The sequence below is a fragment of the Kitasatospora sp. NPDC094016 genome, from assembly GCF_040304045.1.
Classification (GTDB): Bacteria; Actinomycetota; Actinomycetes; order Streptomycetales; family Streptomycetaceae; genus Kitasatospora.
The window spans coordinates 1-43,434 of sequence record NZ_JBEOUK010000063.1 but is presented as its reverse complement, the minus strand read 5'-3'; the positions used below and the strand labels follow the sequence as shown (position 1 = coordinate 43,434).

The 43,434-nt window shown below is 74.6% G+C and carries 27 protein-coding genes; 21 read left to right on the top strand and 6 right to left on the bottom strand.

The window, feature by feature from the left end:
• The 7 genes from ABT015_RS35255 to ABT015_RS35225 all read left to right on the top strand — a co-directional run.
• Nucleotides 1–570: phosphopantetheine-binding protein (locus tag ABT015_RS35255; RefSeq protein ID WP_350886620.1), on the top strand; the 570-nt coding region annotated here is incomplete at its 5' end.
• A gap of 42 nt (nucleotides 571–612) precedes the next feature.
• Nucleotides 613–837, top strand: coding sequence for an MbtH family protein (locus ABT015_RS35250; RefSeq protein WP_350886618.1), 225 nt, complete (start codon nucleotides 613–615; stop codon nucleotides 835–837).
• Nucleotides 838–902: 65 nt separating this feature from the next.
• A complete protein-coding gene (locus ABT015_RS35245) occupies nucleotides 903–2,729 on the top strand; it encodes an ABC transporter ATP-binding protein (protein WP_350886615.1) in 1,827 nt (608 codons plus the stop codon).
• On the top strand, nucleotides 2,722–4,494 hold the full coding sequence (locus ABT015_RS35240) for an ABC transporter ATP-binding protein (protein ID WP_350886612.1): 1,773 nt from the start codon (nucleotides 2,722–2,724) through the stop codon (nucleotides 4,492–4,494). Before ABT015_RS35245 ends, ABT015_RS35240 begins: the two co-directional genes overlap by 8 nt.
• A 97-nt stretch (nucleotides 4,495–4,591) precedes the next feature.
• Nucleotides 4,592–5,431 (top strand): siderophore-interacting protein, encoded by an 840-nt coding sequence (locus tag ABT015_RS35235; protein WP_350886610.1) that lies wholly within the window; start codon nucleotides 4,592–4,594, stop codon nucleotides 5,429–5,431.
• A complete protein-coding gene (locus tag ABT015_RS35230) occupies nucleotides 5,428–6,495 on the top strand; it encodes a FecCD family ABC transporter permease (RefSeq protein ID WP_350886607.1) in 1,068 nt (355 codons plus the stop codon). Before ABT015_RS35235 ends, ABT015_RS35230 begins: the two co-directional genes overlap by 4 nt.
• Nucleotides 6,492–7,616, top strand: coding sequence for a FecCD family ABC transporter permease (locus tag ABT015_RS35225; RefSeq protein ID WP_350886604.1), 1,125 nt, complete (start codon nucleotides 6,492–6,494; stop codon nucleotides 7,614–7,616). Before ABT015_RS35230 ends, ABT015_RS35225 begins: the two co-directional genes overlap by 4 nt.
• Before the next feature lie 51 nt (nucleotides 7,617–7,667).
• Here the strand turns inward: ABT015_RS35225 and ABT015_RS35220 are convergent, their stop codons facing one another.
• From ABT015_RS35220 to dhbA, 6 genes are all read right to left on the bottom strand, one after another.
• On the bottom strand, nucleotides 7,668–8,165 hold the full coding sequence (locus ABT015_RS35220; protein ID WP_350886601.1) for a GNAT family N-acetyltransferase: 498 nt from the start codon (nucleotides 8,163–8,165) through the stop codon (nucleotides 7,668–7,670).
• Entirely contained in the window at nucleotides 8,162–8,974 is an 813-nt protein-coding gene (locus tag ABT015_RS35215; RefSeq protein ID WP_350886598.1) for an ABC transporter ATP-binding protein, read from the bottom strand. Before ABT015_RS35215 ends, ABT015_RS35220 begins: the two co-directional genes overlap by 4 nt.
• The gene (locus ABT015_RS35210) at nucleotides 8,971–9,603 is read right to left on the bottom strand and encodes an isochorismatase family protein (RefSeq protein WP_350886595.1); all 633 of its coding nucleotides are present in this window, start codon (nucleotides 9,601–9,603) and stop codon (nucleotides 8,971–8,973) included. Before ABT015_RS35210 ends, ABT015_RS35215 begins: the two co-directional genes overlap by 4 nt.
• Nucleotides 9,604–9,621: 18 nt before the next feature.
• Complete coding sequence (locus ABT015_RS35205) at nucleotides 9,622–11,214, bottom strand: (2,3-dihydroxybenzoyl)adenylate synthase (RefSeq protein WP_350886592.1); 1,593 nt, start codon at nucleotides 11,212–11,214, stop codon at nucleotides 9,622–9,624.
• Nucleotides 11,211–12,392, bottom strand: a complete 1,182-nt coding sequence (locus tag ABT015_RS35200; protein ID WP_350886590.1) for an isochorismate synthase — start codon at nucleotides 12,390–12,392, stop codon at nucleotides 11,211–11,213. Before ABT015_RS35200 ends, ABT015_RS35205 begins: the two co-directional genes overlap by 4 nt.
• A gap of 83 nt (nucleotides 12,393–12,475) precedes the next feature.
• Entirely contained in the window at nucleotides 12,476–13,228 is a 753-nt protein-coding gene (gene dhbA / locus ABT015_RS35195; RefSeq protein WP_350886587.1) for a 2,3-dihydro-2,3-dihydroxybenzoate dehydrogenase, read from the bottom strand.
• 423 nt (nucleotides 13,229–13,651) lie between these two features.
• Between dhbA and ABT015_RS35190 the strand changes: the two genes are divergently transcribed.
• From ABT015_RS35190 to ABT015_RS35125, 14 genes are all read left to right on the top strand, one after another.
• A complete protein-coding gene (locus ABT015_RS35190) occupies nucleotides 13,652–15,184 on the top strand; it encodes a PTS transporter subunit EIIC (RefSeq protein ID WP_350886584.1) in 1,533 nt (510 codons plus the stop codon).
• A gap of 371 nt (nucleotides 15,185–15,555) precedes the next feature.
• Complete coding sequence (locus ABT015_RS35185; RefSeq protein WP_350886582.1) at nucleotides 15,556–16,824, top strand: helix-turn-helix domain-containing protein; 1,269 nt, start codon at nucleotides 15,556–15,558, stop codon at nucleotides 16,822–16,824.
• A 242-nt stretch (nucleotides 16,825–17,066) separates the two neighbouring features.
• Nucleotides 17,067–17,468 carry a cobalamin B12-binding domain-containing protein gene (locus ABT015_RS35180; RefSeq protein ID WP_402451820.1) on the top strand — a complete coding sequence of 134 codons (402 nt, stop codon included), beginning with the start codon at nucleotides 17,067–17,069 and terminating at the stop codon, nucleotides 17,466–17,468.
• A complete protein-coding gene (locus ABT015_RS35175) occupies nucleotides 17,465–18,754 on the top strand; it encodes a methylaspartate mutase (protein WP_350886576.1) in 1,290 nt (429 codons plus the stop codon). Before ABT015_RS35180 ends, ABT015_RS35175 begins: the two co-directional genes overlap by 4 nt.
• A gap of 91 nt (nucleotides 18,755–18,845) precedes the next feature.
• Nucleotides 18,846–19,838, top strand: coding sequence for an asparagine synthetase A (locus ABT015_RS35170; RefSeq protein ID WP_350886573.1), 993 nt, complete (start codon nucleotides 18,846–18,848; stop codon nucleotides 19,836–19,838).
• Complete coding sequence (locus ABT015_RS35165) at nucleotides 19,835–21,103, top strand: glutamate synthase-related protein (protein WP_350886570.1); 1,269 nt, start codon at nucleotides 19,835–19,837, stop codon at nucleotides 21,101–21,103. Before ABT015_RS35170 ends, ABT015_RS35165 begins: the two co-directional genes overlap by 4 nt.
• A 214-nt stretch (nucleotides 21,104–21,317) precedes the next feature.
• Nucleotides 21,318–26,051, top strand: coding sequence for a non-ribosomal peptide synthetase (locus tag ABT015_RS35160; protein WP_350886567.1), 4,734 nt, complete (start codon nucleotides 21,318–21,320; stop codon nucleotides 26,049–26,051).
• A gap of 32 nt (nucleotides 26,052–26,083) precedes the next feature.
• A complete protein-coding gene (locus ABT015_RS35155; protein ID WP_350886564.1) occupies nucleotides 26,084–30,562 on the top strand; it encodes a non-ribosomal peptide synthetase in 4,479 nt (1,492 codons plus the stop codon).
• Between the two features lie 9 nt (nucleotides 30,563–30,571).
• Nucleotides 30,572–32,329, top strand: a complete 1,758-nt coding sequence (locus ABT015_RS35150) for a non-ribosomal peptide synthetase (RefSeq protein WP_350886561.1) — start codon at nucleotides 30,572–30,574, stop codon at nucleotides 32,327–32,329.
• Complete coding sequence (locus tag ABT015_RS35145) at nucleotides 32,326–33,132, top strand: thioesterase II family protein (RefSeq protein WP_350886558.1); 807 nt, start codon at nucleotides 32,326–32,328, stop codon at nucleotides 33,130–33,132. The genes ABT015_RS35150 and ABT015_RS35145 overlap by 4 nt, the downstream gene beginning before the upstream one ends.
• Complete coding sequence (locus ABT015_RS35140; protein ID WP_350886556.1) at nucleotides 33,126–34,310, top strand: cytochrome P450; 1,185 nt, start codon at nucleotides 33,126–33,128, stop codon at nucleotides 34,308–34,310. The genes ABT015_RS35145 and ABT015_RS35140 overlap by 7 nt, the downstream gene beginning before the upstream one ends.
• 143 nt (nucleotides 34,311–34,453) lie before the next feature.
• Nucleotides 34,454–34,666 (top strand): MbtH family protein, encoded by a 213-nt coding sequence (locus tag ABT015_RS35135; protein ID WP_063350320.1) that lies wholly within the window; start codon nucleotides 34,454–34,456, stop codon nucleotides 34,664–34,666.
• An 8-nt stretch (nucleotides 34,667–34,674) separates the two neighbouring features.
• Nucleotides 34,675–35,670, top strand: a complete 996-nt coding sequence (locus ABT015_RS35130; protein ID WP_350886552.1) for a TauD/TfdA family dioxygenase — start codon at nucleotides 34,675–34,677, stop codon at nucleotides 35,668–35,670.
• A 49-nt stretch (nucleotides 35,671–35,719) separates the two neighbouring features.
• The coding region (locus ABT015_RS35125) for a non-ribosomal peptide synthetase (protein WP_350886549.1) at nucleotides 35,720–43,434 on the top strand (7,715 nt) is incomplete at its 3' end.

The following is a 43,434-nucleotide window of genomic DNA, read 5'->3' as shown; positions in this document are numbered from 1 at the left end:
ATCGAGGACGCGATCGCGGCGCACGAGGAGGTGGCGCAGGCGGCGGTGGTGGTCCGTGAGGACACCCCGGGCGTCAAGCGCCTCGCCGCCTACCTGGTCCCAGGTGAGGGTACCCTTATCGAGGTCACCGAGCTCCGGCGTATGCTGGCGGCCCGCCTGCCCGAGTACATGGTCCCGTCGGCGTTCGTCGTGCTGGACGCGCTGCCGCTGACCGTCAACGGCAAGCTCGACCGCAAGGCCCTGCCGGAGCCGGGAGCCGAGGACTACACGACCGCCGGATCGCAGCGCGAACCCCGGTACCCGAGCGAGAAGGCGGTGCACGCGGCGTTCGCACACGTGCTGGGCCTGCCCTCGCTCGGCATCGACGAGAACTTCTTCGATCTCGGCGGCCACTCGCTGCTCGCCATGTCGCTGCTCCAGCGGCTGCGCGAGGAGTTCGAGGGCGACCTCTGCCTGGCCGACCTGCTCGCCAGGCCGACCGTCGCCGCCCTCGCCGACTTCCTGGTGGACCGTCTGGTCCACACCGCCCTCGGGGCGGACCCGGGCGACGGCACCGCCTGCTCCGTCTGACCGCGACCGACCCTTCGCCACACGAATCCCAAGGAGAACCAGATGAGCGCCACCAACCCCTTCGAGGACGATGACGCCCGCTACCTCGTGCTCGTCAACGCCGAGAACCAGCACTCCCTGTGGCCCACCTTCGCCGAGGTCCCGGCCGGCTGGACGGTCGTGCACGGCGAGGACACCCGCCAGGCGTGCACCGAGTACATCGACGCCAACTGGACCGACCTGCGCCCGGCCAGCCTGATCGCGCGCACCGAGGCCGCAGCCTCCTGACCCGCCCGGGCGGGGACGGCCACGCGCCGTCCCCGCCCGCATCGTTCCCCGCCGAGACCCGACGGATGGCCATCGCCGTGAGCACCCACCAGCCAGAACCCGCCGCAGGGCCGCCCGACGGCCTGACCGCCGAGCAACTAGCCGCCGAGGAACTGGAACCCGGGGCCCTCTCAGTCGAGCGCTGCCGCCGGGCCAAGGCCCTGCTGCGCGGCTCGATCCGGCCCCACCGCAGGACGGTGGCCGCCGCCATGGTGGCCGCCGCGGTCCGCCAGCTCGCCCTGCTCGCCGTGCCCTGGTGCGTCCAGAAAGCGATCGACGAGGGCTTCCAGAAGAACGACAGCGGAGCCGTGCTGACCTGGGCCGGCGCCACCGCGCTCGCCGCCCTCGTCCAGTTCGTCGGCCTCTACGGCTGGCAGTACTGGGCGGGCTACGCCGACGCCAAGGTCGGCGCCGACCTGCGCTCCCGGCTGCTCCACCACCTCTCCGGGCTGGACCGGGCCGCCCTCGCCTCGCGCGGCCACGGCGACCTCGCGATGCGCGCCACCCGTGACACCGACCTGGTGCGCGAGTGGGTGCACGGACTCTCCATCTGGGTCGTCCTGGGCACCACCTTCATCACCGTGCTGCCCGCCATCGCCATGCTCGACCTCAGCCTGCTGCTGGTGACCCTGGGCACCCTGCCCTTCCTGATCTGGGTCAACCTGCACTTCCCGCGCCGCTTCGCCGCCGCCAGCGGTGAACTCGCCAAGGCCCACGGCAGCCGCGCCGACACCGTCGCCGACCTGCTCCAGATCGGCACCGGGCTGCGTGGCACCGGCGGGCACCGGCCGCTGGTCGAACGCCACCACACGGCCAGCGCCGAGGTCACCGAGCGCACCGTCACCGCGGCCCGGATCGAGGCCAGCTGGGCCGCCGTCGCCCCCTTCGTCCCGCGCCTCGCGGTGGCGGCCGGAGTCGGCTTCGGCGGGCTCGCCGTCCTCGACGGCCGCCTCGACACCGGCGGACTCGTCGCCTTCACGACCTGGATGGCCATCGTCACCCTCGCCACCCGGGTCCTGGTCGACCGGCTCCTGGAGCGCGGGCAGGCCGACGTCGCCGCCGCCCGCATCGACGAAGCCCTGTCCATCAGCCCCGTCGTCGCCGACCCGCCGGCCGACCTGGCCGAGGACCTGCCCGCGCACGGCACGCTGGAGTTCACCGGCGTCACCGCCGTCCGGGACGGCCGCACCGTCCTCGGCCCGGTCGACCTCGCCGTCGGCCACGGCGAGTTCGTCGCCGTCTCCGGCGCCACCGGCTCCGGCAAGAGCACGCTGCTGCGGCTCGCCGTCCGCCTCGACGACCCCGACCAGGGCACCGTCCGCTACGGCGGCACCGACCTGCGCCGGGCCCGCCTGGACCAGGTCCGCACCCGCATCGCCTACGTCGCCCAGCGGCCGGTGCTGCTCTCCGGCTCCGTCGCCGACAACCTGCGGCTGGGCCGGGACATCGACCTGGCGGACCTCCAGGAGGCCTGCCGCACCGCCGGCATCCACGACCAGCTCACCGCGATGCAGGACGGCTACGACACCGAGCTCGGCGAGGGCGGCACCGCGCTCTCGGGCGGCCAGGTGCAGCGCCTCGCGATCGCCCGGGCCCTGCTCGGCGACCCGACCCTCCTGCTGCTGGACGACTCCACCTCCGCCCTGGACACCAGCACCGAACGAACAGTCCTCGACCGGCTGCGCGCCTGGGCCGGAGGCGAGCGGACCGTCCTGTTCGCCACCCACCGGTCCGCCGTGCTGGACGCCGCGGACCGGGTGCTGACCCTGGAGTCCGCGCGCGGCGGCGAGCCCGACCCCGACGCACCCGACGCCCTGACCACCCCGGACGCCATGGAGGTGGCCCGTGGCTGAACAGCCCCTGCTCCAGGAGGAGGCGGACGAACGGGCGGTGCTGCGCCGGGCCATGCCCTACCTGCGCCCGCACCGCACCCGTCTCGGCATCGCCCTCGGCGTCGGCCTCGCCGACTCCGCCGCGCTGGTCGCCGTCGCCCCGCTGATCGGCCTGGCCGTCAACTCCCTCGACAGCCGCGACCGCGGCGGCCTCGGCCTCGCGGTGGCCCTGCTGGTCGGACTCGGCCTCGTCCAGCTGGTCCTCGCCCGGGTCGGCGAACTGCTGCTCATCAAGGGCGGCGAGAACGTCGTGCGCACCCTGCGCGAGCAGGCCGTGGAGAACCTCGCCACCGCCCCGCTGCGCTTCCTGGAGACCCACCGCAGCGGCGAGCTGTTGCGCCGGGCCACCGGCGAGGTCGCCGCGCTCGCCGCGTTCGTCCGGCTGCACCTGCGCAACCTGGTCTCCGCGGTCGCGACCCTGGCCTTCACCCTGATCATGCTGGTCGGCTACTCCTGGGTGCTGCTGCTCGTCCAGCTCGCCGTGTTCCTGCCGCTGACCCTGCTGGTCACCCGGTGGTTCCAGCGGGACGCCGCGGCGGCCTTCGGCGGCAAGGCCGGCGCCGAGGCGACGGTCGCCGCCACCTTCTCCGAGACCCTGACCGCCCGTGAGGCGCTGCAGACCTCCCGGGGCCTGACCGGCTGGAGCGCCCGCTTCGAGCGCGAGAACCGGCACGCCGTGCGGGCCGCCCGCCGGGCGCTGCGGGTGGAGAACCGGATCGACCTGGTCAGCCTGATCGAGGGCGCCGCCCTGGTCGTGCTGCTCGTGGTCGGCGGCTGGCTGGTCACCCGGGACGCGGTGAGCGTCGGCACCGTGGTGGTCTTCGTGATCGCCAGCCGCAACCTCTTCGACTCCTTCGCCGACCTCTCGCAGCTCGTCGGCGAGGTGCAGACCGCCCGCACCGGCCTGGCCCGGCTGCTCGACCTGCTCGCCGCCACCACCGCCCCCGCCCGGGGGGCGCAGGCCCGGAGCGGGAAGCTGCCCGCCCGGGGGGACCTGCGCTGCGTGGCCGTCGACTACCGCTACCGCGCCGAGGGCCTCGACCTGCACGGCATCACCCTGGACCTCCCCCAGGGCAGCCGCACCGGCGTGGTCGGTGAGACCGGCTCCGGCAAGACCACCCTGTCCAAGCTGCTCTGCGGCCTCTACGAGCCCGACGGCGGCTGCGTCACCTTCGCCGGCACCGATCTGACGGACATTCCGGAGGAGGAGCTGCGCCGCCGGATCGTCCTGGTGCCGCAGGAGGTGCGGCTGGTCTCCGGGACCATCGCGGACAACCTCGCGCTGGTTCAGGGCGCGCCCGACCGGGCCCGGATCGAGCGGACCGTCGACCAGCTGGGCCTGCGGGAGTGGCTGGCCGACCTGCCCGGCGGGCTGGACGCCGAGGTCGGCCAGCGCGGCGGCAACCTCTCGGCGGGGGAGCGGCAGATCCTGGGCGTGGTGCGCGCCGTCCTCGCCGACCCGGCGGTCCTGGTCCTGGACGAGGCGACCGCCGACATCGACCCGGTGACCGCGGGCCGGCTGGAGCACGCGCTCGACGAACTGCGCGCCGACTGCACCCTGGTGGTCATCGCCCACCGCCCGGCGACCATCGCCCGGCTGCCCCGGGTGGTGCGGCTGGACGGGGGACGTCTGGTGAGTGACGGTCCGGCGGGCGAAGGCCCGGCGGGAGACGGTCCGGGGGACGGAACCCCGCTGGTCTCCGAACTGCAGGTTAGGCTAACCTAATCGAACGATCGCCCTGTGCCGCCGTCCCGGCTTCCCTCGGGCCGGCGGCACAGGGCTGTCCGGGCCTGCACGCTCTCTTCACGGATTGGGCTGACCGATGAACACCGACACGGCGCCGCCGCGCATGCGAATAGTCCGCCATCCGCTCAAGTACCGCCTGCTGGAGGTCAAGCAGGTCACCAGGGTCAGCCCGGGCACGGTCCGGGTGACGTTCCACGGCGACGCGCTGGAGGGCTTCTGCGAGCAGGCGCCCACCGACCACGTGAAGCTCTGCTTCGCCGAGCCGGGCGCCGACCTGCCGGTCGAGCCGATCGTCGAGAACGACACCTGGATGGACGCCCCCGAGGGCATGTCCGAGCCGCTGACCCGCGACTACACCGTCCGCGGCTACCGCCGCGAGGCCCACGAGCTGGACATCGACATGGTCCTGCACGGGACCGGCATCGGCTCCACCTGGGCGGCGGCGGCCGAGCCCGGCATGCGCCTGGGCGTGTTCGGCCCACGCGGCTCCGAGGAGATCCCCTTCGTCCACGACTGGTACCTGCTGGGCGCCGACGAGACCGCGTTGCCCGCACTGGCCCGCTGGCTGGAACTGCTGCCCGCCGGCGTCAAGGTCCTGGCCTTCGTCGAGGTCCCCGGCCCCGAGCACGAGCAGGTCCTCGCGACCTCCGCCGACGCCACCGTCACCTGGCTGCACCGGGGCGACGCCGCGGTCGGCAGCACCGACCTGTTGGAGCAGGCGATCCGGGCCGCGGAACTGCCCGGGGGCATGGGCTTCGCCTGGGTCGCCGGCGAGGCGAACACCCTCAAGCCGATCCGCCGTTACCTGCGCAACGACTGCGGTCTGACCAAGAACCAGGTCGACGTCGACGGCTACTGGAAGCGTGGCGTGGCCAACCACGACCACCACGAGGACGAGCACCAGCAGCACGCATGACCGTCGAAACCCTTGACCAGCCCGCCGCCCCCGCCGCCACGGCGCCCGTGCCCCGGGGGCGGCCCGGCACCGCCCGACGTGCCGCCTGGCTGCTGGGGGCGCTCCTGCTGCTCGCGCTGCTGGTCCTCGCCAGCATCGCGATCGGCGCGCGCTCCGTCTCCCCGGGGCAGGTGCTGCACGTCCTGCTGCACCGTGAACCGTCCTCCGAGGACTGGATCGTGGTGCACCACTCCCGCATCCCCCGGACCATGCTGGGCATCGCCGTGGGCGCCGCCCTCGGCATCTCCGGGGCGATGATGCAGGCGCTCACCCGCAACCCGCTGGCCGACCCGGGCCTGCTCGGCATCAACGGCGGCGCCGCGGCGGCCGTCGCGGCCGGCACCGCGCTGTTCGAGCTGAAGTCCTTCGGCGCCTTCGTCTGGTTCGCGCTGGCCGGCGCCGCCGTCGCCGCGCTGATCGTGCAGCTCCTCGGCGGCAGCGGCCGGGCCTCGGCGACGCCGGCCCGGCTCGCGCTGGCCGGCACCGCCGTCACCGCCGTGCTCACCGCCTTCGTCAACGGGCTGATCCTGCTCGACCCGCTGACCCTGAACCGGTTCCGCTTCTGGCAGGTCGGCACCCTCGCCGGTGTCGACGGCGCCGTCGTCGGGCAGGTCCTGCCGTTCCTGGTGGTGGGCGGCGTCCTGGCGCTCGCACTGGCCAGGCCGCTCAACGCGCTGGCCCTCGGTGACGACGCCGGGCACGCGCTCGGCGCCAACCCCGGTCGGACCAGGCTGCTCAGCCTGGTCGCGATCACCCTGCTCTGCGGGGCGGCCACCGCGGCCGTCGGGCCGATCGCCTTCGTCGGCCTGGCCGTTCCGCACCTGGCCCGTCACGTCTGCGGGCCCGACCAGCGCTGGATCATGCTGCTGTCGGCCGTCTTCGCCCCGGTGCTGCTGCTCGGTTCCGACATCGTGGGCCGGCTCCTGCTGAGTCCGGCGGAGCTCCAGGTCGGCGTCGTCACCGCGTTCATCGGGGCCCCGCTCTTCATCGCCCTGGTACGCGGCCGGAGGATCGCCCAACTGTGAACAGCCCCACCGCGGTCGAGCCGACCGCCGTACCCACCACCCCCGCCGCGCGCGCGGCCGGGTCGGCCGCCGGCCGTCCTGGCGCCGTCCCGCTGGCCGCCGTCCGGCTCCCCGGCGGCCTGTCGTTGCGCTGGCACCGCCGGGCCACCGTGGTCTCCGTGGTCCTCCTCGTGGCGCTCGTGGCCACCGCCGTCTGGTCGCTGACCGCCGGCGACTACCCGATGCCGGTCGCCGACGTCGTCGAGGTGCTGACCGGCGGCGGCCGCCGGGCCGACCGGTACATCGTCATGGAGGTACGGCTGCCCCGACTGCTGACCGCCCTCCTGGTCGGTGCGGCGCTGGGGCTGGCCGGCTCGCTGTTCCAGACCCTCGCGCGCAACCCGCTGGGCAGCCCCGACGTCATCGGCTTCACCGTCGGTTCGGCGACCGGCGCCCTGGCGGTGATCCTGGTCATCGGCGGAAGCGCCGCCGCGGTGGCCGGCGGTGCGGTGGTGGGCGGCATGCTCACCTCCGTCCTGGTCTACCTGCTGGCGCGGCGGGGCGGGACCCAGGGGTACCGACTGGTCCTGGTCGGCATCGGCGTCAGCTCGCTGCTGTCCTCGCTCAACGCCTACCTGATCGCCCGTGCCTCCTTCAGCGACGCGCAGAGCGCCGCGGTCTGGCTCACCGGCAGCCTCAACGCGCGCGGCTGGGAACACTGCGGGCCGATGGCGGCCGCGCTGCTCCTGCTGCTCCCGGCGGCCGTGCTGCTGGGCCGGCCGCTGCGGATGCTGGAGATGGGCGACGACGCGGCGTCCTCGCTGGGCGTGCGCACCGAGGGCGCGCGGGTGTGGCTGGTGCTGATCGGCGTCGGCCTGACCGCCGCGGCCACCGCCGCCGCCGGGCCGATCCCCTTCGTCGCGCTGATCGCGCCGCAGGCCGTCCGCCGCCTCACCCGGGCCACCGGCCCCAACCTGCTCGGCTCGACCCTGCTCGGCGCCCTGCTGCTGGCCCTCAGCGACCTCGCGGCGCAGCGGTTGCTGGCCCCCACCCAGCTGCCCGTCGGTGTGCTCACCGGTGTGGTCGGCGGCTGCTACCTGGTCTGGCTGATCCTCGGCCAGTGGCGCGCCAAGCGCGGCTGATCGGAGGTCGCGGTCGGGTGCCCGGCCGCGACCCGGCGCCCGGGCGCCCCGTCAGACCAGGCGGGTGAACACCTGGGAGTGCCGGGCCGGGTCCAGGCCGGCGGCCCAGTCGCGGGGCGCGGCCGAGGCGGGGATCTCCCGGAAGCCGCGGCGCAGGAAGAGCGCGCCGCCGCCGGTGGTGGCGGTGACCAGGGCGCGCAGGCCCCGGCGGCGGGCCTCGGCGACGACGGCCGTCACCAGGAGCGAGCCTTGGCCCGCGCCCTGTCGGTCAGCCCGGACGCACAGGTTGTGCAGCAGCCCGGTGGCGGGCCGGCCGGCCTCCGGGGCCAGTGCGCGCAGCGCGACGCAGGCGTCCAACCGGTCGCCGTCCGGGCCCTGGCCGTGGACCACCAGGAAGGTGTCGGCCGGGTGCCGATAGGCGTCCGGCGCGCGCTCGCGCAGCGCGCCGGAGCGCATGAACGGGACGGAGAGCGCGTACAGCGCCGCCGCGTCCGAGCGTTCGGCGCGGACCGCCCGCAGGACCTGGGTCGCGTACGGCGCGGCGGTCACCGGACGGTGCCGCGGCGTGCGGGGGCCAGCGGGACGACCAGCGGGGTGCCGGTCTGCGGGTCCTCGATCACCTGGCAGGGCAGGTCGAAGACCTTCTCGACGAGGGCCGCCGTGACGATCTCGGCGGGCGGGCCCTCGGCGACCACCGTGCCGTCGCGCATGGCGATCAGGTGGCTGGCGTACCGCGCGGCCTGGTTGAGGTCGTGCAGCACCGCGACCAGGGTGCGGCCCTGCTCCTCGTGCAGGCGTGCGCACAGGTCGAGCACCTCGACCTGGTGGGCGATGTCCAGGAAGGTGGTCGGCTCGTCCAGCAGGAGCAGCGGGGTCTGCTGGGCGATGGCCATGGCGAGCCAGACCCGCTGGCGCTGGCCGCCGGAGAGCTCGTCGACGAAGCGGTCGGCGAGGGCGTCGACGTTGGTGGCCGCCATGGACTCGGCGACGATCCGCTCGTCCTCCCGCGACCACTGCCGGAACAGGCCCTGGTGCGGGTAGCGTCCGCGGGCCACCAGGTCCGCGACGGTGATGCCGTCCGGGGCGGTGGAGCTCTGCGGGAGCAGTCCGAGCCGGCGGGCGAGCTCCTTGGCGGGCAGTGCCCCGATCTGCTCGCCGTCCAGCAGCACCCGGCCCGCGGCGGGCTTGAGCAGGCGGGCGAAGGCGCGCAGCAGGGTGGACTTGCCGCAGGCGTTCGGACCCACGATCACGGTGAACGAGTCGTCCGGCACCGTCACCGACAACTCGGTGGCGATGGCGCGCTCGCCGTAGCGCAGCGTCACCCGCTCGGTGAGCAGGCGTCCTTCGGCGGTGGTCACTTCTCCTCCAGCAGTTCGTCGGTGGTCAGGACGACGGCGCACTTCTCGGCGGCCCAGCGCAGGGCCTCGCGGTGCTTCTCGGCGGAGAAGTCGGCGACGGCGTCGCCCACCACGAACGCCTGGATGTCGCGCGTCCACGCGTCGCAGGCGGTCATCATGACCCCGATGTGCGCGTAGACGCCGACGATCACCAGCTGGTCGCGGCCGGTCTCGTGGAGGATCCGGTCGAGGTCGGTGCGGGCGAAGGCGCTGTACTTCCACTTGAGCAGCATGACGTCCTGCTCGGCGGGTGCGACCACGTCGGGTACCGCCTGGGCCCGGGGGTCGGCGGGCAGGCCCGGCCCCCAGAAGTCGAGCTGCAGACCGCGTTCCCCGGGGGTCTGGCCGCCGCGCTGGTGGGAGTAGATCACGGGCATGCCCAGGGTGCGGGCGTGCGCCAGGATCCGCGCGGTGTTGGCGAGGGCCGGGGCCAGTGGGGGGCCCTCGGCGGGGAAGGCGCCGAGGAAGTAGTTCTGCAGGTCGTGGACGAGGACGGCGGCCCGCGAAGGGCTGACGTGCCACGGCACCTTGCGAGGGGGGAGGTCCTCGGGGCCGGGCAGGCGGTAGGGGGCGATGGCGGGCAGAGCCATGCGGGTGGCCTTTCTGGGCTAGCGGGTGGTGGTGCGCAGGTCCTTCTTGCTGACCTTGCCGATGCCGGTGCTGGGGAAGGCGTCGACGAACTCGACGCGGTCCGGGACCTTGTAGGCGGCCAGGCCGGCGGCGTGGACGAAGGACTTGAGCTCGGCGGGGCGCGGCCGGTCGGCGCCGGGACGCAGGATGACGTAGGCGCAGCTGCGCTCGCCCAGGTACTCGTCCGGGGTGGCGACGACGGAGACGTCGTGCACGGCGGGGTGGGCGAGCAGGACGTTCTCGACCTCCTCGGCCGCGACCTTCTCGCCGCCCCGGTTGATCTGGTCCTTGGCCCGGCCCTCGACGACGAGGTGGCCGGTGGGCGTGCGGCGCACGATGTCGCCGGTGCGGTAGAAGCCGTCGGCGGTGAACGAGCGGGCGTTGTGCTCGGGAGCCCGCCAGTAGCCGCGGATGGTGTACGGCCCGCGGGTCAGCAGGTGCCCGGTCTCGCCGTCGGGCACGTCGACGTCCTCGTCGTCGACGACCCGGACCTCGTCGTCGGGGGAGATCGGCCGGCCCTGGGTGGTGAGGACGGTGTCCTCGGGGTCTTCGGGGCGGGTGTAGTTGACCAGGCCCTCGGCCATGCCGAACACCTGCTGGAGCCGGCACCCGAGGGCCGGGCCGAGTCGGCGGGCCGCCTCCTCGCTGAGCTTGGCACCGCCGACCTGGAGCAGGGCGAGGCTGGACAGGTCGTGCCCGCTGCCCGGTGCGGCCTGGGCCCAGGCGAGGGCCAGCGGTGGGACGACGCCGGTGATCGTGACGCCTTCGCGGGCGATCAGGGACAGCGCGGTCTCGGGGCTCGGTTCGGGGGCGAGGACGACCCGTCCGCCGGCGTGGAAGGTGCCGAGCGTGCCGGGGGAGCTGAGCGGGAAGTTGTGGGCCGCGGGCAGCGCGCACAGGTACACCGTGTCCGCCGAGAGCTCGCAGATCACCGCGGACTCGCGCACGCTGTACAGGTAGTCGTCGTGGCAGCGGGGGATGAGCTTGGACAGGCCGGTGCTGCCGCCGGAGAGCTGGAGGAAGGCCAGTTCGCCGGAGTGCGGCGGGTCGGTCGGCGCCACGGGGACGTCCGCGCGCAGCTCGGCGAGCGGGGTGAAGCGGGCCGGGTCGCCCACGACGAAGACCTCGCCGAGCCCGGGCACCGCGGCGCACACGTCGGCGGCCAGATCCCGGTAGTCGAAGCCGCCGTGGCGGTCGGCGATGAACAGCGCCTTGGCCTCGGCGAACTCGCAGAAGTACGTGATCTCGGCCCGGCGGTGTGCGGGGAGGGCCATCACGGGCACCACGCCGGCCCGCAGCGCGCCGAAGAACACCTCGAAGAACTCGGCCACGTTGGGGAGTTGGAGGACGACCCGGTCGCCCTTGCGCAGCCCGCGGGTGAGCATTCCGGTGGCGAGCCGGTCGGCCCGGGCGTCGAGCTCGGCGTAGGTCCAGTGCCGGTCGCCGTCGGTCACGGCGACCCGCTCCGGTGTCGTGGCGGCGTGGCGGCGGATCATGGCGTCCAGTGGCTCGCCGGTCCAGTGGCCGGCCGCCCGGTAGCGCTCGGCGGCTTCTTCGGGGTAGAGGCTCATTCGCTGTCCTTCAGTCCGACGGCGTGCAGGAAGGTGCGGAACTTGGCGTCGGTCTCGGCGAGTTCGTGTTCCGGTACGGAGGAGGCTATGACCCCGGCGCCGGCGAACAGCCGGAGCCGGTCTCCGTCGGCCTCGGCGCAGCGCAGGGTGACGACCCACTCGCCGTCACCCGAGGCGTCGCCCCAGCCGACCACCCCGGCGTAGAGTCCGCGGTCGAAGGGCTCCAGGCCGGCGATGAGGTCCCGGGCCCGGTCGGTCGGGGTGCCGCAGACGGCGGGAGTGGGGTGCAGGGCCAGCGCGAGGTCGAGGGCGCTGGTGGACGGGTCGCGCAGGGTGCCGGTGACGGTCGTGGACAGGTGCCACATGGCCGCCGTGCGGACGAGCGAGGGCCGCTCGGGGACGACCAGGTCCACGCAGTGGGGTGCGAGCGCCCGGCGGACGGCGTCGGCCACGAAGGCGTGCTCGGCGAGGTCCTTCCCGGAGCGCATCAGCGCCTCCGCCCGCTGCCGGTCCTCCACCGGGTCGGTGCTGCGGGCGGCGGAGCCGGCCAGCGGGTTGGACACCACGCGGGTGCCCCGGCGGGAGAGCAGGAGCTCGGGGCTGGCCCCGATCAGCGTGGCGGTGCCGCCGGCCGGTACCGCGAAGGTGTGGCCGCGCGGATCGCGGTCCAGCAGCCGCCGCACCATGGCGGGGATGTCGGTGCCGCCGGGGGAGGTGAGCTCCAGGGTGCGGGCGAGGACGATCTTCGCCAGGTCCGGGTCCTCGTTCATGAGCCGCACCGCGGTGGCGACGGCGGCGCGGTAGCCCTCGGGAGCGGGGACGGGGCGTTTGGTCCACGCGCCGCCGGTGGCCGGGGCCGGGACGGGCGGGCGCGGGAGGTCTTCGGTGACCGGGCCCGCGTGCCGGACCCGTTCCGGGATGAAGAGTTCGGCGGGTCGACCGGGGGAGAAGGGGATCGCCCCGACCACGACCGCCTCGCGGCCGTCGGCCCGGGCTTCGGCCAGCAGCCGGCCGGCCGCTGCCGGGTCGGGTACGGACCGGTGCCGTCCTTCGGCGAGGAGAGTCCGGGTGGGGCCGGCCAGGAAGGCCCGGTCCGGTCCCGGGCGGTAGGCGGCGAGGAGTTCACCGCAGGTCGCGGAGGACGAGGCGGTGGACCGGGCTTCGAACGCCGTGGTCATGGTGCTCCGTTCTGACGGCGCCGCAGGGCACCGGGGTGATGGGGCTCGTGGGACGGACCGCGCGGGACCGCCCCGGGCGGAGGTCAGGCCCGCAGGGTGGCTCCGCCGTCGACGTACAGGTCGTGCATCGTGATGTGGCGTGCGCGGTCGCCGGCGAGGAACAGGACGGCCTCGGCGATGTCGTCGGGGTCCGCGATCCGGCCGAGCGGGATACCCACCCGGAAGGTGTCCGGATCGCCGTCGAGCACCCGGCGTTCGGCGTCCGGGTCGGTCCACAGCGAGCGCTGCATGGCGGTGTCGGTCGAACCCGGCGAGACCAGGTTGCACCGGACGCCGGCGCCGGCGAGCTCCAGGCCGAGGCAGCGCATGAACATCGTGGTGGCGGCCTTGGAGGCCGCGTAGGCCGCCATGTTCATCCGTGGCACGCCGGCGGCGTTCGACCCCACGGTGACGATGCTGCCGCGGCCTCGCTCGGCCATGCGCCGCCCGACGGACCGGCAGGTGTGGAACACGCCGGTGGTGTTGACGGCGAAGGTGCGCTGCCATTGTTCGTCACTGGTGTCCAGGACGGATCCGGCGTGCAGGACGCCGGCCACGTTCACCAGGATGTCGATCGGGGCGTGCTCACGTTCGACCCGGTTCACCAGGTCTTCGACGGCGTCGGCGTCGGTGACGTCGAGCCGGCGGACCGACGGATCGGAGGGACGCAGGTCGCAGGCCACGACCTGGGCCCCGCGTGCGGCCAGCAGGCGGGCGACGGCGGCTCCGATGCCCTGGGCGGCGCCGGTGACCAGCGCGGTGCGGCCTGCGAACTCGGAGGACGATATCGGATCCATCGGTTACCGCACTCCTACGGCGGTCGAGGTGTCGGCGCGCCGACCGGTGGGGCGTGGCCGGACGGCACGATTGGGGACGGGGGGCATGTGAGGACTACTTCCGGAGGTCGGACCGCAACGGCGCGGACAAACGTACGACTTGGTGAGGTAAGGTTAGCCTAACCGCGCCTGGGGGTTCGGAGCGGGACGGTCGGTACGGTTCTCCGGCACTCGCTCCCGTACGACTCCCACGGCTCGCGGCCCTCCCGGAGCCCCTCGACCGGGCGATCCTTCGGTGAGACGTCCCGTGACGGGACGTTCGGCGACGACACGGGTGTCGGACGTCTGGCGGGCCGGCCCGCCGAGTGGTTCGCTGGGTACTCGACGCGGGAGCGCGCCGCCCGCCGCCTTCCGACCCCACCCCCCAGGATCCCGGGGCCCCTCATGCCGGACGAGAAGCACCGCGGCACCGCCGAAGCGATCCTCCCGCTCGTCGGCGGCCCCGCCAACATCCACTCCGTCGCCCACTGCATGACCCGGATGCGGCTGGGCCTGAACGACCGCTCCCTGGTGGACGAGGACGCGCTCAGGGCCCTGCCCGCCGTGCTCGGCGTCGTGGAGGACGACACCTACCAGATCGTCCTGGGCCCGGGCACCGTCGCCCGGGTCACGCCCGAACTCCAGCGGCTCGTCGACGCGTCCGCGCCCCGGGCCGCCGGCGGTGCCGGGGAGCCCGCGGGCTCCCGGGAGCCCGCCGGAGGCGAAGCCGCCGTCGACGCCGGGGAGCTCGCCCGGCGCGGCGCGCGACTCAGGGCACAGGCCGGGGCCAGGAATGCGACACCGGTCAGACTCCTGCTGCGCCGGGTCGCGAACATCTTCGTGCCGCTGATCCCCGCCCTGATCGGCTGCGGCATCGTCGCGGGCGTCAACGGGGCCCTCGCCAACCTCGGTTGGGCCACCGGGCTGGTCCCGGCCCTCGCCGCGATCTCCTCGGGGTTCATGTCCCTGATCGCCGTCTTCGTCGGCTACAACACGGCGAAGGAGTTCGGCGGCACACCGATCCTCGGTGCCGCCGTGGCCTGCGTGACCGTCTACGCCGGGGTCGCCAAGGTGGAGGCCTTCGGGCACCACCTCGCGCCCGGCCAGGGCGGTGTGCTCGGGGCGCTCGGCGCCGCGCTGCTGGCGGTCCAGGTGGAACGGTGGACCCGGCGCGTGATGCCCGACGCCCTGGACGTCCTCCTCACCCCGATGGTCACCGTCCTCGTCACCGGCCTGGTCGCCCTGTTCGGCCTGATGTTCGTCGCCGGGGAGGTCTCCACCGGGATCGGCGACCTCGCCACCTGGCTGCTGGCCCACGGCGGAGCCCTCGCCGGGCTGGTGCTCGGCGGCATGTTCCTCCCGCTGGTCATGCTCGGCCTGCACCAGGCGCTGATCCCGATCCACACCACCCTCATCGCACAGCAGGGTTCCACCGTGCTGCTGCCGATCCTCGCCATGGCCGGGGCCGGCCAGGTCGGCTGCGCCCTGGCGGTGTACGCGCGGCTGCGCCGCAACCCCTCGATCCGCGCGACCATCCGGTCCGCACTGCCCGCCGGCCTCCTCGGCGTCGGCGAGCCGCTGATCTACGGCGTCTCGCTGCCGCTCGGCCGCCCGTTCGTCACGGCCTGCGTGGGCGGGGCCTGCGGCGGGGCCGTCGTCGGGTTCCTGGGCCAACTCGGTACCGCCGTCGGCTCGACCGCGATCGGCCCCTCCGGCTGGGCCCTGTTCCCGCTGCTGGCCGGCCCGCACGGGTTCGCGGCGAGTGCGGCCGTCTACGCCGCGGGCCTGGTGACGGGGTACGTGACGGGCTTCCTGGCGACGTACTTCTTCGGCTTCACCCGCGGGATGCTCGCCGAACTCGACGTACCCGCACCGGAGAACGGCCGGAGCCCGGCCCCGGGCGACGCGGCGGACCCCGGCCGCCGGAGCACGGGCTGAACCCGTTCCGCGGCGCGGGCGGGCCTCCCGCGCAGCCTCCGTCGAGCAGTGCGGTCGCCCCGGCTCCGACGAGCCGGAGGAGGCGGGCATCCGACGGCCGTCAGGGCGTCGGATGGGCTGTGAGGCCCGGGTGAAGGTCGTGGGTGGGGCCGGTGATCGGCCGTTGATCGGGCGTAGACGGGGAGCCTGGAGCATCTGGAACCGGAGGGGACCGGTTCGGAGGCCACAGCCTGACCACCGGGTTCCACGCGGTCGGACCACGGACCGCGCGGGTGCCCAGCGCTGATGCCGCCACTGGTCCCGACCCCCTATCAGGAGTCCGGACCACGAAGGGCAGACGAGGCATGGACGGCGGACAGTGGGTGCAAGCGGTGAGGACGGCGACGGGCTTCGGAGAGCAGCTGAGGGTGCGGCGCGAGCGGATCGGCCTGACCCAGCAGTGCCTGGCCGATCACGCCACCCTGAGCGTGCGGGCCATCCGGGACATGGAGAGCGGCCGGGTGAGACGGCCTCGGAACGAGACCGTCCGGCTGCTGGCGGACGCGCTGCGGCTGGAGGGCCGCAGCCGGGCGGACTTCGAGGAGGCCGCCCGTCGGCACCCGCTCGCCGATGAGCCGGCGGCCGTGGCGCCGGTCGCCCCGCCGGTGGCGCGGGGGGCCATCGTCGGCCGGGAGATGGAGGCCGAGGTGCTGTCCGACGCCTTCGCCGTGCACGGGGACCGGCTGGTCTCGCTGGTGGGGCTCGGCGGGGTCGGCAAGACCCGGCTCGCCCTGGAGGTGGCCCGCCGCCTGCACCTGGCCGCCTGCTGGTCGGTGCGCTGGGTGGACTGCTCCGGCGACTCGGCCCCCTGGCACGGCCGGGTGGACGACATCGTCCGGGACATCGGCGACCGGCCCGCCCTGCTGGTGCTGGACGGCGCCGACGGCGGGGTGGACGCCGACCGGCTGGACGGGCTGTTCCACCACTGCCCCGGGCTGCGGGTGCTGATCACCGCCCGGGAGGCCTGGCCGCTGCCGGGCGGGCAGGTCGTCCCGCTCGCCCCGCTGCCCGTACCGTCCCCCGAACTCGACTCCCAACCCGAGGCGTTGGCGCAGATCGGCGCCGTCCGGCTGCTGCTCTCGCACCTGCGCCGGCTGCGCCCCGGCTACACCCTGGAGCGCTCCGAGGCCCCCGCCGTGGCCGCGCTCTGCCGCCAGCTGGACGGCCTGCCGGGGGCGTTGGAGCGCGCGGCGGGGTGGACGCTGGTGCAGTCCACCGCCCAGCTGCTGGCCCGGCTGTCGGCCGGCCCGTTCACGCTGGCGGCACCGCCGGTGGTGTACGGCACGCGCGGCGACGTCCGGGACGAGGTGGAGCCGGCGATCCAGCGGTTGACGGAGCGCCAGCGGGCCCTGCTGGAGGTGCTCGTGGACGAGCCCGGGGACTGGTCGGGGGAGGACGCGGTGGTCCGCAGCGGCTGGGCGCCGCAGACCTGCCTGGCGACGGTGCACGAACTGCTGTCGCGCGGACTGATCCGCAGCGTGCCCGCCCGCGACGGGGTGCGCTTCACGGTGCTCAACGTGTGCCGCCGCCTGCTCCGGGAGGAGCCCGGGCACCGGTTCGCGCCGGCCGCGGACGTCCAGCTGCTCGCCGTCGCGGGCTGACCGCGCGGCGGCCGGCCGGGTGTCGATACTGCCGCTTCTTGCCCGCATCTTGCCGCACGAGCTGCCGGTCGCCGGGCCCGATCGTTCCTAGCGTTCTCCGTGGGGCTGGACCGCCGCGGAATACGCGCCGGAATTCCCGGGCCGCCGGCAGGGGCGTCGGCGGAATTCCATCGACGATCGCTACCGACGAGGGCTGGGCTGTGGAGTACGGAAACGCGGGAGAGAGCAGACCGGACGTCGTCGTGACGACGACGGCCTCGGATTCGCACACCTGGAACCTGGTGTTCCTGCAACTGCTGCTGGAGGAAATGGGCCACCGGGTGACGAACCTGGGCGCGTGCGTCCCCGACGCCCTGCTGATCTCCGAATGCCGCCGGATCGAACCGGGCCTGATCGTGGTCAGCAGCGTCAACGGGCACGGGTACCAGGAAGGGCTGCGGGTGATCCCGGCCCTGCGCGCCTGCCCGGAACTGCGGCGCACCCCGACGGTCATCGGCGGCAAGCTCGGCATCGCCGGAACCGACGACCCCGACCGCGAGCGCACACTGCTCGCGGCCGGCTTCGACCGGGTCTTCGAGGAGGGCTCCGCGGTGGCCGGGTTCCGCGAGTTCGTCGACGGGCTGCGCTCCCGGGTCCTGCTGTGACGAGCTTCGGCGCGTTCGTGGCGCAGGCCGCGGAGGCCGGCGCCCTGGTGGTCCAGCCCCGGATGGGGATGGCACAGGCGGCCCGGATGCGGGAGGGCCTGCTCGCCACCCGGGCGGCGGCCGCCGTCACCGTCGGCACCATCACCCTGGACAGCTACACCCGCACCGGCGACCTCGACGCCGCGCGGCGGGCACTGGCCGCCGGGGCCGGCCTCAACGGCTACCCGATCGCCACCCACCCGGTCGAGGTCACCAGGGCGGTCCTGGCCGGGGTGGCGGACGCGGGCTTCCCGGTGCAGGTCCGGCACGGCTCGGCCGCGCCGGAGCACATCATCGGGGCGCTGCTGGCGGCCGGCCTGGACGCCACCGAGGGCGGACCGGTCTCCTACTGCCTGCCGTACGGCCGCACCCCGCTGCACGAGGCGGTGGCCCGCTGGCAGCGCAGCTGCGAACTCCTGTCTTCCATGCGGGAGTTCGGTGCGGATCCGCACCTGGAGACGTTCGGCGGCTGCATGATGGGTCAGCTCTGCCCGCCCTCGCTGCTGATCGCCATCAGCGTCCTGGAGGCGCTGTTCTTCCGCCAGCACGGGCTGCGCAGCATCTCGCTCAGCTACGCCCAGCAGGCCAACGCCCGCCAGGACGAGGAGGCGCTGGCCGCGCTCGGCCGGATCGCGGGCGAACTGCTCGCGGACGTCGACCGGCACCTCGTGGTGTACGCGTACATGGGCGTGTACCCGCGCTCGCCCGACGGCGCCCGGCTGCTGCTGGAGGACGCCGCGCGGCTCGCGGTGCGCGGCGGCGCCGCCCGGCTGATCGTCAAGACCACGGCCGAGGCACACCGCATCCCGACCGTCGCCGAGAACGTCCGGGCGCTGGAGACCGCCGCCGCGGCCGCCACGGCGGAACGCGCCCGCCCCCGGCCCGCCGCCCCGCCGGACACCGGGATCGAGGCCGAGGCCAGGGCCCTGATCGGCGCGGTGCTCGACCTGGACACCGACGTCGGACGGGCCCTGGTGCGGGCGTTCGCGGCCGGCTACCTGGACGTGCCGTACTGCCTGCACCCCGACAACGCCGGGCGGACGCGCAGCTCGATCGGCCCGGACGGACGGCTGCTGTGGTCCGCCGTCGGCTCGATGCCGATCGCCGGGCTCGCCGAGGGCGGCCGCGCGCCGATCCTCGGCTCGGCCGGGCTGCTGGCCGCGCTCTCCCAGGTCCAGCAGCGCTACGACGGGCGGGCCGAACGCCCGCCCGCACCCGCACCCCGGGGCCTGCCCGCCGGCCGGTGAGGCGCCGGGTGAGACGTCCGGTGAAGCGCCCGCCGAGAAACCACGCTCCACGCTCACGCTCCACGAGAGAACGAGAGAAGAGGACCCGACCATGCCCGACGCCACGCCTCTGCCGCCGACCGACCCGGGCCGGCACCTGACCGCGCCGGCCACCCGCAGCGCGCTCCGGATCCAGCAGCACCTGCTCACCGCGGCCCGCGAGTTCCTGCGCGGCCGGGGCTTCACCGAACTGCTGCCGCCGATCATCGGCCCCGTCACCGATCCCGGTGCGCGCGGCTCCAAGCAGGTGGACATCGACTTCTACGGCCACCGCTACAAGCTGATGACCAGCGCGATCCTGTACAAGCAGGCCTCGCTGCTCGCCTTCGACAAGATCTTCTGCATCGCCCCGAACGTCCGCCTGGAACCGCTGGAGACCGCCGGGACGAACCGCCACCTCGCCGAGTTCCACCAGCTGGACGTGGAGGTCGCCGGCGCGAGCCGGGACGACGTCGTCCAGCTGGCCGAGGACCTGGTGGTGCACATGGTCGACAGCACCGTCCGCGCGCTCCCCAAGGAGTTCGCCGAACTCGGCCGGGACCGGCTGGCCTTCGCCGAACTGCTGCGGGGCTCCTTCGGCCGCATCCGGCACGCCGAGGCGGTCGCCGAACTCCAGGGCATCGGGCACCCGCAGCGCGCCGAGGCCGAACTCGACTGGGAGGGCGAGGCGTTGCTGTCCGCCCGGCGGGACCGTCCGTTCTTCGTCACCGACTACCCGAAGGGCTCGCGCGGCTTCTACGACCGCGAGCACCCCGACGACCCGGGCCTGCTGCGCAACTTCGACCTGCTGGCACCCGAGGGCTACGGCGAACTGTGCAGCGGCAGCCAGCGCACCAACGACTACGCGGAGATCGTCACCCGGATGCGGGAGACCGGCGAGAACCCGCAGAAGTACCGCTGGTACCTGGACCTGGTGCGCGAGGGCGTACCGGCCAGCGCGGGCTTCGGCATCGGGGTCGAGCGGCTCACCCGGTACGTCGCCGGGCTGGACGCCGTCTGGCAGGCCAGCGCCTTCCCGAAGATCGCCGGGGTGGTGTCCCCGTGAGCGACCTCAGCGCGCCGGGATTCCCGGAGGAGGAGGTCCGGCAGCGGGCCCGCGCCGGGGCCGCCGCCGCCTTTCCGCCCGCCGAGGAGTACGGACACGTGCTGTTCGGCGCCGGCCGGTCGGGCGCGGCGGACCGGCCGGCGCCGGACGCCCTGGACGCGCTGCGGATCGTCCCGCCGCTGTTCCTGCCGCAGCGGCTCGCCAAGCTGATCGACCTCGGTCGCGAGCCCGACTACCGGGACGTCGAACTGGCCACCACCATCGGCGGGTTCGCCTCCGCGCTGCCGGTGTACGTCTCCGCGACCGGCTCCACCCGGGCCGCCGGTGGTGACCTCGGGCTGGCGCTGAGCCGGCAGGCCGGGGCGCTCGGCATCCCGATGGTGATCGGCGAGAACGTGGTGCCGGTCAACGGCTACGGCCGGCTCGGTGAGGCGGCCGACCGCACGCTGCTCGGCCGGCTGCGCGCCTACACCGAGGAACTCCCGGACGGCCTCGGCGGCGTGGCCGTCCAGCAGAGCACCGAGGACGCCGACGCCGAGGTGTGGAACCTCGTCCACAGCGACCCGGCCGCCCTGCCCCTGCTGGAATCCGGGCGGCTGGCCTTCGAGTTGAAGGTCGGCCAGGGCGCCAAACCGGGCCTGGGCGGCATGACCGTGCTGGAGGCCGAGGCCGCCGCCGCGCTGGGCGACCGCTTCGGGCTGGACCCGTTGTTCGGCGACGGGCGGGTGCTGCGCGCCGCCACCCCGGGCACCTTCACCGCGGAGATCCTGCGCCAGCAGATCCGGCTGATGCGCAACAACTACCCGCGGGTGCGGATCTGGGTGAAGCTCTACCCCGGCCGGGACGTGGCCGAGGCTGCCCGGGTGGCGCACGAGGCCGGGGCGGACGCCGTCGTGGTGGACGGCGCCGAAGGCGGAACCGGCTGGGCGCCCGGGGTGTTCCTGCCGCACGTCGGACTGCCGCTCGCGGAGTGCCTGCGTCGGCTGGCGGTCGAGCCGCCGCCCTCGCTGCTGGTCTCCGGGCGGATCTGGGAAGGCGCCCGAGCGGTCAAGTGCCTGGCCCTGGGGGCCCGCGCGGTGGGCCTCGGGCGGGCGGCGCTGCTCGCCGTGGCGGAGGACCGGGAATCCGGACTCCGCCGTTTCGTGGACTGTCTGGCGCTGGAACTCCGGCTGCTGATCAGTGCGCTCGGAAAGTACGCGCCGCAGGCCCTGGACCGGGAGGACGTCTGGTCCCCCGAGGAATACGGAATCACCGCCGGCCGGTAGCCCCGGCCCGCCCGGGTCGATTCCTGCGGCAGGCCCGGAAAAGCGGCACCGGAAACTGCCGATTTACTTCCTGATTTTCTGCCGATAGGGCCGTCGAATTCCCCCTATCGTCGAACTCGTCGCCGATTCATCTCACTTCTGGGGCTGAATGATGTCCTCTCGCGGTTTCCCTACTGAGAATGCTGCGCCCGAAATCACGGCGCCTGAAATCACGGTGCCCGCTTTCGAGCCGCCCGCTTTCGAGCCGTTCGCCTCCGCCGTCCGCCGCTTTCCGGAGCGGCCGGCCGTCCGCACCGGCGGCCGGACCGTCAGCTACCGGGAGCTGGACGGCCTGACCGCCGCGCTCGCCGCCCGGCTCGCCCCCGGGGGGACGGTCGCCGTCACCGGCCGCGACCGGCTGGACCACGTGGTCGCGCTGCTGGCGGTCCTGCGGGCCGGCGCCACCTACCTGCCGCTGGACCGGGAGGCCCCGGAGGAGCGCAACCGCTGGATCGCCGAGGACGCCGGGGCCTCCCTGGCCCTCGGCGGCGAGGAGCTCACCGAACGCACCGGGCTCACCGAGCTCAGCGACAGCGCGGGTGCCGGTGCCGGTGGCGGTGCCGGCTACGTCATCTACACCTCCGGCACCACCGGCCGTCCGAAGGGCGTGCACGTCCCGCTCGCCGCGCTGACCGGCCACCTGGCCGCCGCCGTCCGGACCTTCGGCCTGACCGAGCAGGACGTGGTGCTGCAGTTCGCCCGTCCGACGGTGGACGTGGCCGTGGAGCAGGTCCTCGGCGCGCTGTCCGCCGGGGCCTGCCTGGTCCTCCCGGAGCACCGGCTCCTCTCCCCGGCCGAACTGCTGGACCTGCTGGACGCCGAGGGCGTCACCGTCGCGAACCTGGCCGCCGGCTACTTCCAGGACGTGGTGGCGGCCCTGGGCGGCCGGGTGCCGCGCACCCTGCGGCTGATGATCTCGGGCAGCGACAAGCTGGAGCCCGCCACCGCCGCGGCCTGGTGGGCCGCGACCGGGGTGCCGCTGCTGAACGCGTACGGACCGACCGAGACGGTGGTCACCGCCACCACCCACCGGCTCGCGGGCGAGCAGCCCGAGGCGGGCGTGCCGATCGGGACCGCGCTCGGCGGGCGGCGGCTCTACGTGCTCGACGAGCGGCTGCGCCCGGTGCCGCCCGGCACGGCCGGCGAACTGTACGTCGGCGGGCCGCTGCTGGCCTCCGGCTACCTCGGCCGCCCGGGCCTGACCGCCGACCGCTTCGTCGCGGACCCGTTCGCGGCCCTGCCCGAGGACCCGTCCGCAGACCCCGCCGCAGCGCCGAGCGGCGCTCCCGGCGCGCGGATGTACCGCACCGGCGACGTGGTGCGCCGCGCCACCGAGGACGGGCCGCTGGAGTTCGTCGGCCGCAGCGACCATCAGGTGAAGGTCCGAGGCTTCCGGGTCGAGCCGGGCGAGATCGAGCAGGTGCTGGCCGGGTACCCGGGCGTCACCGGCTGCGTGGTGGTGGCGCGCGAGGGCCGGCTGGCCGGGTACCTGACCGGCGCCGCGCCGCGGTACGCCGAGGCGCGGGCCTGGCTGGCCGAGCGGCTGCCCGAGCACATGATCCCGGCGACGCTCACGGCGCTGGACGCCTTCCCGTTGACCGGCGGCGGCAAGGTGGACCGCCAGGCCCTGCCCGAGCCGCAGGCCGAGGCCGAGGGCCGGCCCGCCGGCCGCCCGCCGCGCACGCCCGCCGAGCAGCTGATCGCGGCGGTCTGGGCGGACGTGCTCGGGGTGCCCGAGGTCGGGGCGGACGACAACTTCTTCCACCTGGGCGGCGATTCGCTGACGGCCGTGCGGGTGGTGGGCCGGGTCTTCGACGTCTTCGGCATGGTGTCCCCGTACACCATCTTCGACGCGCCGACGCTGGCGGAGTTCGCCGCCGCGGTGACCGCCGCCTCCGGCGGTGAGCGCCCGGCGCTGGTCCGCTCGGGCGCCGCCGAGGCCCCGCTGTCCAAGTTCCAGCGCGGCCTCTGGTTCCTCGACCAGTGGAACCCGGACGCGCCGACCTACGTGGTGCCCTGGGTGTTCCGTTTCGCCGGGCCGGTCGACCCCGAGCTGCTGCGGCAGGCGCTGGCCGGGGTGGTGGCGCGGCACGAGAGCCTGCGGACGACCTTCGAGCTCGCCGAGGACGGCCCGCGCCAGATCGTCCACCCGGCCGTGGAGCCGCCGTTCACGCTCACCGAGACCACCGCGGACCAGGTGGACGACCTGGTGGCCGAGGCCGCGCTGGAGCCCTTCGACCTGGAGGCCGGGCCGCTGGTGCGGGCGCGGGTCTTCCGGGCCGCCGGGGCGACCACCCTGCTGCTGCTCTTCCACCACATCGTCTGGGACGAGGGCTCGCTGCCGGTGCTGGAGGCCGAACTCCAGGAGCTGTACGCGGCGGCGGCCGAGGGGCGCCCGGCCGAGCTGCCGGAACTCGCCGTCCAGTACGGCGACTACGCGGCCTGGCAGTACCAGGACGACACTGCCGAGCGGCAACTCGACTACTGGCGTGAGCAGTTGGCCGACGCGCCGGACGCCGACGCGCTGGCGCCGGACCACCCCCGCCCCGAGGAGCAGGCCTTCCGCGGTGCGTTCCACCGCTTCGCGATGCCGGATCCGGTGGCCGGGGCCGTCCGGGCGCTCGCCCGCAGCGAGGACGCGACCCCGTTCATGGTGCTGCTCGCCGGGCTCGCGCTCACCCTGCACCGCCGCTCCGGGCAGCGCGACCTGGTGCTCGGCTCGCCGGTGAACGTCCGCGGCCGAGCCGAACTCGACGGCCTGATCGGCTACTTCGTCAACCTGCTGCCGCTGCGCCTGAACGTCGAGGAGGGCGTCTCCTTCCGCGAGCTGGTCCGGCACGTGCGCGAGGTGTCGATCGCCGGCTACCGGCACCAGGAGGTGCCCTTCGACGACATCGCGAACGCGGTGCTGGAGGAGCGCCCCGAGGACCGGAACCCGCTGTGCCAGGTACTGCTGGAGCTGCACCCGCTGGACACCCGCCCGCTGACCGTCGGCGGGTGCGAGGTCACCCGCCAACTGCACTCCAACCCCGTCTCCCGCTTCGACCTGTCCGTCTCGGTGGACGACCGCGGCACCGGCTTCACCGGCCGCTTCGAGTACGACAGCGACCTCTTCGAGGCCTCCACCATGGCCGGACTGTGCGAGCAGTGGCTGGGCACCCTGGCCGCCGCCCTGGAGGTGCCGGGGCACGCCCTGTTCGAGGCGCAGGCCGCCCGGGCCCCGCAGGCCACCGCCCTGATCTCCGGTGAAAGGACCGTCCCGTACGGCGAGTTGAACGCCGCCGCGAACCGGCTGGCGCGCCACCTGGTGGGCCTGGGCATCGGCCGCGGCGACACCGTCGCCGTACTCGCCGACCGCGGGCCGGAGATGGTCACCGCGCTGCTGGCCGCCCTCAAGACCGGCGCCGCCTACACCCTGCTCGACCCGGACTTCCCGGCCGAGCGGCTGGCCGGCGCGGTCGCCGACACCGGCGCCGCCACGGTGATCACCCACCGCCACGCCACCGTGCCGTTCGCCGTCCAGCGCCAGGTGGACCTGGACGCCGCGGCCGCCGAACTGGCCCGGTACGCGGCGCACGACCTCGGCCTGCCGGTCGACGGCGGCGACCTCGCCTGCGTGATGTTCACCTCCGGCTCCACCGGCCGCCCCAAGGGCGCGGCCGTTCCGCACCGCGCGCTCACCATCACCTACCTCGGCCAGGACTACGCCCGCTTCGGCCCGGACGAGGTCTGGCTGCAGTGCTCGCCGGTCTCCTGGGACGCCTTCGCGCTGGAGCTCTACGGCGCGCTCTGCTTCGGCGGTGCGTGCGTCCTGCAGCCCGGCCAGCGCCCCGACCCGCAGGCCATCGCCGAGCTGACCCGCCGCCACGGCGTCACCGAACTCCAGCTCTCCGCCAGCCTGTTCAACTTCCTGCTGGAGGAGCTCCCGGAGACCTACGACGGCCTCAAGCTGGCCATCACCGCCGGTGAGCGGGCCTCCGTCACCCACGTGGCCAAGGCCTTGGAGACCTACCCCGGCCTGGTCGTCGCCAACGGCTACGGCCCGGTCGAGAGCCTCGGCCTGACCACCTGCCACCAGGTCGGCCCGGAGGACGTCACCGGCAGCTCCGTCCCGATCGGCGTCGCGCTGAACGGCAAGGGCATCCTCGTCCTGGACGAGCTGCTGCGCCCCGTCGAGCCCGGCGTGACCGGCGAGCTGTACGCCTCCGGCGGCGGTCTCGCCTACGGCTACCTCGGCCGGCCCGGCCTCACCGCCGAGCGCTTCGTCGCCTCCCCGTTCGGCGCCCCGGGCGAGCGCATCTACCGCACCGGGGACCTCGGCTACGTCAGCGCCGGGGGCCTGCTGGAGGTCACCGGCCGGATCGACGACCAGGTCAAGATCCGCGGCTTCCGGGTCGAGCCCGGCGAGATCGAGGACGCGCTCACCCGGCACCCCGCCGTCCAGGAGGCCGCCGTCACCGTCCACGAACCCGCCCCGGGCGACCACCGCCTGGCCGCCTACGTCACCGTCGGGGCCGACGCACCGGACCCGGAGGTGCTCCTCGACCACCTGGCCGGCCTGCTGCCCGAGCACATGGTGCCCGCCACCCTGGACGTCCTGGACGCCCTGCCGCTCAACCACAACGGCAAGGTCGACCGGAAGGCGCTGCCCGCCCCCGCCGGGCGCCGGGCCGCCGCCCACGACCCGCTGACCGAAGCCGAACGGCTGGTCGCCGAGGCCATGTGCGAGGTCCTCGACCTCACCGAGGTCGGCCGGGAGGACAACTTCTTCCGGATCGGCGGCAACTCGCTGGCCGCCGTCCGGGTCGCGATGCGGCTGTCCCGGGAGACCGGCACCCGCGTCCCCCCGCAACTGGTGTTCCGGGCCAGGACCGTGAGCGCCATCGCCGAACGGCTGGCCGCCCGATGACGGGCCGCACCGCACACGAAGGGAACGAGGCCGTGAGCCCGTCCGACCACCCGGCGCGCACCGCGCCCGCCTCGGGGCTGCAACGCGGCCTCTGGTTCCTCGACCGCCTCGATCCGCGGCAGGTCACCTACTGCACGCCCTGGACGGTCGACGTCACCGGCCCGCTCGACCTCCCGCTGCTCCAAGGCGCGCTGGACGCCCTGGTGGCCCGGCACGAGGTGCTGCGCACCACCTTCGCGCTGCACCCCGACGGGCCGCTCCAGCAGGTCCACCACACCCTCGCCGTGCCGCTCGCGGTGACCGACCTGCGCCCGCAGGGCGGCCCCGGGCAGGCCGGACGCCTGGAGGAACTGCTCACCGCCCGCTGCGCCGAACCCTTCGACCTGGCCGCCGGCCCGCTGCTGCGCGCCGAGGCCTTCCAACTGGCGGACGAGCGCACCACGCTGCTGTTCACCGTCCACCACATCGTCTGGGACGGCTGGTCCGCCGAGGTCTTCGAGCGCGAACTCGCCGGCCTGTACGGCGCCGCGCTGCAGGGCCGGGCCGCCGACCTGCCGGAACTGACCGCGCAGTACGCCGACTACGCGGTGGAGGAGCTCGGCACCTCCTTCGAGGAGCACCTGACCTATTGGAAGGAGCAACTGCACGGCGCACCCGCCCTGCTGGAGCTGCCCACCGACCGGCCCCGGCCCGCCGAGCGCGGCGCGGCGGGACGGACCGAGGAGTTCGGGCTCGCCCCCGGCACGGCGGCGAAGGTCCGCGCCCTGGCGGAGGCGGAGGGCGTCACCCCCTTCACCGTCCAACTGGCCGCCTTCGCCCTGCTGATGAACCGCTGGACCGGTGCCGACGACCTGGTGATCGGCACCCCGGTCACCACCCGCAACCGGCCCGAACTGGAGCACCTGCTCGGCTACTTCGTCAACCTGCTGCCGCTGCGCCTGCGGCTCGCGCCCGGGCTGAGCTTCCGCGCCCTGCTGGAGCACGTCCAGGACGTCGCCTTCGAGGCCTACGGCTACCTCGACGTGCCCTTCGACCAGCTGGTCGACCAGCTCGGCACCGCCCGCACCGCGCAGCACCCGCCGCTGGTCCAGGTGGTGTTCGGCGCCCACGGCGAGGACCGCACCCCGCTCGCGCTCGGCCCGGCCACCGCCGAGAGCCGGGTGCGCTCCAACGGCACCAGCAAGTTCGACCTCACCTGGTCCGTCTTCGACAGCGGCGGGACCGGCGGCGGGACCGGCGACCCCGGGGACTGCGGCGGCGAACTGCGCGGCGAGGCCGAGTACCGCAGCGAGCTGTTCGACGCCGGGACGGTGCGCCGGCTGGCCGCCGACTTCGGCGCCCTGCTCACCGCGGCCCTGGACGACCCCGACGCCACCGTGCTGCGGCTGACCGGCCGCACCGCCGCGGCCGAGGCCGTCCGGGCCACCGACACCCCCGGCCACTGCCTGCACCGGCTGTTCGAGCAGGCCGCCGACGCCCACCCCGACCGGCCCGCCGTCAGCGACTCCGGCCACACCCTGAGCTACGCCGAACTCGACCGCCGGGCCAACCGCCTGGCCCACGCCCTGCGCGCCCGCGGGGCCGGCCCCGGCGACCGCGTCGGCATGCTGCTGGACCGCACGGCCGACGTCCTGGTCACCGTCCTCGGCGTGCTCAAGACCGGCGCCGCGTACGTGCCCGTCGACCTCGCCGCCCCCGCCGACCGCGCCGCGCTCGTCTTCGCCGACGCCGACGTCACCCTCGTCGTCACCGACCGCCCGGACCGGGCCCCCGAAGGCCCCTGGCAGGCCTACGACCTGACCGCCGAGGCCGCCGACCTGGCCGCCCGGCCGGACCACCGCCCGCCGGCCGCCGGGCGCCCCGGCGACGTCGCCTACATCATCTTCACCTCCGGCTCCACCGGCCGCCCCAAGGGCGTCGCCGTCGCCCACGAGCACGTCAGCCGGCTCATGGCGGACGGCGCGGAGCACTTCGGCTTCGGCCCGGAGGAGACCTGGACGCTCTTCCACAGCTACGCCTTCGACTGGACGGTCTGGGAGATGTGGGGCGCCCTGCTGCACGGTGCCCGCCTGGTCGTCGTCCCCTACGTGACCAGCCGCTCGCCGGAGGAGTTCGCCGAACTGCTGGAGGAGGAGCGGGTCTCCTTCCTCTGCCTCACCCCCTCGGCGCTGCGCCAGCTGGAGCCCGTGCTGCGGCGAAGCCCGCGCGACCTGTCCGCGCTGAAGTGGATCATGCTCGGCGGGGAGGCGCTGGACCCGGGCGTCGTCCAGCGCTGGTTCGAACTCGACCCGCCGCCCCCTGCCCGGCTCTGCAACCTGTACGGCATCACCGAGACCACCGTCCACGTCACCACCCACGACCTGGCCGGCAGCGCCGGCTTCGAGCGCAGCCTGATCGGCGCGCCCATGCCGCACCTCACCGCCCAGGTCCTCGACGACTGGCTGCGGCCGTGCCCGCCCGGCGCGGCCGGCGAGCTGTACATCGGCGGCGGCAGCCTCGCCCACGGCTACTGGGGCCGCCCCGGTCTCACCGCGGGCCGCTTCGTCGCCGACCCCTACGGCCCGCCCGGGGCGCGGCTCTACCGCACCGGCGACGTCGCCCGGCGCCTGCCCGGCGGCGGCCTGGAGTACATCGGACGCGCCGACTTCCAGGTCAAGCTGCGCGGCTTCCGGATCGAGCTCGGCGAGATCGAGAACGCGCTCGCCGCCCACCCGGACGTCGACGCCTGCGTCGTCACCGTGCACGACGACCGGCTCGCCGCGTACGTCACCGGGCGCGAGCCCGCCGACGTGCGCGCCTTCCTCGGCCGCTCGCTGCCCCCGTACATGGTCCCGGCCGTCTTCACCGTCCTGGAGTCGCTGCCGCTCACCGTCAACGGCAAGGTGGACCGCGCCGCGCTGCCCGCCCCCGGCCAGCGCAGCACGGCCACCGGAGGCCGCCACGTCGAGCCGCGCACCCCGGAGGAGGAGGCCTTCGCCGCCGTCTGGACGGAGGTCCTCGGGGTGGACGGCATCGGCGTCCACGACGACTTCTTCCACCTCGGCGGCGACTCCATCCGGGCCGTCCAGCTCGCCGGCGCGCTGCACGAGCGCGGCTGGGGGGTGAGCCTGCGGGACGTCTTCAACGCCCCCACGGTCGCCGCCCTGCTCCCGCTGGCCGAGCCCGTCGCCGAAGGCCCGGACGACCACGAGCCCTTCGCCCTGATCAGCCCCGAGGACCGCGAGGACCTGCCGCCCGGCCTGACCGACGCCTACCCGATGGTCTCCATGCAGCTCTCCATGGTCTTCCACATGGAGATCGCCGGCGGCACCGACAGCTACCACAACGTCAACTCCTACCGGATCTCGGGCGACCTCGACGAACAGGCCTTCCGCCGCTCGGTCACCGAGGCCATGGAGCGCCACGCGGTGCTGCGCACCGGCCTCGACCTGTCCGGCTACGGCGAACCGCTCCAGCTCGTGTACGGGCGGCTGCCCGCGCCCGTCGAGTTCACCGACCTGCGCGGCGAGCCCGACCAGGACACGGCGGTCCGCGAGGTGTTCGACACCCACCGGTGGACGCCCTTCGACCTCACCGCCCCGCCGCTGTTCCGGATCACCGTGCAGCGCCTGGCCGAGGACGCCTTCCAGCTCACCATCTCCGAGCACCACGCCATCCTCGACGGCTGGAGCTTCACCTCGCTGTTCACCGAGATCCTGGAGCGCCACACCGCCCTGGCCGCCGACCCCCTCGGCGCCCCCACCCCGCCGCCGCGCACCGCCTTCCGCGACTTCGTGGCCGTCGAACGGCAGGCCGCCGGGGACGAGCGCTCGCTCGCGTACTGGCGCGACCGGCTGTCCGGCGTCAGCGGCCAGTCCTTCCCCGGCAGCGAGGACGTGCACGAGGCGCCGCGCACCGTCGAGCGGGTGCTGCCCGAGGCGCCCGAACAGCTGCGGCAGGTCGCCGACGCCCTGGCCGTGCCCCTCAAGTCGGTCGCGCTCGCGGCCCACCTGCACGCCCTCGCCGCCATCACCGGGCGACGGCGCGTCACCACCGGCCTCGCCGTGAACGGCCGGCTGGAACGGCTCGGCGGCACCGAGGTGTACGGGCTGTTCCTCAACACCGTCCCGCTGACCTGCGAGCCCACCGACGACCTGCTCGCCCTGGTGCGCGAGGTGCACCGGGAGGAGCTGGACATGATGCCGCACCGCCGGGTGCCCTTCGCCCGGCTCGCCCGGCTGATGACCGACACCGCGCTGGACAGCCAGTTCGGCTACCTGCGCTTCCACGCCCTGGGCCAACTCAGCTCCGCCCGCATCGTGGACGGCCGGATCGGCTGCGAGCCGACCCTGCGCCACGAACCCAACAGCTTCGCGTTCGGCGCCTCGCTGATCCAGGACCCGGTCTCGCAGCGCGTGCTGCTCGCCGTGGACCACCAGCGCTCCCTGGTCACCGACACCACCGCCGAGCAGTTCATCGACACCTACACGGCAGCCCTGCACGCCATGGCCGCCTCCGTCCGAGAGTCCTGAGGAACCGTCATGACCGACCTCCTGCACCGCCTGCGCGATGCCGTCGCCGCCCACCCCGAGCGCCCCGCCGTCCTCGCCGGAACGGCCTGCCTGGACTTCGCCGAACTCGACCTGCGCACCGCCGCGCTGGCCCGCGCCCTGCGCGCCCACGGCGTCCGCCGCGGCGACCGGGTCGGCGTCCACCTCGCCCGCACCGCCGACCTGCCGGTCGCGCTGCTCGCCGTCTGGCGGGCCGGCGCCGCCTACGTCCCGCTCGACCCGGCCTACCCCGCCGAGCGGCTGGCCTTCATGGCCGCCGACGCGCGGCTCGCGGCCCTGATCAGTACGGACGGCCTCCCGGCGGCCCAGGGCGTGCCGGTCCTGCGCCCGGACGCCGCCGGGCCGGACACCGCCGCCGGGTCGGACCTGCCGGAGGCGGCCGACCCGCTCGACCCCGCCTACGTCATCTACACCTCCGGCTCCACCGGGCTCCCCAAGGGCGTCGAGGTGCCGCGCGGCGCCGTCGCCGCCCTGGTGGAGGCACTGGAGGCCACCGGCGCCTACCGCGCCGAGCCCGGGGTGGTCGGCTGGAACGCCAGCGTCTCCTTCGACGCCTCCGTCCAGCAGTGGGCCCGGATCTGCCGCGGCGACACCGTCCTGGTCATCGGCGACGAAGACCGCGCCGACCCGGCCCGGGTGGCCGCCCTGCTGGCCGAGCACGCCGTCACCGACCTCGACCTGACCCCCTCGCACTGGGAGCTGCTGCGCGAGCCGCTCACCGGCGCCCGGGTGCCGCGGCTGTTCATGGGCGGCGAGCCCGTCCCCGAGCACACTTGGCGGGAGCTCGCCGACGGCGGCATCGACGCGCTCAACCTGTACGGGCCCACCGAGTGCACCGTCGACGCCGTCACCGCGCCGATCAGCGGCCCCGGGCCGCACCTGGGCGAGCCGCTGCCCGGCGTGCGCCTCCACCTGCTGGACGAGAAGCTCGCCCCGGTCGCCGACGGCGCCGTCGGCGAGCTGTACCTCGCCGGGCCCGGGCTCGCCCACGGCTACCCGGGCCGCCCCGGGCTGACCGCCGGACGCTTCGTCGCCGACCCGACCGCCCCCGGCGAGAGGATGTACCGCACCGGCGACCAGGCCCGGCGCGGCGAGGGCGGCCGCCTGGAGTACGTCGGCCGGGTCGACCGCCAGGTCAAGCTGCGCGGCTACCGGATCGAGCTCGGCGAGGTCGAGCACGCGCTGGCCCGGCTGGAGGGCGTCCAGGCCGCCGCCGTCACCGTCCACGAGCCCGCCCCCGGCGACCGCCGGCTCATCGGCTACGTCACCGGCGCCGCCACCGCCGCCGAACTGACCGAGCGCCTGCGGGCCACCCTGCCCGCGCACCTGGTGCCCTCGGCGATCACCGTGCTGGACGCCATGCCGCTCACCCCGAACGGCAAGGTCGACCACGCGGCCCTGCCCGCCCCCGCCCCGGCGGCCGAGGAGGCGCCCGCCGAGGGCGCCGACGGGCTGGCGGAGCAGGTCGCCGAGGTCTGGCGCACCGTGCTCGGCCTGACCGGCGTCACGCCCACCGACGACTTCTTCTCGCTCGGCGGCCACTCGCTCGCCGCGCTGCGCGTCGTCCACCTGCTGCGCCGCCGGCTCGGCATCGAGCTCCAGCTGCGCCACCTGCTGGACTCGGCCGACCTGGCCGCCTTCACCGCCACCGTCGGGAAGGCCGTCGAGGCCGGCACCGCCGCCCCCCGGCCCGCCCTGACCGCCCGCCCCCGGGTGAGCGGCGCATGACCACCACCGCACGGGTGCGCCCCCGCGTCGAGGGGGACTGGCTGCTTGTCCCCGCGCCCCAACCGCACCGCCCGTTCCGGCTGTTCTGCTTCCCGCACGCCGGGGGCGACGCCACCGCCTACACCCCGCTGGCCCGCGCCCTCGCCCCGACCGCCGAGGTCTGGGCCGTGCGCCCGCCCGCCCGCGGCGGCCGCCTCGGCCACCCGATGCCCGCGAGCTTCGACCTGCTGGTCGACGCCGTCGTGGACGCCCTCACCCCGCACCTGACGGGCCGGTTCGGCTTCTACGGGCAGAGCTTCGGCGCCCTGCTCGGCTACGAGGTCGCCCGGGCGCTGCCCGCCGAACGGCGGCCCGAACTCGTGGTCGCCGCCTCCGCCTCGCCGCCCGCCACCTGGGCCGGCCGGGACCGCCCGCAGCACACTGCCGACGACCTGCTGCGGCTCGCCGGCATGGGTGAACTCATCGAGGGCGAACAGGAGTTGAAAGAGCACGCGCTCCAGGGAATCCGTACCGACCTGGCGGTGGTCGCCACCTACCGCCCCCGCCCGCACCCGCCGATCGGCTCCGACCTGCACACCGTCGCCGGCGCCGACGACCCGATGCTCGCCTCCGCCGGACTCCAGGGCTGGGCCGTCCACACCCGCGGCGCCAGCGGCCACCACATCGTTCCCGGCGGCCACCTGCTCGCCACCGTCGACGGGCCCGGCCCGGTCGACCTGCTGACCTCCCTCATCGAGCGACCGGGCCCGGGCCACCGGGCCGGCGCCGCCGCCGACCAGTCCACGACGGAGCAGCCGTGCTGACCACCACCCCGGTCGACCTCACCGACCCGGCCCTGTGGGCCCACCCCGACACCCCCGCCCTGGTCGCGGAGCTGCGCCGGGAGGCCTCCGTCCACCGAACCGACACCGTCGACGACGGGCCGATCTGGTCGGTGCTCTCCTACCGGCACTCCGCGGAGGTGCTGCGCAACGCCACGCTCTACAGCTCCGAGCAGGGCTCGCTGCTCGGCGCCGGCGAGGGCAACGTCCCGGTCGGCTCCGGCCGGATGATGGCCCTCACCGACCCGCCCCGGCACCGCGAACTCCGCGCGCCCGCCAACCCGTTCTTCGCCCCCGGCCCGGTGCGCGGAGCATCCCGCGGCATCACCGAACTCGCCGCCTCGATCGTCGACCGGGCCGTCGAACTGGGCGAGGTCGACCTCGTCGACGCCGTCTCCGCCCTGCCGCTGTCCGTCATGTGCGACCTCCTGGACGTCCCGGAGAAGGACCGCGAGATGGTCGAACGGGTCTGCGACGTCGCCTTCCTCGGCCGCACCCCCGAGGAGCGCCGGGCGGGCCACCAGCAGCTCATCCCCTACCTGCTGCACCAGGTGATGCTGCGCCGCACCCACCCGCGCGACGACCTGATCAGCAAGATGGCCACCTACCGGGTCGGCGGCAAGCTGCTGCCGATCGAGGACGTCGTCCTCAACCTGGACAACATCGTGGTCGGCGGCGTCCAGACCGTCCGCCACACCGCGGCCATGGGCCTGCACACCCTCGTCCAGCACCCGCAGCTGTGGCGGCAGTTGCAGCGGGGCGAGGTCGGCATGGACTCGGCGCTGGACGAACTCCTGCGCTGGACGTCCGTCGGGCTCCACACCCTGCGCACCGCCAGCCGGGACACCGAGCTCGACGGCCGCACCATCCGGCGCGGCGACCGCGTCGCGGTCTGGGTGTGGTCCGCCAACCGGGATCCGGAGGCCTTCGACCGGCCCGAGGAGATCCTGCTCGACCGCGCCCCCAACAAGCACCTCGCCCTCGGCCTCGGCGCCCACTACTGCATCGGCGCGCCGCTGGCCAAGGCCGAACTCGGCGCCCTGTTCACGGCGATGCTGGAGCGCGTCGCCGAGATCGAACCGACCGGACCGGTCGTCCACAACCGCTCCATCATCAACTTCGGCCTGGACCACTTCCCGGTGCGCCTCACCCCGCGCTGAACCGGCCCGCCTCACCCCGCGCCGAACCCGCCCGCCGCGGACCGCCGACGGGGGCCGAGTCGAACTGCCGCGTTCCTGCCGCGACTCCTGCCCTTGCGCCCCCCGGCCCGCCCCTACCTTCGAAGCAACCCAAGGAGGACACCATGAGCAACCCGTTCGAGGACGACAACGCCGGCTACCTGGTGCTGGTCAACGACGAGAACCAGCACTCGCTGTGGCCCGTCTGGATCGACGTGCCGGCCGGCTGGACCACCGTCCACGGCGAGGACACCCGCCAGGGCTGCCTCGACCACATCGAGGCCAACTGGACCGACATCCGGCCCGCCAGCCTGACCGCCTCCCTCGCCCGGCAGTGAGCGCGACCATGCTGAACTGGGAACTGAACCCCGGCCGCCCGGCCCTCGCCCACGCCCCGCGCCTCGCCGACATCGGCGAGGCCGGCGCGTGGCTGCGCGAGAACGAGACCGAGCTCACCGAAGCCCTGCACCGGCACGGCACGATCTTCCTGCGCGGCCTGCCGGTCGCGAGCACCGAGGACGTCGCCGCCGTGCGCGACGTCCTCATCCCCGAGCGCACCCCCTACCGGGAGAAGGCCACCCCGCGCAGCGACTACGGCAACGGCGTCTTCTCCTCCACCGACCTGCCGTCGCCCCAGCCGATCCGGATGCACAACGAGAACAGCTACACCCTCACCTTCCCGGGCCGGCTGCTCTTCGCCTGCCTGACCGCCCCCGAGGAGGGCGGCGCCACCCCGACCGCGGACTGCCGCCAGGTGCTCGACCACCTGCCCGCGCACCTGGTCGAGCGGATGCGGACGTCCGGCTGGACGCTCACCCGCAACTACTCGGACTACGTCTCCCTCGGCTGGCGCACCGCCTTCGCCACCGAGGACCGGGCCGAGGTCGAGGCCTACTGCCGGGAGAACGGCATCACCTGGGAGTGGCTGCCGGACGGCAACCTGCGCACCGGCCAGCTGCGCCCCGGCACCATCCACCACCCGGCGACCGGCGAGGAGGTCTGGTTCAACCACCTCGCCTTCTGGAGCGAGTGGTCGCTCGACCCGGACATCCGCGAGGCGATGACCGACGAGTTCGGCCCGGACGGCTTCCCGTTCAACACCGGCTTCGGGGACGGCGAACCCCTGGAACGCGCCGACGTCGACGCCCTCAACGAGGCGTACCACGCCGCGACCGTGCGCGAGCGCTGGCAGGCCGGCGACGTGATGCTGGTCGACAACGTGCTGTGCGCGCACGGCCGGGACCCGTACCGCGGCGACCGCAGGATCGCCGTCGCGATGGGGCAGCCCCTGGACGTCCTGGACTGCCGGCCCAGCGTCCGGCCCACCATGGCCTCCGCCTGACCGTCCGCCCAAGACCACCCCGTGCCGTGACGTGAGTAGAGGAAGCACCGTGATCCCGGTTTCGTACGCACAGCAGCGTCTCTGGCTGATCGACCAGATCGAGGGCCCGACCGCGCTGTACAACCTTCCGTTCGCCCTGCGCCTGCGCGGCGAGCTCGACACCGCCGCGCTGCGCGCCGCGACGGTGGACGTGGTCGCCCGGCACGAGGCCCTGCGTACGGTGTTCCCGGTGGCCGGGGGAGTCCCGGTGCAGCAGATCCTGCCGCCCGAGGAGGCGCAGCCGCGCTTCCTGGTCGTGGACTGCGCACCGGACGACCACCCCGCCCGCCGGGACGCGGCCGCCGCCGAGACCTTCGATCTGAGCCGCGAACTGCCCATCCGGGTCACGGTGTTCACTCTCACCCCGACCGAGCACGTGCTGCTCGTCGTCCTGCACCACATCGCCGGCGACGGCTGGTCGCTCGGCCCGCTGCTGCGCGACCTCGCCACCGCCTACCGGGCCCGGCTCACCGGCCGCGCCCCCCACTGGGAGCCGCTGCCCGTCCAGTACGCCGACTACGCGCTCTGGCAGCGCGACCTGCTCGGCGACGAGCGCGACCCCGAGAGCCTGCTCGCCCGCCAACTCGACCACTGGCGAACCGCCCTGGCCGGGCTCCCGGAGGAGCTGGAGCTGCCGACGGACCGCCCACGCCCGCCCGCCCCCACCGGCGCCGCCGACTCCGTCGACCTCGTCTGGGGCGCCGACCTGCACACCGCCCTGCTCGACCTCGCCCGCGCGCACCGCACCACCCTGTTCACCGTCCTCCAGGCCGGCCTCGCCGCACTGTTCACCAGGCTCGGCGCCGGCACCGACATCCCGCTCGGCACCGGCCTCGCCGGCCGCGCCGACGAGGCCCTGGACGACCTGGTCGGCTTCTTCGTCAACTCCCTGGTGCTGCGCGCCGACACGTCCGGCGACCCGAGCTTCGCCGAGCTGCTCGGCCGGGTCCGGGAAGCCCAGCTCGACGCCTTCGCCCACCAGGACATCCCCTTCGAGCGCCTCGTCGAGGAACTCAACCCGACCCGCGCACTCGGCCGCCACCCGCTGTTCCAGACCCTGCTGGTGCTCCAGAACCACGGGCAGGACGCCGAACTCGACCTGCCCGGGCTGGAGTCCGCACCCGAGCCGATCGGCCTGCGGGTCGCCAAGTTCGACCTCAACATCGGCATCGCCGAACGCCACGGCCCCGACGGCGCCCCCGCCGGGCTCACCGGCTCGATCGAGTACGCCGCCGACCTCTACGACCACACCACCGTCGTCGCCCTGGCCGCCCGGTTCGGCCTGCTGCTGACCGGCGCCGCCGCCGACCCGCACGCCCCCATCGCCACCCTCGACGTCCTCGCCCCCGAGGAGCGCACCCGCATCCTCACCGAGTGGAACGCCACCGGCGCCCCGGGCCGGCCCGGGACCCTCGCCGAGTCCTTCGAGCGCCAGGCCGACCGCACCCCGCACGCCACCGCCCTCGCCCACGACGGCGGCACCCTCGACTACGCCGAACTCGACGCCCGGGCCAACCGCCTCGCCCACCACCTGATCGCCCTCGGCGTCGGCACCGAGACCCCCGTCGCGATGCTGATGGAGCGCTCCGCCGAGGTCGTCGTCGCCACCCTGGCGATCCTCAAGGCCGGCGGCTGCTACGTGCCCATGCACCCCGGCCTGCCGCCCGAGCGGATGACCGACGTGCTGGCCGACACCGGCGCCCCCGTGCTGCTCACCGACCGCGCCGACCCCGGCTTCCCGCACCGGGCCGTGGTGGTCCGCCCCGGCGACGAGGCGGCCGCCCCCGCCGACCGCCCCGGCGTGCCCGTCCACCCGGACCAGCTCGCCTACGCGATGTACACCTCCGGCTCCACCGGCCGCCCCAAGGGCGTCGCCGTCCGCCACCGCGACGTCCTCGACCTCGCCGCCGACCGGCGCTGGCAGGACGGGCGGCACGAGCGGGTCCTGCTGCACTCCCCGCACGCCTTCGACGCCGCCACCTACGAGATCTGGACGCCCCTGCTGGCCGGCGGCACCGTCGTGGTCGCCCCGCCCGGCGCCCTCGACGCCACCTCCCTGCACGCCGTCACCACCCGCCACGACGTCACCGCCGTCTTCCTCACCAAGGCCCTGTTCGACCTCGTCGCCGAGCAGGCCCCGCAGACCTTCGCCGCCCTGCGGGTCGTCTGCACCGGCGGCGAGGCCGCCTCCGGCACTCTGATGCGGCGCGTCCTGGACGCCTGCCCCGACCTGCTGCTCGCCCACGTCTACGGGCCCACCGAGACCACCACCTTCGCGACCCACCACCCGCTCGTCCACGCCGACCTCGACGGCCCCCGGGTGCCGATCGGCGGCCCGCTCGACGCCATGCGCAGCTACGTCCTCGACGCCCGGCTGTGCCCCGTCCCGCCCGGCGTCCCGGGAGAGCTCTACATCGCCGGTGCCGGGCTGGCCCGCGGCTACCTGAACCGGCCGGCGCTGACCGCCGAGCGGTTCGTCGCCTGCCCGTACGCGCCCGGAGAGCGGATGTACCGCACCGGCGACCTGGTGCGGCTGCGCGCCGACGGCGCCGTGGAGTTCCTCGGCCGGATCGACGGCCAGGTCAAGCTGCGCGGCTTCCGGATCGAACTCGGCGAGATCGAGGCGGCGCTCTCCCGCCACCCCGCCGTGCGCCAGGTCATCGTGATCGCCCGTGAGGACCGCCCCGGCGACACCCGGCTGGTCGCCTACTGCACCGCCGACGCCTCGCTCACCCCGGCCGAGCTGCGCACCTTCGCCGGCACCACGCTGCCCGGCTACATGGTCCCCGCCGCCGTCGTCCTGCTCGACGCGCTGCCGCTCAACGCCAACGGCAAGGTCGACCGCCGGGCCCTGCCCGCCCCGGACGTCGCCGCCGACGGCACCGGCCGCGAGCCCCGCGACGAGCGCGAACGGGCACTGTGCGAGCTCTTCGGCGACCTGCTCGGCATCGACGACATCACCATCGACGACGACTTCTTCGCGCTCGGCGGCCACTCGCTGCTCGCCACCCGCCTCACCGGGCGGGCCCGCGCCGAACTCGGCATCGAACTCGCCATCGGCGACCTCTTCCAGGCCCCGACCGTCGCCGGGCTCACCGACCGGCTCGCCGACCGCGCGGCCGACGCGCCCGCCCCGGCCCGCCCGGCGCTGCGGCCCGGCCCCCGGCCCGACCGGGTGCCGCTCTCCTTCGCCCAGCGCCGCCTCTGGTTCCTCGCCCAGGCGGACGGCCCCGCCAGCACCTACAACGTGACCCTCGCGCTGCGGCTGCGCGGCCCGCTGGACCCCGCCGTCCTCGCGGACGCCCTCGGCGACACCGTCCGGCGGCACGAGGCCCTGCGCACCGTCTTCGGCGAGCAGGACGGCGTCCCGTACCAGCACGTCCTCGACGGGCCGACGGCCCCGCTGCTCACCGTCACGGACCGCCCGAGCGGCGAACTCGCCGGCCACACCTTCGACCTGGCCACCGACCTGCCCCTGCACGCCTACCTGCGGCCCGAGGGCCCGGACGAGCACGTCCTGGTCCTGGTCGTCCACCACATCGCCGGGGACGGCGCCTCGCTGGGCCCGCTCTACCGCGACCTCGCCGCGGCGTACCGGGCCCGCCTCGCCGGCGCCGCCCCGGAGTGGACGCCGCTGCCCGTCCAGTACGCCGACCACGCGCTCTGGCAGCACGCCCTGCTCGGCGACGAGCACGATCCCGAGAGCCTGGCCGCCCGCCAACTCGCCCACTGGCGGGACGCGCTGGCCGGCCTGCCCGACGAGCTGCCGCTGCCGCTCGACCGGCCCCGGCCCCCGGTCGCCAGCCACCGCGGGACCGTCCTCCCACTGGAGCTCGACGCCGAACTGCACGCACGCCTCGGCGAGCTCGCCGTCGAGCACGGGGTCACGCTGTTCATGGTCCTCCAGGCCGCCTACGCCACCCTGCTGCACCGCTTCGGCGCCGGCACCGACCTGCCGATCGGCACCCCGGTGGCCGGCCGCCTCGACGAGGCCGTCACCGACCTGGTCGGCTACTTCGCCAACACCCTGGTGCTGCGCACCGACCTCTCCGGCCGGCCGAGCTTCGCCGAACTGCTGCGTCGCGTCCGGGACACCGACCTCGCGGCCTACGAGCACCAGGACCTGCCGTTCGAGTCGCTGGTCGAGGAGCTGAACCCGGCCCGGTCGCTGGCCCGCCACCCCCTGTTCCAGGTGATGCTGGCCTTCTCCGGCACCCCCGAGGACGGGCCGGACCTGCCCGGCATCACCGTGACCGAGGAGCCGGTCGACTTCGGCACCGCGACCTTCGACCTCACCCTCAGCCTGGTCGAGCGGCTCGCCGCCGACGGCTCCCCGGCCGGGCTGAGCGGCGGCCTGGAGTACGTGACCGACCTGTTCGACCGGGAGACGGTCCGGCGGCTCGCCACCGCCCTGGAGCTGATCCTGCGCCAGGCGGTCGAGGACCCCGAACGCCCGGTCGGCGCCCTGGAGGTGCTCGGCGAGGCCGAGCGGGGCGCTCTCGCCGCATGGAACGACACGGCGCTGCCGGACGCCGGCACGCCCTACCTGACGGTGTTCGAGGAGCAGGCCGCGCGCACCCCGGGGGCCGTCGCCCTGGTCTGCGGCCCCGAGTCGCTGACCTTCGCGGAGCTGAACGCCCGGGCCAACCGGCTGGCCCGGGCCCTCGTGGACGGGGGCGCCGGACCGGACAGCGTGGTCGCCCTCGCCCTGCCGCGCTCGGTGGAGTCGGTGGTCGCCGCGCTGGCGACGCTGAAGGCCGGCGCGGCCTTCCTGCCCCTGGACCCGGAGTACCCGGCGGAGCGGATCGTCCACATGCTGGCCGACTCCGCCCCGGCGGTCGTGCTCACCGACGACCGCTGGCCGCTCGCCGAGTCGCTGGACGGACACACCGTGCTGCCCGTCGACGAGGAGCTGTGGGCCTTCCACGACGCCCACGACCTGCCCGGCACCGCCCACCCGGGGCACGCCGCGTACGTCATCTACACCTCCGGCTCCACCGGCAGGCCCAAGGGCGTCGTGGTCTCCCGCGGCAACTTCGCCAATCTGCTGGCCTTCCACCGCGCCGAGACCGTGGCCGCCGCCGAGCGCGCCCGGCCGGGCCGTCGGCTGAGGGTCGCGCTCACCGCCTCGCTGTCCTTCGACGCCTCCCTGGAGAACTACCTCTGGCTCGCGGCCGGGCACGAGCTGCACCTGATCGGCGACGACGTGCGCCGCGACGCCGCCGCGCTGGTGCGCCATGCCGAGCGCACCGGGATCGACGTCCTCGACCTCACTCCCACCTACGCGGACCAGCTGATCGAGGAGGGACTGCTCACCCGCTGCCCGCCGGCCCTGCTGCTGTTCGGCGGCGAGGCCGTCGGCCAAGCCCTGTGGACCACCCTGCGGGACACTCCGGACCTGATCGCGTACAACATGTACGGCCCGACCGAGTGCACCGTCGACGCCCTGTACCACCACCTCGCCGACAGCGAGCGCCCGTCGATCGGCCGCCCCCTCGGCAACCTCCGCGCCTACGTGCTGGACGGGCAGTTGAACCCGGTGCCGGCGGGGGTGGCGGGTGAGCTGTACCTGGCGGGGGCGGGCCTGGCCCGGGGCTATCTGAACCGGCCGGGGCTGACCGCCGAACGGTTCGTGGCCTGCCCGTTCGAAGACGGCGGGAGGATGTACCGCACGGGCGACCTCGTGCGCCGCCGTCCGGACGGAGACCTGGATTACCTCGGCCGCACCGACCACCAGGTCAAGATCCGCGGCTTCCGGATCGAACTCGGCGAGATCGAGACCGTGCTGACCGCGCACCCCGAGGTGCTCCAGGCGGCGGTGCTTCCGTACGAGCAGGGCCCGGGCGGGGCGCGACTGATCGCCTACCTGGTCGGCGCCTCGTCGCTGGAGCCCGCCGAGCTGCGCGCCCTGGTCGCGGCCGAGCTGCCCGCCCACATGGTGCCGGCCGCCTTCGTCCGGCTGGACGCGCTGCCGCTCAACGCCAACGGCAAGCTGGACCGCACCGCCCTGCCGGCGCCGGACTTCACGGAGTCCGCGGTGGGCGGCCGGGCGGCGCGGACGGCGCAGGAGGAGATCCTCTGCGGGGTGTTCGCCGAGGTGCTCGGTGTCGAACGGGTGGGCGTCGACGACGACTTCTTCGCGCTCGGTGGTCATTCCCTGCTGGCGACGCGGTTGTTGAGCCGGGTGCGGTCGGTGCTGGGGGTGGAGCTGGGGGTGCGGGACGTGTTCGAGGCGCCGACGGTGGCGGGGCTCGCGGCCCGTTCGGGTGCGGCGGCCGGTCGGCCGGTGCTGTCGGGGGGTGTCGAGCGTCCGGAGCGGGTGCCGCTGTCGTTCGCGCAGCAGCGGTTGTGGCTGATCGACCGGATGGAGGGCCCGAGCGCGCTCTACAACGTGCCGGTCGCGCTGCGGCTGGGCGGTGAGCTGGATGTGGCGGCGCTGGAGGCGGCGCTGGGTGATGTGGTGGCGCGGCACGAGAGCCTGCGCACGCTCGTGGCCGAGGTGGACGGCGAGTCGTACCAGCGGATCCTGCCGCCCGAAGAGGCCCGGGTCGCCGTCGAACGCCGGGACTGCCCGGCCGACGCGCTGGCCGACGCCGTGGACGAGGAGTCCCGCCGCCCCTTCGACCTGGCGGCCGAACCCCCCTTCCGCGCGACCCTGCTGAGGACGGCCGAGGAGAGCCACGTGCTGCTCCTGGTGCTGCACCACATCGTCAGCGACGGCTGGTCGATGGGTCCGCTGCTGCGGGATCTGTCGACGGCGTACGCGGTGCGGTGCGGGGGCGAGGTGCCGGTGGTGGAGCCGCTGCCGGTGCAGTACGCGGACTACGCGCTCTGGCAGCGTCGGCTGCTGGGGGAGGAGTCGGACGAGAGCGGCCTGCTGTCGCGTCAACTCGACTACTGGCGTGAGGTCTTGACCGATCTCCCGGAGGAGTTGGCGTTGCCGGTGGATCGTGCGCGTGGTGCGGTGGCGTCGCATCGGGGTGACCGGGTGGTGCTGCCGTTGGGTGTGGAGCTGCATCGTGGGTTGGTGGGGTTGTCGCGTGTGCATCGGGTGACGTTGTTCATGGCGGTGCAGGCGGCGTTGGCGGCGTTGTTGACCCGGTTGGGTGCGGGGACGGATGTGCCGATCGGCACGGTGGTGGCCGGTCGTTCGGACGAGGCGTTGGACGAGTTGGTCGGGTTCTTCGTCAACACGTTGGTGCTGCGGACCGATACGGCGGGTGATCCGAGTTTCGCGGAGTTGCTGGGTCGGGTGCGGGAGTCGGATCTGGGGGCGTTCGGGCACCAGGATGTGCCGTTCGAGCGTCTGGTGGAGGAGCTGAACCCGGCGCGGTCGCTGGCCCGCCACCCCCTCTTCCAGGTGATGCTGGTCCTGCAGAGCAACGAGCAAGCCGAACTGGAGCTGCCCGGACTGCGCGTCGAGACCCTGCCGGCCGGGACCGGGGTGGCCAAGTTCGACCTCAACGTGATCATGGAGGAGGTCTTCGGCCCGGACGGCGAACCTGCCGGGATCGACTGCGCGATCGACTTCGCGACGGATCTGTTCGATCGGGAGACGGTGGAGTCGCTGGCGGTGCGGTTCGGGCGGTTGCTGCGGGCGGTGGTGGAGCGTCCGGAACTTCCGGTGGGCCGGGTGGAGTTGCTGGCGGAGGAGGAGCGGGCCGGGCTGGTGGGTGGCGGGTTCACGTCGTTGCCGTCGCGGGTGCCGTTGGTGCCGGCGGTGTT

What these genes read in the sequence shown, in the direction of transcription:
- ABT015_RS35250 (WP_350886618.1), top strand. Translation starts at nt 613, where the DNA reads ATGAGCGCCACCAACCCCTTCGAGGACGATGACGCCCGCTACCTCGTG.
- ABT015_RS35245 (WP_350886615.1), top strand. Translation starts at nt 903, where the DNA reads ATGGCCATCGCCGTGAGCACCCACCAGCCAGAACCCGCCGCAGGGCCG.
- ABT015_RS35235 (WP_350886610.1), top strand. Translation starts at nt 4,592, where the DNA reads ATGAACACCGACACGGCGCCGCCGCGCATGCGAATAGTCCGCCATCCG.
- ABT015_RS35230 (WP_350886607.1), top strand. Translation starts at nt 5,428, where the DNA reads ATGACCGTCGAAACCCTTGACCAGCCCGCCGCCCCCGCCGCCACGGCG.
- ABT015_RS35210 (WP_350886595.1), bottom strand. Translation starts at nt 9,603, where the DNA reads ATGGCTCTGCCCGCCATCGCCCCCTACCGCCTGCCCGGCCCCGAGGAC.
- ABT015_RS35205 (WP_350886592.1), bottom strand. Translation starts at nt 11,214, where the DNA reads ATGAGCCTCTACCCCGAAGAAGCCGCCGAGCGCTACCGGGCGGCCGGC.
- ABT015_RS35200 (WP_350886590.1), bottom strand. Translation starts at nt 12,392, where the DNA reads ATGACCACGGCGTTCGAAGCCCGGTCCACCGCCTCGTCCTCCGCGACC.
- dhbA (WP_350886587.1), bottom strand. Translation starts at nt 13,228, where the DNA reads ATGGATCCGATATCGTCCTCCGAGTTCGCAGGCCGCACCGCGCTGGTC.
- ABT015_RS35190 (WP_350886584.1), top strand. Translation starts at nt 13,652, where the DNA reads ATGCCGGACGAGAAGCACCGCGGCACCGCCGAAGCGATCCTCCCGCTC.
- ABT015_RS35170 (WP_350886573.1), top strand. Translation starts at nt 18,846, where the DNA reads ATGCCCGACGCCACGCCTCTGCCGCCGACCGACCCGGGCCGGCACCTG.
- ABT015_RS35150 (WP_350886561.1), top strand. Translation starts at nt 30,572, where the DNA reads ATGACCGACCTCCTGCACCGCCTGCGCGATGCCGTCGCCGCCCACCCC.
- ABT015_RS35145 (WP_350886558.1), top strand. Translation starts at nt 32,326, where the DNA reads ATGACCACCACCGCACGGGTGCGCCCCCGCGTCGAGGGGGACTGGCTG.
- ABT015_RS35135 (WP_063350320.1), top strand. Translation starts at nt 34,454, where the DNA reads ATGAGCAACCCGTTCGAGGACGACAACGCCGGCTACCTGGTGCTGGTC.
- ABT015_RS35130 (WP_350886552.1), top strand. Translation starts at nt 34,675, where the DNA reads ATGCTGAACTGGGAACTGAACCCCGGCCGCCCGGCCCTCGCCCACGCC.